Source organism: Vitreoscilla massiliensis (assembly GCF_001457815.1).
In the GTDB taxonomy this organism is placed as follows: domain Bacteria; phylum Pseudomonadota; class Gammaproteobacteria; order Burkholderiales; family Neisseriaceae; genus Vitreoscilla; species Vitreoscilla massiliensis.
The window spans coordinates 970565-1027519 of sequence record NZ_LN898221.1; the positions used below are offsets into that span (position 1 = coordinate 970565).

Below are 56955 nucleotides of genomic sequence, written 5' to 3' on the forward strand. Positions count from 1 at the left end.
CATCACTTGCGGTTAACGCCATGAGGATATCCTTCAATTGCATTTAAATAATACGTTAAACTGGCAGCCAAATGCTTAGCAAGCGGCATAAAGTCAGGTATGATACACGCTTTTGGTTTTAGGCTGCCGTTAGAGGTAAAATTATAACCGATTTTCACCACTGGGTAAGCCTTAGCACTGATGTCGCATCGCAACAAGCGATGCCCACAATCTGAATCAATACGGCCCAATATAAACCTTTTCAGGAAACTTTCGATGTTGCGTTTTTTAACCCGCTTTTTCTCCAATGACCTCGCCATTGACCTTGGTACCGCCAACACTTTGATTTACATTAAAGGCAAAGACATCGTCTTGAATGAGCCTTCAGTGGTGGCAATGCACATCAACCCAAACTCAAACAAAGACGAAACTTTGGCCGTGGGCGCGGATGCTAAAAAAATGCTGGGTCGTACGCCAGGTTCGATTCAAGCCATCCGTCCAATGAAAGACGGCGTGATTGCCGACTTCAATGTGACCGAACGCATGTTGAAAGCCTTTATCCGCAAAGTGAATAACGGCAAATTCTCAGCCCCTCCTCGCATCGTGATTTGTGTGCCTTGTGGCTCTACCCAAGTAGAACGCAAAGCCATCCGCGACTCGGCTTTGGCCGCAGGTGCGTCCAGCGTGAACCTGATTGAAGAACCTATGGCCGCGGCCATTGGCGCGGGTTTGCCGATTGAAGAGCCTACTGGTTCTATGGTGGTGGACATTGGTGGTGGCACCACTGAAGTGGGCGTGGTGTCTTTGAGCGGCTTGGTGTATTCACACTCTATCCGTGTTGGTGGCGATGCGTTTGACGAAGCGATTATCAATTATGTGCGCCGCAACTACGGCATGTTGATTGGTGAAGCCACTGCCGAGCAAATCAAAAAAGAAATCGGTACGGCCTTCCCTGGTACTGAAGTGCGTGAAATCGAAGTCAAAGGCCGCAACTTGGCCGAAGGCATTCCACGTTCATTCACCATCACTTCTAATGAAGTGTTGGAAGCCTTGTCTGAGCCATTGAATCAAATCGTACAGGCCGTTAAAAATGCGTTGGAACAAACCCCACCAGAATTGGGCGGTGACATTGCTGAACGTGGCCCTGTATTGACCGGTGGTGGTGCCTTATTGCGCGACATCGACCGTTTATTGGCCGAAGAAACAGGTTTGCCTGTCAACATCGCCGACGATCCTTTGACTTGCGTGGCACGCGGTTCTGGCATCGCCTTGGACAAAATTGGTAAATTGAATTCCATTTTCGTTGTAAACCCTTAATCTTGTTGCTTCGATGTCTGAATCCTTACAATTTAACCAACGACGCCTCAACCCACTGACCAAAGTGGTGTTGTTGGTGTTGTTGGCCAGCATACTTTTGGTCACCGATAAGCGTGTGGCAGCGGTCAAACAAATGCGCGCTCAATTGGCCGGTTTGTTCTATCCGGTGCAATGGCTTGCCAACCAACCGGTCAGTTGGTATCAAAATGCCAATCAATACTTCACCGCGCAAAACCATTTGCAAGAGCAAAACAAAATGCTCGGCAATGAAAACAGCCGTTTGAAGATAGAACTCAGTCAACTCAAAGGCGTGCACAACAACGTCGACGAACAAGCGGCCAACAGCCGTTTGAAAGACTTATTGTCTTTGCCAACGAGTGACGCGCAGATTGTGTATGTGGGCAATGAACCCTTCCCTACCCACTACCTGCTCAACAAAGGCAGCAGTGACGGCATCAAAACAGGGCAAGCGGTGGTGACTGCCGATGGTTTATTGGGCCAAATCACCTCGGTCGGCAGCAAGCATTCTGAATTGACGCTGCTGAACAACGCCCAAACAGTGATTCCTGTCATGGTGGCGCGCACCGGCGTGCGCAGTTTGTTGTATGGCAATTTGGAAACTTTGGATTTGCGTTACTTCCCAGTCAGTGCGGATTTGCAAAAAGGCGATGTACTGGTAACTTCGGGCATGGACAATGTGTATCCAGCCGGCATCCCTGTGGCCAGCATCACCTCGATTACCCCGACCAGCGGCACACCGTTTTACAAAGCCACTACCCGTGCCACAGCCAATTTGACCAGTACGCGTTCAGTATTAATATTAGCGGCCAAACCTGTTGTGTACCAAGCCGATACCAGCAGCCTTACCCCCGCATCCGCACCTGAAAGTGCCTCCGCTCCATGAATGCTTACAGCTCATCCAACCCTTACCGCGTGTCGGCATGGTTCATCACCTTGTCGTTCGCGATAACATTTTTCATAGACTTGATTGCTTGGCCAAAAGAATACTTCTTTTGGATGCCCGAATTCAGCTTGTTAATGCTGATTTATTGGGTATTGCACCGACCTGACAGCATCAACTTGGGCATCGCCTTTTGCTTGGGTTTAATCATGGATTTCGCCTTGCTGTCACCACTAGGCCAACACGCCATCAGTTACAGCATCATCGCTTACCTCGTTAGCCAACAACAACGCCAATTACTGCTGTACCACTTTGGTTTTCAAGCCATCGCCGTGGGCGCTTTGTACATCTTACACGCAGCCATCATGGTGACCACACGTTTGTTTTATGACCAAACGTTTTACGGCTGGACGTATTTCACCCCAGCCATCACCATTGCCTTAATCTGGCCTCTTTTCAACACCTTGATGGTTAACATCATGCATTGGCGACAAAACAGACGATGAAATCTTTGCGTGAATTCCGAAGTGGCAAAAACAAACAACGGGGTCAACGTGATTTTCAATTGCGTTTGTTGGTGTCATTTGTCTTTATCATCGTCTTGTGTACGGTATTGATTACCCGCTTTGCCTTTTTGCAAGTGAACAAACACCAAGAGTATGTGCAACGTGCCACCAGCAACCGGGTGTCCATCATCCCAACGCCGCCGATTCGCGGTGAAATCACCGATGTCAATGGCGTGGTGTTGGCGCGCAATTATCCTGCGTACTCATTGGAAATCATCCCCAGCAAAATCAATGGCAAATTCGATGATTTGGTCAAACAATTGGGGCGGTACGTGGTCATCAGTCCCGATGACTTGAAGCGTTACAAGCGCTTCCGCGAAAACAGCCGCGATTATGAAAACATCCCGTTGAAGCTGAAACTGACCATAGACGAAGCCAGCGCCTTGGCACCAGAGCTGTACCAATTCCCCGGTGTGGAAATCAATGCACGTACCTTCCGTGAATACCCGTATGGCAAGTTAACCGCGCATGTGTTGGGCTATATCGGCCGCATCTCCACCAAAGACGTGGACAAACTAACCGAAGACGGTCGCCAAGACCTGTATCGCGGCACCACCCACATCGGCAAACTGGGTTTAGAAGCGTATTACGAACCGCAATTGCACGGCATCCCCGGCATGCAAGAGGTGGAAAAAGACGCCACGGGCAACATCATCCGCGTCTTGAACAACACCCCGGCCCAATCCGGTCAAACCCTGCGCTTGGCCATGGACATTCGCATGCAGCAAAAAGCCGATGAATTAATCGGCAACCGTCGCGGCGCAGTGGTGGCGATAGACCCGCAAACCGGAGGCGTGTTGGCCTTGGTGTCCAAACCTTCGTTTGACCCGAATTTGTTCATTGACGGCATCGACAGTGACAACTGGAAAGCCTTGAACGAAAACTGGGAAACGCCGATGATTAACCGCACCATCCAAGGCTTATACCCTCCCGGTTCGACTTTCAAACCCTTCATAGCCATGGCGATGCTGGAAAGCGGTAAACTCACCCAAACTTCTATTGTGCCAGCACCGGGTGCATGGAGCATCCCTGGTACCAAACATTTGTACCGCGATGCGGCGCGTGGTGGTCACGGGGCGGTAAATTTACAACGGGCGATTACCGTATCCTCGGATACATTCTTCTACCGCATCGGTTATGAAATGGGCATCGACAAAGTTGAGCCGTATTTGAAAGATTTCGATTTGGGTCAAGTCACCGGCATAGATTTGCCGAATGAAAACAAAGGCATTTTGCCCAGCAAAGCTTGGAAGCGTGAGCGCTTTAAAAAATCACCCAAAAACCAAGAATGGCACCCATCGGAAATGGTGTCCATCAGCATCGGTCAAGGTTATAACACCTATACGCCGCTACAAATGGCGCATGCTACGGCGATTTTGGCCAACAATGGCATCGTTTACAGGCCGCATGTGGTGAAAGAATTGCACAACCACCAAACCCAACAAATCACCGTGGTCGACCCCAAACCAGAACGCACCTTGCCATACAAGCAAAGCAATATTGACTATGTCAAACGCGGTATGGAAGGCGTGTTGCGCCCCGGTGGTACGGCGTGGCGTGTCGGCGCGGGCTTGCAATACACCATGGCCGGCAAAACCGGTACGGCACAGGTGAAGAGTATTGCCCAAGGCGCGAAATACAATGCCGCAGCTTTGGCGGTACAACACCGTGACCATGCTTGGTTCATCGCCTTTGCACCGGTAGACAAACCGAAAATCGCCATCGCGGTGATTTTGGAAAACGGTGGTTGGGGTGCGACAGCGGCACCGATCGCACGCCAATTGGCCGACTTTTATTTATTGAAAATTTTGGGGCAAGGCACGGCCGAAGAATTGAGCACACCGCAAGGCATGACCGTCTTGGCCGATGAAACCTTGATTTCTGAAGGCAGCAAAACCTCGTTGGCATCGTTACAGGCCGCATTTGCCACCGCTCGTCAAGCCCCACAAGCAGCATCAGGTGTGAAACCATGATTTCAGACAGCCATCCTTTAAAACGCTTACAGCAAATCATCCTCGATCCGATAGACAAGTGGATGATTTTGGCGATGCTCATCATTTATGTGATGAGTCTGTTTTTGCTCTACTCCGCCGACGGCCAAGAATTTGTGCAATTGGAAAAGAAAACCTTGCACACCTTCATCGGTTTCTTGCTGTTGTGGGGTTTGGCGCGCATCAAGCCGCAAATCTTGGCCAGCTTGGCCTTGCCCGCTTATATCGGCGGCGTGGTATTGCTGCTGGCGGTGGAATTGTTTGGCGTTACCGTTAACGGTTCTACCCGTTGGTTGGACATCGGTCCCATCCGCATTCAGCCGTCTGAAATCATGAAAATCGGCTTGCCGATGATGGTGGCGTGGTATTTCCAACGCTACGACACCGACTTGCGCTGGTATCACTATCTGGGCGCAATCGGCATCATCATGGTGCCGGTGTTCTTGATTTTGAAACAGCCCGATTTGGGTACGGCCACCTTGATCATGGCCTCAGGTTTGTTTGTGGTGTTTTTTGCCGGCCTGTCATGGCGGGTGTTGTTTGCCACCATTATCGCCGCCATTGCCGCCATGCCGCTGATGTGGCAATACGGCATGCACGATTATCAGCGCACGCGCGTATTGACCTTGCTCGACCCAACCAAAGACCCATTGGGCGCCGGTTACCACATCTTGCAATCAATGATTGCGATTGGCTCAGGTGGCGTGTGGGGCAAAGGTTGGCTCAATGGCACGCAAACCCATTTGGACTACATCCCCGAATCCACCACCGACTTTATTTTTGCCGTGTTTGGCGAAGAATTTGGCTTGGTTGGCAATGTGATTTTGGTGGTGTTGTATGTGTTCATCGTCAGCCGTGGCCTGATGATCAGCGCACGCGCACGCACTTTGTATGAGCGCACCGTCGCCGCCGCCTTTACCATGACCTTCTTCTGTTATGCGTTTGTGAACATGGGCATGGTCAGCGGCATCTTGCCAGTAGTAGGCGTGCCCTTGCCTTTGGTCAGCTACGGCGGTACGGCCACGCTGTCCATCATGATCATGCTGGGCATGTTGATGAGTATTTACAATAACCAATCGCACCAGCATTAATCCATTCATTCAAAAACTCCCAAGCTCGCTTGGGTGTTTTGTTGTTTACAGGCCGCTTATATAGCTCTAATTAAGCACAACGGCTATGCGTGGGCAACAAGCCCAGCCAGGTGGGATGGTTTAGAAACGGCTGTATGCATTGCGCCAGCAGCGGCAAACGGCTTTGGTATTGCTGAAAATGCAGGTGGTGGGCAGCAAAATAATGCGCCACCACCTCGGCTTGCTGTTCCATATTCAGCAAATGAAACGGCTTAATCTGCGTACAAGCGGCCTGTAAGTATTGGTAGGCACGCGCTTGTTTGTAGCCACCGCGACAGGTCAACACCACGCCTGCTTTCAATACCGAATAGCCGCGTTGGTATTGCCACACATGCGTCATCTCATGCATAAACCACACTTGCAGGTGCGGCGGCGCCAAGGAAAAATCCTCACAGCGGGCATTGCTGGGAAAATAGATATTGCCGTTTGGCGCCAAAGCGGTTTTGCTGCGTTTTTGCCACCAACTGTCAAACACCAGTTGTACAGCGGTGTAATCGATGGCGTGTTGGAACATCACTTGCGCCAAGGCGATTTCACCTGTGGTCAGACTGCGTTTCATCTTGTGTGCGTGCTTTCTGTTGATTGTGCTGCTGGCCGCTTATTTCAAAGGCAGCCGCAGCGGGATTATTTTTCATCGCGGTGTTTGCGGCGGTAGGCGCGCCATTTGGCCCGCCACGCTTCTTTGCCGCGTATCAGATGATACACCCAACCGTGGCCGTGCAGCTCTGGGTCTAGGTAACGCTGTAATTTCAACACATCGTTGGCCTGACACACTTTGATGCTGCCTTTGCACGACAAATCTATGATTTTGATGTCGCCATCAGGAGTCAAAATAAAATTGCCATAGTGCAAATCATTCGATGCCAAGCCGGCCGCATGCAATTGCAACACACAGGTAATGATTTGCGCATGGTAATCGGCGCGATTGGGCAGTTGGTCTAAGGGGGTACCTTCTATGTATTCATATACCGCCATCGCCTCGCTGCTCATGCGCAAGCGGCGCTTTTCCTTCACCGCATACACGTCTTGAAACACCTGACAGCCTTGGCGCTTGGCTTTTTCGGTCAAACGCATCAAGCGCGCGTAAAACGAACCGAACAAGATATTCATCAGGATTTTTTCAGGCCGCGTTTCCGGCTCTTGGTCACATTTTAAAATATAAGGCTGTGTTTGCCACTGCACCAAACGCACATGGCGCTTTGGGTGACCGGTGCCAAACACCTGCAATACGGCGGCGCTTCTGGGCTCTAACAGCAAGGGCAACACATGTTGGGAATGGGGTTTTTGATACAGATGGTATCCGTTCATCTGTGTGATTTTGATGGACATAAGCGGTTTTTACCTGAAGATGTACACATTTATAGCATAACAGCCCCAGCTTAACAGTGTGTTGCGACAGCGCAAGCGCTGCGCTTTCAGCGCGGCAGTCTATTTTTGGCCATCGTCAACATGGCGATGGCGCCATTTATAGGTGGTGCGCCAGCGCCACACCACCCGTACCGTCACATAACCGATGACGGCCAAACTGCCCGACAACATGGGCACGCCCACCAGCAAATAGCGCGCTTGCTCGGCCAGCGCATGCCTGAGCTCGCTGCCATTGCCCATCACTTGTTTCCAATCGGCAAACGACATCATGGCTTCGCCATTTTGGCCGGCGAGCACATACCAACCCAGCTCATACGCCGCGTAATACAGCGGCAAATAGGTCAAAGGATTGGTGTACAGCGTCGTCACCAACGATACCGGCAAATTGGCGCGCAAGACATAGGCCAGCAGCAAGGCCGTGAGCATTTGTGTCGGCCCGGGCATCATGCCGGCAAACAAACCTATGCCCACCGCCAACGCCACTTTGCGGCGCGAGCCCACCCAAAAATACGGCTTATTGAAATACGGTGCCAACGGCTTGAGCCAACGGCTGGCAAAGATTTCATCGTGGGTAGGCACTTTGGCACGCAGTTTTTTCCACTGTCTGTGCCACCATGTCTTGCGCAACATCGCGTTTATGCCTTACCGCAACACGCTTTGTATTTTTTGCCACTGCCACAAGGACAGGCATCGTTGCGACCGATTTTTTCGCCACCACGGAACACGGTTTGCGGTTTGTTTTTCACCGCTTGCCAGTAGTGGTAGAACTGCTCGGCTGTGGCCGCCAATTGGCTGGTGCATTCTTTGCGCTCTTTCGGGCTGATGTCTATGCCTTCTTCATCGTAAATGCCGGCCACCACCATCATTGGGTAAAAACTGTCTTCAAATTCTTCATCATTGGCCGCTTCAAACCAGTCGGTATCGACCACGTCCAAGGCAAACAAATAGGCATTGGCCCAAGTTTGGTAATCTGGTTCGCCGTCTTCGTCGTCTTCCAATAGCAAAGTCAGTTCGCGCGCTTGCAATTGTGCTTGCCACGCCTCGGCCAGCGCGGTAATCAATTTCAAAGCCACCGCTTTTTCAGCGTCAGAAAACAAGGCTTCATCACCCAAAATTTCCGGCAACCATTCTTCGATGTTGACAGCATCGGGGCCAGACAAGACCGCACACATAAAGCCTTGCACCTCGTCCACACGCATGGTGTCGCCTTCGGTGTGTGGGTGCAGCAATGCCGCCAATTGTTGTTGTAAATCCAAAATATCGCTCATTGTGTACCTTTATGCTTTCACTGCGTGTTGTAATCGTTGTCGTTGTTGTTCAAACACACACACCGTCGCCGCCATGGCCACGTTCAAAGATTCGGTGTGTGCGTGCATCGGAATGTGCACCGTCTTAGGCGCCAGTGCCAGCAATGGTTCACTGATGCCATTGCCCTCATTGCCCATTACCCATGCGCCATCTTGGTTCAAATCCAAATCGTATAAGCTGTCGCTGTCTTGCCCCAAGGCCGTCATCCACAAGCGGCCTGTAAACTGTGCCGCCCAAGCCAAGGCATCGACATCGGTATATATGGCTAAGCCAAAATGTCCACCCATGGCCGCGCGCAACACCTTGGGCGAATACACATCGGCCGCGCCTTTGCTCAGCAATAGCCAATCCAAACCCACGGCCGCGGCGCAGCGGATGATGGTGCCGATGTTGCCGGGGTCTTGTACGTCTTCGAGCAACATGCCATTGCCAGAAGTGGGCAAAGCGGCGTTTACAGGCCGCCTAATCACACTGATGACATCGTCGGCCTCGGTCAAAGCGGTGATTTTACTTAAGGCATCGCCAGTGACCACATGCACCACCCCTGCGGGCAAGCGGCGCAAGAGTTTGGCCACTTCGGCGTGTTCGGCGCGTTTTTCCGACACAAACACCTGCTCAGGCAGCGCACCCGTGTGCAAATACGCTTGCAACACATGCACGCCTTCCATCGCCGCCAAACCCAGTTCGCGCCGCGTTTTCGCTTGTTTGAGCAGCTTGCTCAAGCGTTTTAATTGTTCATTGTGAGCTGATTGAATCAAATACATGTCAGGCCGCTTTCAATACGTGTGCAATTTCGTGGTTGAGTTTCAATGGCCGTATCGCCTCAAACAACACCACCGCTTCGGGATAGACCAATTTCATCATGCCCAACCATTGTTTCAATCGTGCCATCGGGTATTTGGAATCGCCGGCCTTGGTTTCGCACAATTGGAAAAACAAGCGCACCCACTCCATCACCTCAGGCCACGCCATCGCAGCTGGGTCTAAACCTTGTTCATAACGCATGATTTGGCGCGCCAAATCAGGACGGCGCACCGCACCGCGACCGAGCATCACGCTGTCGCAACCCGATTCGGCCTTAATCGCCTTGTAGTCGTCCAAGGTAAACACATCGCCATTGGCGATTACCGGAATGTGCAAAGCCTCGCATATGCGCTTGACGTATACCCAATGCGCAGGCGGCTCATAGCCTTCGATTTTGGTGCGCGCATGCACGGTGACCTCGCAAGCACCGCCGTTTTCGATGGCATGGGCGCAGTCCAAGAACAAGGCCTTGTCCTCATAGCCCAAGCGCATTTTTGCGCTCAATGGAATGTGTTCTGGCAAGGCTGCACGCACGGTGCTGACGATGTGTTCGATTCGTTGTGGTTCTCGCAACAACACTGAACCACCTTGATGGCGGTTGACGGTAGGGGCAGGACAACCGAAATTGATGTCAATTTTCTTGGCACCGTACTTCAATGCTTCTAGCGCATTGAGTGCCATATTGTCTGCGTCTGAACCCAAAATTTGCACAGTACAATCGACTCCGGCAAAAGTTTGAGTATTATATTCCAATTCTGGTACCAGCTTCAGCCACACGCCGCGCCCATGCACCGTGTGGGTAACCCGCACAAATTCACTCACGCATGCATCAAACCCGCCAATTCGTGTCAACACATCGCGCATCACATCGTCCACCAAGCCTTGCATCGGTGCTAGAATCAAACGCATTCATTCATCCTTGATTAATAGCCCGCTATTTTACCCGTTATGACAGCCCACGCCCAACGCTATTTAGAATTAAGCCGCAATCGCCGCAAACCCCAGCTCATCATCGATACCGACCCCGGTCAAGACGATGCCGCCGCCATCTTGATGGCGCTCGGTTTGGAAAAACTGGATTTGGTCGAGGTCTTGGCCTTGACCACCGTCGCCGGCAATGTGTCGCTGCACAATACCAGCAAAAATGCCTGTGTGATTGCAGATTGGGCCGGTCGCAGCGATATGGCGGTGTATGCCGGTGCCGAAAAACCGTTCATCAAATCCTTGGTCACCGCCCAACATGTGCACGGTCACAATGGCTTGGGCGGCATGCAATTGCACAAGGCACAAACGCCGCTGAAAGTCTTGCACGCGGTCGCTTACATGGTCGACATGCTCACCCATGTCGAGCCTTACAGCGTTACCATTTGCGCCGTTGGCCCATTGACCAACATCGCGCAAATGCTCAGCCTCGCGCCCGAAGCCGCCCGCGGCATCAAGGAAATCGTCATCATGGGCGGCAGTTTTTTCCACCCTGGCAATGTCACGCCGATGGCCGAATTCAATTTTTATGTCGACCCGCATGCGGCGCAAATAGTGTTACAGGCCGGTGTACCGCTACGCATCTTGCCTTTGGACGTCACCCACCAAGCCTTACTCACCCAAGCGCGCATCCAAGACTTGGCGCAAATGGGCAATGACAATGGCCCACGTTTGGCCACTTTGCTCGACCATTATGAGCGCCATGAGCAAGCGTCTTTGCATGAAGGCGGCGCGCCTTTGCACGACCCTTGCGCCATCGCTTGCGCGATCTTCCCTGAGCTGTTTGAACAAAAACGCGTGCATGTGGCGGTGGAAACCCAAGGCCAGCTCACCATGGGTGCCTGTGTGGTAGACTGGTGGAACAAATCCAAGGCCGTGCCGAATGTGAATTGGGCCACGGCTGTCGACGATGTCGCCTTTTTTGAATTGTTCAATGCCGCCATTGCCGCATTGCCTTAAATCGGCACCTTGTTCGCGCCCACATTGAAAGGAATCCCCATGCAAACTGCAATCGTCGCTGGCGGCTGTTTTTGGTGTTTAGAAGCGGTATTTACTTCGCTGCAAGGCGTGCACGCCGTCAAAAGCGGCTATACCGCTGGCCACACCGAAAATCCTACTTATGCGCAAGTGTGTACTGGCAATACCGGTCACACCGAAGCGGTGAAAATCGATTTTGATGAAAACACCATCAGCTATGCCCAATTGTTGGACATTTTCTTTGCCACCCACAACCCGACCACGCTGAACCGCCAAGGCAATGATGTCGGCACGCAATACCGCTCTGGCATTTATTACTTGAATGCAGCCCAACACGCCGAGGCAGAAGCGGCAATCGCCGCGACTCAAGCCGAGCATGCCGCGCCCATTGTGACCGAGTTACAGGCCGCATCCACGTTTTACCCGGCCGAATCCGAACACGACGATTACTTCCGCTTGCACCCGTACCAAGGCTATTGCCAACTGGTCATCGCCCCCAAAGTCTTGCACGCGCGCGAAGAATTCGCGGCTTTGTGGCGTCAAGATTGATGTCAGAGACGAAAGTTTGCGGTAAAGTTACGCAGGTTTGACACATTGGAACAACATGCTCACCACCCAATTTCAACGCATAGGCATCGTCTGTCGCCAAGACACGCCGCAAGCATTTGAACCATTAGCCAAAATTGTCCACACTTTGCTAAACGAAGGTTTGCAAGTGTATCTCGATGAAAGCAACCGCCCTGAATTGCTGGACTTGCCGCAACTGGAACAATGTGAATTTGCCAGCAAAGCCGATTTGGGCAAGCTGTGTCATTTGGTGATGGTCTTGGGTGGCGATGGCACGTTTTTATCGGTGGCGCGCAAAATTGCGCCGTTCAATGTGCCGATTATCGGCGTCAATGTTGGCCGTTTGGGCTTTTTAACCCAAGTGCCATTGGAAACCCTGCAAGCCGATTTGCTCAATATGCTCACGGGCAAATACCTGCCCGAAGATTTGATTTTGTTGGAAAGCCAAGTGTTGCGCGACGGCCAAATCGTCAAACAATCACTGGCCTTAAACGATGTGGTGTTTTCACGCGGCGGCTTAGGGCAGATGATCGAATTTGAAGTATTCATCAACCGCCAGTTTGTCTATACCCAACGCAGCGACGGCTTGATTGTGTCCACGCCCACCGGTTCTACTGCCTATTCTTTGGCCGCCGGCGGGCCGATATTGCAATCCTCCATGCATGCCTTGGCCTTGGTGCCCATCTGCCCGCAGTCCATGACCAATCGCCCCATCGTCATTTCCGACACCTGTGAAATCGAGGTGGTGATTACCAAAGGCATGGACGCACGCGTGCATTTTGATGGCCAATCGGTGCTGGATTTGCAAAAACTGGACCGCATCTCCATCCGCCGCTACCGCAATACCTTACGCGTGTTGCACCCTGCCGATTACAATTACTACAAAACCCTGCGCACCAAACTGCATTGGGGCGAACAACTCGTCTAAGGACGCTTATGCTGCTTGCGTTATCGCTAAAAGACTTTGTCATCGTTGATGAACTGAACCTGAATTTTCAAACCGGTTTGACCGTCATTACCGGCGAAACCGGCGCCGGCAAATCCATTACCCTCGATGCTCTGGGTTTGCTGCTCGGCGACAAGGCCGATTATTCGCAAGTGCGTACCGGTCAAAAAGAAGCCCAACTCTCGGCCTTATTCGACATCGCCGACTTGCCGCATTTACAGGCCGCCTTGCAAGAGCAAGGTTTGCTCGGCGCAGATGAGGCGGAATTGAGCATACGCCGCATCATCGACGCCAAAGGCAAGAGCCGCAGCTTCATCAATGGCCAAGCGGCAACGCTGGCGCAATTGCGCGACATCGGTGAAACCTTGGTCGACATCCACGGCCAAAACGTGCACCAATCCCTCAACAAAGAACCGACGCAGCGCTATTTGCTTGATGCCTATGCCGGCAGCTTGAGTTTGGCACAAGACGTCAAACAGGCATATTCGGTATGGCAAGCGGCCTGTAAGCAATTGCAAGACGCCTTACAACAAGGCGAGCAGTTGCAATTGGAGCGCGAGCGTTTGCAATGGCAGCTGCAAGACTTGGCGCAACACCAATTGGCGGCGCATGAGTGGGAAGAATTGAACCAATCGCACGACAGCCTCGCCCACGCCGCCGACATCCTCGAAGCGGCGCAATGGGTGGCCGAAGCGATAGATGAAAACGATTCGGTACAACACCGCCTCTACCAATGCCACCAACGCTTAAGCACGCTGGCGGCGCACGAGCCGCGTTTTCAAGAAAGCTTGGCCTTATTGGAAGCGGTGGAAGCGGAATTGGCCGAAGTGGCCTCGAGCATGCGCGATGTCAGCGCCGATGTCGACATCAACCCCGACGAGTTGGCCATCAAGGCCGAACGCTTGCAAACGCTGAACAGCTTGGCGCGCAAATACCGCATCGAGCCAGAAGAATTGCCAGCGAAAGAGCAGCAATTACAGGCCGCTTTAGACCAATTAGAACGCAGCAGCGACACCCAAGCCTTGGAAGCGGCCGCGCAAGCAGCAGAAGGCATTTACACCGAATTGGCCAAACAGCTGACGGCGACGCGCAAACAGGCGGCCAACCAACTCGGCCGCGATACCAGTGAGCGCATGCAAGGCTTGGCCATGGAAGGGGCGAAATTTGCGGTGGAATTGCTGCCCAGCGCCGCTGGCAGCCACGGTTTGGAACACATACAATTTTTGGTGGCCGCCAACAAAGGTGGCGAACTGCGCCCGATGGCGAAAGTGGCCTCAGGCGGTGAATTGTCGCGCATCTCTTTGGCCTTGCAAGTGGTGACCAGCCGCTTGACCAGTGTGCCGACTTTGGTGTTTGACGAGGTCGACAGCGGCATCGGTGGCCGCGTCGCCGAAGTGGTGGGCAAGACGTTGCGCGAATTGGGGCAGCGCTATCAGGTATTGGCGATTACCCATTTGCCGCAAGTGGCGGCGTTTGGCAATCAGCATTGGCAGGTGAGCAAACGCGACATGGGCAGCGAAACCCTCAGCCATTTGCATGAGTTGTCGGCTGAGGCACGCACCGAGGAAATTGCGCGCATGCTCGGCGGCGAAACCATCACCCCAACCACCTTACAACATGCGCAAGAAATGATAGCGCAAGCAACAACTATTTGATATCACACACTTGTTGGCCATAAAAAATTGAGATTAATTATTCGATTATGCTAGTCTTGCAGCTGCACTGATACAAAAGGCAGCTTCAACATGGTCATTGATACCCAAATCTTGGACGAGGTATGGCAGCAAGTCTTGGACGAGGTATGGCAGCAAGTGTGGCTCACACTGGCACCCACGCACAGCGCACCCGATTTACACCGTGTTTTGCATGCTTATGCCGAGCCGCAACGCCATTACCATACCGTCCAACACTTACACGAATGCCTGTCGTGGTGGCAACGTTGCCAAACCATGATGCAACGCCCTGCCGAAGTGGCGCTGGCCTTGTTCTACCACGATGTGGTGTACGACCCCAAACGCAGCGACAATGAATTGAAAAGCGCGCAACTGATGCTCAGCCATGTGCATGACATCTTGCCGCAGGACAGCGCCGAGCGCATTTACCGCTGGATTTTGGCCACCGCCCACCATGGCGCAGACACGCGTTTGGAGCCTGACGATGTGCACTGGGTATTGGACATAGACTTGGGCATACTCAGCGCCGATGCCGAACGCTTTCAAGAATACGAACGCCAAATCCGCATGGAATACCGCCATGTGCCGCAACTGATTTACCGCTGCAAACGCCGCCAAGTCTTGCGCACCTTCGCCCAAACCGAACGCCTGTACCGCACCGATTATTTCCACACCCATTTAGAACGACCGGCCAAGGCGAATTTATTGGCGATTTGAGTTTCTTCAGCTTAAACATACGGCCTGTAAGGTTTTTAAACACCTTACAGGCCGCTTTCTAAAATCACTGATCATGTTTATATACAGAATCAGATGCAGCATTAAAAGCAGCCACACCATCAAACCTGTAATAGAAACACCCAATCCCAACTTACCCTACCCTCTTGTCGCCATCTCCCTACACCACCACAGTCTAACTAAGCAAGGCGTAAATACATCAACCATATTATAAGCAAGCGGCCTGTAAACCCCGCTTAGAAGGTTTACAGGCCGCATTTGATGTAACGATGAAGCCTATCTAAACAGACAGTGCTTAAATCTTATAACTGATGGTGGTCATCACCTTGGACATCGCCGCCATCACGTCTTTCACCGGCTTGGGCAACGGGGCGGCGCCAAATTCTTGCGCCATGTGCGCGTGTTTCATTTCGTCGGTGCGCATTTGTTCGACAATGGCGCGGCTTTTCGCGTCTTGCTCGGGCAAGCCTTGCAAATGCTCTTCCAAATGGCGCGTCACTTGGTGTTCGGTTTCTTCCAAAAAGCCCAAATTCCATTTGTCGCCCAACATGCCCGCGGCCACGCCGACGGCCAAAGACGACGCATACCACACTGGATTGAGCAAACTGGTGCGCCCGCCCAAATCTTGGATGCGTTTTTCTGTCCACGCCAAATGTTCGACTTCTTCTTGCGCCGCGTGTTGCAAGGCAGCGCGGTTGGTCTCATCGCGGGCGGTCAAAGACTGGCCTTGGTACAAAGCCTGTGCGCACACCTCGCCGACATGGTTCACGCGCATCAAACCCAAGGCATGTTGGCGCTCTTCCTCGCTCATTTCGGCCTCGGCCACATCGCTATCGGGATATGGGCGCACGGTTTGCGCTGGGGCAAACAAGGTTCGCAATACCACATCCACATTTTCTATCACACGATCGGGTAACATGTTTTTATCCTTAGGTTTTTCCACATTTGCACAAGGGCGTGGCGCGTTTGTTATCATCTTGGCGTCACCACAAGGATGCCGCCATGTCGCCCTCATTGTACCAACAACAAGGCTATTTGCACTTGCCAGGCTTTTACAAGCCGCATCAATTGGCCCCATTAGCAGCCGTGCTGCTCAAACACCACCGCGCTTGGCTGCGACAACACCAAGCGGCCTACCAACGCGGTCTCATCAACAGCCACAGCTTAAGCGCCGACCCTGCTCTTACGGAACAAGACAAAATGGTGTTGTTTCAAACCATCGCCGCGCCCACGCTGCTGGCACAAATCACGCCCATCTTCCCACGCGCGCCGCGCTTTTTAAACACGCAATTGTTTTTCGATCCTTATCACCGCGACCAACACAATTATTGGCACCGCGATGTGCAATACACGGGCTTAGACGAGGCGGCACAAAGAAGCGTTATGTTACAGCAAAACGTGTTGCATTGCCGCATCGCGCTGCGCCCTGAACGCGGCCTAGAATTGATTGCAGGTTCGCATCAGCGCTGGGACAGCCCACAAGAATACGCCGTGCGCATGGGCAAACCCCCTTACAGGCCGCATGATGATTTGCCCGGCAGTACCCGCATCGCGATGCAAAGCGGCGATGTGTTGTTGTTTTCCGCAAACATGTTGCATCGCGGCTTGTACGGCCACCAGCGCTTGGCTTTTGACATCATTTACTGTGACGACCATCCCGATTTATTGGCGTTTCGCAGCGCGGCGGTCTTGCCCACACCGGCACAATTGGCCATGCTGCCCGCGAGTTTGTTTTGATGTGCATCAATGCGGTTTTTTACGCGTAAGCCACGGCGATACTGCTATAATGACGCGGTTTATCCGTCAACATAACTTGAGGACACTATGAATCTTGATGCAATCAAACCAGCTAAAAGCATCCCTGATGACTTTAATGTGGTTATTGAAATTTCTGCCAACTCTTCTTCTCCAATCAAATACGAATTCGACAAAGAAAGCGGCGCTTTGTGTGTAGACCGCTTCATGGGCACGTCTATGATGTACCCTGCTAACTACGGTTTCGTGCCTAACACCTTGTCTGGTGACGGCGACCCTTGCGACGTGTTGGTGGTGACCCCATTCCCATTGCCATCTGGCGTGTTGGTGCGTTGCCGCGCTTTGGGCGTGTTGAAAATGGAAGATGATGGCGGCGTGGACGCAAAAATCATCGCTGTGCCAGTGGAAAAATTGTGCCAAATGTACAAAGACATCCAAAAATTGGAAGACTTGCCACAATTGCTCCGTGACCAAATCCAACATTTCTTTGAACACTACAAAGATTTGGAAAAAGGCAAATGGGTTAAAATTCAAGGCTGGGAAGGCATTGAAGGCGCAGCAGCTGAATTGGAAGCTGGCGTGAAAAACTACGTGAAATAAGTGATGCGAAATCCGCTACACTAATGCACAAAAAGCCCATCGTTCGATGGGCTTTTTTATCACTGCATGCTTGCTGCTTGCTGTTTATGGTTTTACAGGCCGCTTTGACTGCTCAAACATCGGCCTGTAAGGCTATTGTTGGCAATAGCGTATCCATTGTTGTTTTTGCTGCGGCGTTAACACCTTGAAGAAATAATGCTGCATGCGCAAGTCTTGCATGTCCAATTCGGCATTGTATTGGTATTTCTGGCTCACATATTGGCGCGCTGCGCCCTCATTGAAATCGTCTTGCATCAAAATTTGCACCAAATAACGGCGCGACGAAGTGGCCGATGGCTTTTTGCGCGTTTGTTCATCGCGCATGATGCGGTATTGATTGCGCAACAAGCGCAATTGGTTTTGCTGCGCCTGACTGAGCGATAACTGTCTGACATCACAATTCAATCCCGCCGCTTGCGCAGGTTGAATACATAACAAACCTCCCATTAGTAAACCGCACATCCATAATGATTTGTTATTTGTGAGTGGACTCTTTATTCCCATGAGTATGGCCAAAATACAGAATGACTGCATTGTAGCAGTGACGGTGTGAAACTGAACCTCCAAGCCGTAAATGTGTGTAAATAGGCGGTTTTCAGAACTAAGAATCTGATTTATAGACCCAATTGGCATGGTCGCACTGCGGCAAAATCGCTACAATAGCGTTTTTGATAAAAAACGACACGCTCATGAACTACCGCATTTCCCCCAGTATTTTGTCTGCCGACTTCGCCCGCTTGGGTGAAGAAGTCACCAACGTCATTGCTGCCGGTGCCGATTTAATCCATTTCGATGTGATGGACAATCACTATGTGCCCAACCTCACGTTTGGCCCGATGATTTGTGAAGCCATCAAACCTTACGCCAGCGTACCGATGGACGTGCATTTGATGGTTGAGCCGGTAGACGACTTGATTCAGTCTTTTGCCAAAGCCGGTGCCAACATCATCACCTTCCATCCTGAAGCCAGCCGCCATGTCGACCGCAGCTTGGGCTTGATTAAGGCACAAAACTGCCAAGCCGGCTTGGTGCTCAATCCTGCCACACCGTTGCATGTGCTCGATTATGTGTTGGATAAAATCGACATGGTGTTGTTGATGTCGGTAAACCCCGGTTTTGGTGGCCAAAGCTTTATTCCTACCACTTTGGACAAAACCCGCGCCTTGCGTTTGAAATTGGACGAGTACGCTAAAGTATCAGGCCGCCACATTGCCATCGAAGTCGATGGCGGCATTAAGGTCAATAACATCGCCGAAGTGGCCGCTGCTGGCGCCGATACCTTTGTCGCGGGTTCGGCGATTTTTGGTCAAGACGATTACCATGCCGTCATCGCTGCCATGCGTGCGGAACTGGGAAAATTAAATTCTTAATAAAATCAGTACCCAGCCGCAAAACATTGCCTGTATTGGTTTACAGCGCTTGACAGCAAAATTTGAGGCGCTATAATTCACGCATTCCCTGATAGCTCAGTCGGTAGAGCGACGGACTGTTAATCCGCAGGTCCCTGGTTCGAGCCCAGGTCGGGGAGCCAAATTAGAAAAAGCCAGCTTAATCGCTGGCTTTTTTGCTGTGTGTTCGATACGGCTTTTATCCGCAGACCATAGCTGTATTTCATCTTAATTGTGTTCATTTTCTTGGCCAATCTGCTGCAGTTGCCCATACAAGCATTTATTGGTACCGCAATGGAGTTACAGGCCGCTTATGATTGAACTCAATAATAACTTCCTGTGTAAACCTCTACCCTACAACACTTCTTAAGCCAACGACCTACACACACGTATATCACGATGCAGATGCAGTTGATGCGGCCTGTAAATCCTCTAAGTACCCAGCGAACTGACAGGCCTGCTCAAAAAAACTGTTACCATATTGCCTGTTTGAAAACACGATTGTGAGCAGAATATGAAACACCAAGCGGTATTGTTTGATTGTGATGGCGTGCTGGTCGACAGCGAAGCGATTACCAATCGGGTCTTGCACCGTTATTTGAACGATGAAGGCTGGGACTTAAGCGAGGCGGAGTGCATGCGCATCTTCATCGGCAAAATGGTGCGCAGTGAAAGCGCGCTGATTGAAACCAACATCGGTCGCTCTATAGACGACGACTGGATGGCGGTGTTTTACCAACGCCGCAATCAAGCCTTGCGCGAGGAATTGGAGGCCATACCCGACAGCATCTTGGCCGTGCAAGCTGCCCACCAAGTATTTGAAGGCAATATCGCTTGCGCTTCCGGTGCCGATTTGGAAAAAGTGCAGATGCAATTGCAAAAAGTCGGCTTGCAGCAGTATTTTAAGCAAGTGCTCAGTGGTCACGACTGCAAACGCAATAAACCTTTTCCGGATGTGTATTTACAAGCAGCTTATGCCTTAGATACACCAATATCAAGCTGCATTGTGATAGAAGACAGCATCACAGGGGTCACATCTGGCGCCAGTGCTGGTGCAGAAGTGTGGGCATATTGTCCTGAAAATGCTCATTTTTCTGCTGAGCAATTGCAACTAGCTGGCGCAAAAAGGTGTTTTAGCAGCATGAAAGATTTGTCAAGACTGTTTCTTGAGCATTATTAAGATATAATTTACGCACTTTGTAATCTTTTTTACAATCTAATGCACTGACTCTAGAGTCAGCCCATCGATAAACACCCCTGCCCTTGCAGCAGGCGGTGTGTTTATTTTTTAGCGCTAAGGACTTGATCCATGAATCAACAACCTCGCGCCGATCATTTTGCCAATTATCGTGAGCTCACCATTCGCGGCATTATCTTAGGCGCCATCATTACGGTGATTTTTACCGCATCCAATGTGTATTTGGGTTTAAAAGTCGGTCTGACATTCGCCTCCTCCATCCCTGCAGCCGTGATTTCCATGGCAGTGTTGAAGTTTGCCCATGATTCCAATATTTTGGAAAACAATATGGTGCAAACGCAAGCTTCGGCAGCAGGCACTTTGTCTTCCATTATTTTCGTGTTACCGGGCTTATTGATGCTCGGCTATTGGCAAGACTTTCCGTTTTGGCAAACCACGCTGATTTGCTTGGCCGGCGGTATTTTGGGGGTGATTTTCACCATCCCTCTTCGCTATGTAATGGTGGTCAAAAGCGAATTGCCCTACCCTGAAGGCGTGGCCGCGGCGGAAATTCTCAAAGCCGGTGCCAAAGGCCGTGTGGTCAATGAACGCGGCGAAATCGAACAAGACGACAGTGCCAGCGCCAACCAAGAAAGCGGCGTCAAAGAAATCGTTGCCGGTGGCTTGTTTGCTGGTGTGTTCAGCTTCTTGATTAACGGTTTGCGCGTGGCGGCCGATGGTGCGTCGTACTGGTTTAAATCCGGCAATGCCATTTTCCAATTGCCTATGGGCTTCTCTTTGGCCTTGCTTGGCGCCGGTTATTTGGTCGGCATCGTCGGCGGTATGGCGATTTTGATAGGTATTGCCATGACTTGGGGCATTTTGGTGCCGGTATTGACCAGCAATGCGCCCATGCCTGCTGATATGGAAATGGCGGCTTACGCGATGAAGGTGTGGAAAGAACAAGTGCGCTTTATCGGTGCTGGTACCATCGGTATCGCCGCGGTGTGGACCTTGATTAGCTTGGCCAAACCGATGTGGGAAGGCATGCGTTTGTCTTTTCAAGCGATTAAAAACCCTTCATTGGCTCAAAACACCCACCGCGCCGACCGCGATTTAAGCCCGAAAGCGATGATAGGCTTTAGCCTGTTGATGGTGTTGATTTTGATTGCCACCTTCTACAGCTTTGTGCAAGCGGCACCGATTTCTGCGGGTTTGGCTTGGGGCTTGGTCATCACCGCCACCATCTTGGCTGTGGTCATTGGCTTCTTGGTTGCCGCCGCTTGTGGTTATATGGCCGGCTTAATCGGTTCGTCTTCTAGCCCGATTTCAGGCATAGGCATCGTATCGGTATTGCTGATTTCGCTGACCTTCTTGCTCATCGGTGACAACACAGGCTTGTTGCAAAACGCCGAAGGTACGCAATTCTTAACCGCATTGACCATCTTTACCGCCTCTGCCGTATTGGCCGTGGCCACCATTTCCAATGACAATTTGCAAGACTTGAAAACCGGTTATTTGGTGCACGCCACACCGGCTTTGCAACAAGTGGCGTTGATTATTGGCTGCGTGGTCGGCGCGGCGGTGATTTCACCGGTGTTGGAATTGTTGTTCCAAGCCTATGGCTTCACGGGCGCGATGCCACGCGAAGGCATGGACGCGGCGCAAGCCTTGTCGGCACCACAAGCCACATTGATGACCACCATTGCCAAAGGCATTTTTGCCCACAATTTGCAATGGAATTTCATCTTAATCGGTGTGGCCATCGGTGTGTCCGTCATCATTGTTGATGCGGTATTGAAAAAAGCCACTGCCGGCCGCATGGCCTTGCCTGCATTGGCCATCGGCATGGGCATTTACTTGCCACCATCTGTGAACATGCCTTTGATTGTTGGCACCATCTTGTCATGGTGGATACACCGTCACATGAAGAAAACCCGTGGCGAACAAGGCGTGGCCTTGGCCGAACGCCGTGGCACGCTGTTTGCCGCTGGCTTAATCGTCGGCGAAAGCTTGGTGGGCGTGGTGATGGCGATGATCATTGTTGCGTCTATTACTTCAGGTCACTCTGATGCGCCATTGGCCTTGCCTTTGGAAAATTGGGAAACCACCGCCAAATTCTTGGGCTTGGCCGGCTTCATCATCGGTTTGATTACCTTTGCCAAACGCGTCTTGCGCAAATAAACACATCCAAACTGCAAGAACAAGCGGCCTGTAACTGTTTACAGGCCGCTTTTTTGTCTGTTTAAACTGACTTCAGGCTTCACATCATCCATATCAGCTTGGTCTGTATTCAAACACGACCTTGTATTGACACACGCAGTTTAAAACTAGCATCGCTGCGCCATTACCATAAGCAGTATCAACACATGTATCATCAAACCAACCGCACCATAATAAGCGGCCTGTAAACGTGTTACAGGCCGCTTATTATGGTCTTTTCTGAAGTCATAACGCTTACGCCAACATCACTCTAAAATCGGTATTTGAACCGCCAACACCGTACATTAATGGGCTTTTAAGCCCAACCAATGCACATAATACGCTGGCCATTCGCGCCACAAGGGCACGAATTCAAATACCGAAAACAACTTTGGGCTGGCGGTTTCCACCTCGGCGATGCCGGCTTTTTTAAACTGCATTTTGGCGCGGCTGACATGGAAAAATTGTGACACCACGATGGCGTTATACCAGTCTTGTTTTTGCATCAAGGCCGCTGCGTGTTCGGCGCTTAGGCCGGTATTGTCGCCATGGCTGTCGACCCAAATCACCCGTTCAGGCACACCGTGTTGTAGCAAATAATCGCGCATCACCTGCGCCTCATCATGCCCTTCTATGCCGGTGCCGCCGCTGACCATGATGTTTTGTACTTGGTTTTGACGGTATAACTCCAGCGCCCGCGCCAAGCGCGCTTGCAACCACGGCGATGCTTTGCCATCGGGATGCACTGTCGTGCCCAATACCACTGCCACATCAGCGGTGCGTTGCGGCTGGCTCATGCCATCGACCGTCACAAACACGCTGTGCAACACAAACCACATGCCCAATACCAGCAACAGCCGCTTGAGCAGGCTGCGCAGCAAGGCTTTTTGACTCTGTGCCACTGCAAATCTCGTTCATTGAATGTGCAGTCAATATACCCAGTGCATGTGAGTGCTAAGTGAAATTGGCGTGAACAGTGCACAAAAAAGCGGCCTGTAAACACTTACAGGCCGCTTAAAATGTTGTTTTTGCTGAATTTAAATCAAGTGAAAACTCAATTAGCCGGTTTGTTCTCTGGCAATAACCAGTTCAATACCAAGGCAGCGATGCCACCGGTGGCCACACCTGAGCTGAAGATATTGCGGATAAGTTCGGGCATGTGTTCCAAGTATTGTGGCACTTGCGCGATGCCCAAGCCCAGACCCAAGGCCACGGCAATGATGAGCAAGGCACGGCGGTCTAAGGTGGTGCCCGACAAAATATTGATGCCAGAAGCAGCCACCGAACCGAACATCACAATCACCGCGCCGCCCAATACCGCTTCAGGCACGGCTTGTATCACCGCTGGCACCACTGGGAACAAACCCAATAACACCAATAAAGCGGCAATCCACAAACCCACATAGCGGCTGGCAATAGATGTTAACTGAATCACGCCATTGTTTTGCGCAAACACCGAGCTTGGAAAGGTATTGAACAAACCGGCCAAGAACGAGTTAGCACCATTGACCAACACGCCGCCTTTGACGCGTGCCATCCACTCTGGGCCTTCGACCGCTTGTTTGGAAATTTTGCTGGTGGCGGTGACATCGCCGATGGCTTCCAAAGAAGTCACCAAGTAAATGAAAATCATCGGGATGAACAGCGACCATGAAAAACTCAAGCCAAAATGCATCGGTTTCGGGATTTGAAACACTGGCGCATTGTGCAAGGCCGAGAAGTTTAACAAGCCCATAAAGCCGGCTAAAGCATAACCAACCACCAAGGCGATTAAGATAGACGAGGATTTCACCCAAGTGATTTTGACGCGGTTAAGCAAGATGATTAACACCAACACCGTGCCCGATAAAATCAGGTTTTCTTGATTGGCAAACGTCTTGGTTTGCATCGCATAATAGCCGCCGCCCATGCTCACCAAGCCTTCTTTAATCAAGGTTAAACCAATGAGCAACACCACCACACCGGTTACCAACGGCGTAATCAGTTTTTTCACCCACGGCAACACGCGCGACACGCCCATTTCGATGAACGAGCCCGCGATGACCACGCCAAAGATGGAAGCCATGACCGTGTTCACTGGCGTGCCCGCAGCCACCATGGCGCTGCCGATGGCAATAATGGGGCCGATGAAGTTAAAACTCGTGCCTTGGACGATGAGCAAGCCAGCGCCAAACGGGCCAACTTTTTTGCATTGCAAGAAGGTGGCGATGCCGGAAATCACCAAAGACATGGCCAGAATCAAATTGGTATCGGCCTCGCTCACGCCCAAAGCCTTACAAATCAAGAATCCGGGGGTAACGATGGGCACCAAAATGGCGAGCAAATGCTGTAAGGCAGCAAAAAACGCCACGATAGGTTTGGGTTTGTCATTCAAACCGTAAATCAAATCAGATGGCGTATTGGGTGTGGCTGTGGCAGCCGGTGCTGTGGCGTGTGTGTTGTGTGGGGCGGACATGATTCAAACATGCGTTAATGAAAAGCGCGCATTATAAACCAATTGCCCTAGCATGAATACTTAAAGACTTGTTAACACATTTATTTTTGCCAATACGATTTCACGTTCACAAATTCATACAAGCCAAATTCAGACAGCTCGCGCCCGAAGCCCGATTGCTTGATGCCGCCAAACGGCAAACGCAAATCGCTGCTGGTATGGCGGTTAATGAATACCGAGCCAGCCTGTAAGGCTTGCGCCAAGGCCCACGCGTGTTCGGTATTTTGGCTGTAAACCGCTGCGCCCAAACCAAAACAAGTGTCGTTGGCCAAACGGATGGCATCGGCTTCATCGGCCGCGCGCAACACGCTCAGTATCGGTGCAAACACTTCTTCGCTGTAAACGCGGCAATCAGAATTGACATGGTCGAGCACCGTGGCTGGATAGAAATAGCCTTGTCCTGTGGGCAATACGCCGCCACACAGTGCTAGGGCGCCATGTGCTTGCGCGTCTTGCACTTGCGCATGCGCTTTTTGCTGCAAGGCTTGCGTGTGCAGCGGCGCCAAAGTGGTTTCAGGCCGCATTGGGTCACCCATCACCAATTGTTTGGACAAGGCCACCACGCGTTCAATTAAGGCATCGGCGATTTGAGGCGTGACAATCAGGCGTTTGGCAGCATTGCACGATTGGCCGGCATCGCGAAAACGCGAGTACACCACGTCGTGCGCCGCTTGTTCGACATCGGCATCGTCAAGCACGATGAAAGCATTGCTGCCGCCGAGTTCCAACACGCATTTTTTAATATGTTTGCCAGCCAAACTGGCCAAATAGCGGCCGGTATCGGTAGAGCCGGTAAACGCCATCGCATCGGCGTGTTCGATTGCGGTTTCGATTAAATCGTGGTCTATATAACTGGCGTGCAAAGGCATGGTGTCGTCAACCAAAGCCATCAATTTGGCCGTGACTTGCGCCACGCTGGGTGCGGGTTTGACCAAACACGCATTGCCAGCGCACAAAGCCGGCACGGCAAAACGCATGATTTGCCACACCGGATAATTCCACGGCATCACTGCCAAGACCAAGCCCAAAGGCTCGAAGCGCACTTGTGACAAACTCGCTTGGGTGGTGATGGTTTTGCTGTCGAGCAATTCGGGCGCGAGTTTGGCGTAATAGCGGATTAAATCGACGGTCTTGTCGATTTCGGCCTCGCATTCGCGCAGACAACGCCCCACTTCCATGCACACGGCCGCTGCCAATTCGTCTTTGGCCGCGGCGATGCGCTCAGCCAATTGCAATAATTGTGCGGTGCGGTGGGTGATTTTGCTGGTGGCCCATGCGGCCTGTAAACGTCGCAACTGTGCCAAATCCTGCATGAATTGCGGCAAAGTTTCAGATTCACGTTGCCCCAACACTTGGGCACTGTAGGCATGGGTACTGATAAACATACAACCACCTTTAAAAAATGACACTCCATTATGTGAACAAGTGCCAATTAAAGCAAGCCAGGCAAACAAAAACCCAGCCGTAGCTGGGTTTGGTCAAAAGCTGTCAATGTGCTCTGTCTATCAGTTCAACACGCCAGAACCAGTCACTTGGATTTCGACGCGGCGGTTAGGCTGCAAGCAGGCAATCAATTCTTTGCGACCCAATTTTTCGCTGCACTGAACCACAGGTTGGCTTTCACCGGCACCTTGGGCGCTGATGACGCTGGCTGGCACGCCGCGGCTAGACAAGTAATTGGCCACGGTTTGGGCACGGCGTTGTGACAAGGCTTGGTTGTAGTCATCGCTGCCGATGTAATCGGTATGACCGACCACCACCACTGAGCTTAAGCGGTCAAACTTGCTGATGCGGCCAGCCAAATTGTCCAACTCACCACGCGCACCGCTTAACAAGTCGCCGGCGCCTGAGCGGTTAAACGCAAACAAGGCGTCGCCGTTCATGGTGTAGCGCTGAGTGCCGACTGGCGCGGCTTTAGGCGCTGGCGCAGCAGGTGGGCAAGAGGCAGTGCTTGGGTCTACTGGGTTCCAATAGAAGTTTTGCGCGATTTTGTCTTTGTCAAACAAGACTTTGAATTGGCAAGTGGTCACGCCATTGGTGCCTTGGCCTGGAGTATGGAAATGGAACAAATAATTCCACTCACGCACGCCAACAAAGCCTTCGTTGTAATGCGGACGACCCAATAGGTAATACAATTGGTCTTTGGTCACACCGGCTTTGACTTGCGCCAAGCTTGAAGGATCAGGGAAAATGCCTTTGTGTTTATTGAAAGTCGATGCTTCAGGTTTCGGCCAACGTGGGTCATCGGTGGCGCCATCGGCGCTGACTTTGGTATGACTGGAACAAGCCACCAGTGTGAACACCGCGGCAACAGTCAACGCGCTCTTGAAGAATTTTGACGTTTTCATGACAATTCCTTGTACAATGATTGAGATAGAAAATGGAAAGCATGGTTAATACATGATGACCGATATTAACCGAATATGGCTGGCTTAAATAGTTGTAATGCGTATTTCTGTAAAAATGTGTTGTAAGCACATAGTTTGCGTTAACTCAAACAATGATACACATAGTATGCCAATATTTGTTTACAGGCCGCTTCTTCACTCATTCACATATAATTTTTTCATATTTAGTTAAGCCTATTAGTTCTTTCTCAAAATCAAACAGGTATTCTAAGATGCCCACAAATCAATTACTTTGTGGGAATACCGTTCATGTTACGTCAATTATCTTCGTATGCTCTTATGCTCACAGCTGCAGCCACTTTGAGCGCTTGTGGCGGTCAATCAGGTGATGCGGCCAAACCCGCCGCTACTGGCTCTGCCAGCTCAGCCGCCGCACCTGCCAAAGATGGCAATGTGACCATCATGAACGTGTCTTACGACGTGATGCGCGACTTCTACAAAGAATACAATCCTTTATTTGAAAAAGAATACGCAGCCAAACACGGCGGCGCCAAAATCACCATCGAACAATCGCATGGCGGTTCAAGCAAACAGGCTTTGGCCGTGGCCAATGGCTTGAAAGCCGATGTGGTGACCATGAACCAATCCAGCGATGTGGAATTGTTGGAGCACAAAGGCTTAATCCAACCGGGTTGGGCAGCCAAATTGCCTGACAATGCCGTACCTTTCACCAGCACCACCGTGTTCTTGGTGCGCAAAGGCAATCCAAAAGGCATACAAGATTGGAATGACTTAATCAAAGACGGCAACCAAATCATCATTGCCCATCCCAAAACCACCGGCAACGGTCGCTACAGCTTCTTGGCCGCTTACGGCCAAGCCTTAAAAGCCAACAATGGCGACGAAGCCAAAGCCAAAGCCTATGTGGCCGCGTTCTTGAAAAACGTGCCAGTGATGGACAATGGCGGCCGCGCTGCCACCACCACTTTTGTACAACGTGGCATCGGCGATGTGTTGATCACGTTTGAAAACGAAGCCAATTTGGCCGCACGCGAGTTTGGCAAAGACAAGTTTGAAATCATCTACCCGAAATATTCCATCAAGGCTGAAAACCCTGTGGCCGTGGTCGACAAAGTGGTCGAAGGCAAAGGCACGGGCGCCGTGGCCAAAGAATACTTGGATTACTTGTGGAGCAAACCAGCCCAAGAATTGGCAGCCAGCCTGTACTTGCGCCCTAGCAATGCCGAAGTGTTGGCCGCTAACAAAGACAAATTCCCTGCCATCGAAACCTTCCGCGCCAACGATGTCTTCGGCTCTTGGGACGAGATCATGAAGAAATTCTTCAAAGATGGCGGTGTGTTTGATGAAGTGAACAAGAAATAAACAGGCTTAATCCAATACAGCGTCCTTTACAGGGCGCTGTTTGATTCCATAGCGATGTAACTGGGAACCTACATGTTATTTTTGAAAACACCCACGGTGTTACCGGGTTTTAAATTCAGTTTGGCGGTGTCGGCGTTTTGGCTGTCTATTTTGGTGTTGCTGCCATTTGTGATGCTGGTGTTGAGCGTGGGCAATATGGGCGTGGGCGAATTTTTCCGCACCATTACCGAAGCACAAGTATTGGCCGCTTTGTGGCTGAGCTTGAAAGTGTCGTTTTGGGCCGCCGCCACCAATTTGGTGTTTGGCACCCTCATCGCTTGGGTCATCGTGCGTTACGATTTCCCCGGCAAAAGCCTCATCAATGCCGTGGTGGATTTGCCGTTTGCACTGCCAACTGCCGTGACCGGCATCACCCTCGCGACTTTGTACGCACCCAATGGTTGGATAGGCCAGTTGTTCACCCCTTACAACATCAAAATCGCCTTCACTCCGATTGGTATTTTCATCGCCTTAATCGTGGTGAGTTTGCCGTTTGTGGTGCGCACGGTTCAACCCGTATTAGAAGAGTTGCAACCGGAATTGGAAGAAGCGGCCACCACCATGGGCGCGAGCCGTTTGACCATCGTGCGCCGCGTGGTTTTGCCTGAATTGGTGCCAGCTTTGATTACCAGTTTTGGCATGATGTTTGCCCGTGCCACCGGTGAATACGGTTCGGTGGTGTTTATTGCCGGCAATATTCCGATGGTGTCGCAAATTTTGCCGTTGGTGATTACCGCCAAATTGGACTTGTTTGATGTGCAAGGCGCATCGGCCGTGGCCTTATTCATGCTGCTGATTTCGTTCATCATCTTATCGGCCTTGAATTTCGCCCAATGGGCAGTGAGCCGTCGCATGGGAGCGAAAATATGAGCCCGATTGAACTCAAAACCAAAGCTGGCTTAACCGAGCCGCGCTGGGTGCGCATCGTGTTGATTGCCATTGCGTGGGTGTTTTTGGCGGCATTGTTGCTGATTCCGTTGTTTGCCATTTTCTTTGAGGCATTGCGCCAAGGTTGGCAGCTGTACATAGACTCCTTAACCCATCCCGATGCCTTGTCGGCAATTAAATTAACGCTGATTACCGCCGCCATCGTCGTGCCCATCAATGCAGTCTTGGGCATTTGCATCGCATGGCTGCTCACGCGCTTCGATTTTCGGGGCAAACAATTGCTCACTACCTTGCTCGACTTGCCGTTTTCGGTGTCGCCGGTGGTCGCCGGTTTGATGTTTGTGTTGCTGTTTGGTGGCAACAGCTTGCTTGGTGGCTGGTTAGAATCGCACAACATCCAAATCATTTTTGCCGTCCCTGGCATCATCTTGGCAACGCTGTTTGTGACCTTCCCGTTTGTCGCACGCGAATTGATTCCATTGATGCAATCGCAAGGCGACAGCGAAGAGCAAGCGGCATTGATTTTGGGCGCTTCCGGTTGGCAAATGTTTTGGCGCGTGACCTTGCCCAACATCAAATGGGCGCTGATGTATGGTTTGATTTTGACCAATGCCCGCGCCATGGGTGAATTCGGTGCGGTCAGCATTGTGTCTGGTCACATCCGCGGCCAAACCAATACCATCCCTTTGCATGTGGAAATTTTGTACAACGAATACAATTTCGTCGCTTCGTTTGCCGCCGCCAGCTTGCTTGCAGGTTTGGCCTTATTGACCTTGATTTTGCAAAACGTCCTCAACCATTTGCAAGAACGCAAACTGCGTGCTGCCACGCGTGAAGCCAAACCTGATACCGATTTAATTCAAGTAAAGAAGACGCAAGCATGAGCATAACCATCAAAAACCTCAACAAATCCTTCGGCGATTTTCATGCGCTGCAAAACATCAATTTACAAGTGCCTACTGGCGCATTGGTGTCTTTGTTAGGCCCATCGGGTTGCGGCAAAACGACGTTATTGCGCATCATCGCCGGCCTTGAAACCCACAACAATGGCGAAATCTATTTTGGTGAGCAAGAAGTCAGCAACAAATCGGTGCGCGAGCGCGGCGTTGGCTTTGTGTTTCAAAACTACGCCTTGTTCCGCCACATGACGGTGTTTGACAACGTCGCGTTTGGCTTACAAGTGTTACCGAAAAGCCAACGCCCAAGCAAAGCCGACATTGCCGAGCGCGTGCACGAATTGTTGAAAATGGTGCAATTGGATTGGTTGTCTAAGTCTTATCCGCACCAATTGTCTGGCGGCCAACGCCAACGCGTGGCCTTGGCGCGCGCCTTGGCGGTAAAACCCAAATTGCTGTTATTGGATGAGCCATTCGGTGCGCTCGACGCCAAAGTGCGCAAGGAATTGCGCCAATGGCTGCGCGACATCCACCATGAATTCAACGTTACCAGTTTGCTCGTTACCCACGACCAAGAAGAGGCCTTGGAAATCTCCGACCAAATCGTGGTGATGAACCACGGCAAAGTCGAACAAGTCGGCAGCGGCGCCGCCTTGTATGATGCGCCTGACAATGCGTTTGTGACCGAATTCTTGGGCGAAGTGAACCGCTTTGAAGGCTATATCGAACGCGGTGATTTGGTCATTGGCAACTTCCGCTATCCCGAAGTGCCGCAGCAAGGCAAATGGCACGAAGGCACGGCTACCGCTTACATCCGCCCGCATGAGTTCTCCATCGCTCGCGAAGCGCAAGGCGCAATGTTACAAGCCCAAATCCACCACATTTCGGTGTTAGGCCCAATTGTGCGCGTGTCTTTGTACGACCAAACCGGTCAAGACATCGAGGTGATGATGCCGCACCAACACCACCAAGCCCACCAATTCAAGCTGGGCGAACAAGTCTATTTGACCCCTAGCCACATCAGCGTCTTTACCCAAAAAGACATGGTGGATTATGTGATTTAAGCTTTTGTATACCATAAAAAGCGGCCTGTAATCTGTTTACAGGCCGCTTGTGTATTGTGCAGCCGTCATAGCAGCAATTGCAAACAACCATAATCAGCACTTATCTGGCTTGTTTGGCAATGCTGCGCACTCAGCACCGCCATTCTGATAACTTCTGCGTTTTTAAAATCATCAAGGTATTCTTGGGACACGTTTAATGGTGCATACGGCTTCAATACGTCTCTCTGTTTCAATCCGTTGCCGCAAACGGCTTGCGTTGCCACCAATACAAGCGGCCTGTAAGTGGCTGGATGTGTAATTGTTCATCCAATAGCATGGCCAGACCGCCTTGAGTATCGGTACGGTACAGCCGAATGCCATGAGCGCGCAAACGCGTTTGTACTTCAGTCGTTGGATGGTGGTAGCTGTTGCGAAAGCCCGAGCTGGTAATGGCAATTTCGGGCTCGACTGTATTCAGCCATGCACTGCTGTTAGAGCTGCCAGAGCCGTGATGGCCCAATACCAATACCGTGCTGCGCAACTGCTTGCCATAGCGGTTTAACAAGGCCGTTTCTTCATCAACACCGATGTCGGCAGGTATCAGCAGCGCTTGTCCTTGTGTGACCACCCGCAACACACACGATTGCGCATTGGTGCTGTTTGCCACTTGCGTGCGCGGCAGCGTTAGCCATTCAAACCACACCCCATCCCATTGCCAGCTTTGACCGCGACAGTCTTGCGCCTGCCACTGAGGATAGGCCTCGGTTTGCCCTGCCCACAGCGCATCGAAGCGAAATTGCCGCCGCAAACTCGGTGCCGCGCCATCGTGGTCGGTATCTTGGTGTGACAACACCAGCGCATCGGCATGGTACAAACCCAGACTTTGCAGCGCCGGCAATACCGCGGTATTGGCATTGCCCCGACCGGTATCAAACACCAATTGGTGCGAACGCGTTTGCAATAACAGCGACAAACCTTGCCCCACATCGATGACTTGCACTTGCAATTGCTGCGGCGCCAAGGCAAGCGGCCTGTAAGTACATAAGGCCAATAAAATAATGGTCGCCCACGCGCGCAGACCCACCGCCGCTGGCAACATCATTACCGCCACTGCCACCAGTGCCAACGCACTCAAATACCATGGAGCCTGTGCCAACACCCATTGCGGCGAATATTGCGCCAGCCACACACTGACATTGATGCTGTATTGCGCCAACGCCGCCACCGCTTGCAGCGGTGCATCAAACGGCAACACACTCGCCAGCAACGCCAGCGGCGTTAATACCCAACTGAACCATGGAATGGCGATGCTGTTATAGAGCGAACTGAACAGCGGCACGCTGTGAAACAATTGCCCAATCAACACCAGCGTCAACAAAAACGCCGCCACTTGACCACGCCACAGCAATACCACGCTCGGGCTGCGCCACCACCGCGTTGCACTACCTTGTTGTTGTCGCAACCGCCGCCACGATTGTTCTGCCCACACCATAGACGCCACCAAGGAAAACGACAGCCACAAACCGATCGACAACACCGCCGTCGGTTGCCACAACAATACCAAGGCCAAGGCTTGCCACCACGTTAGCCACAGCGATGTCGGCCGCCGCCATGTTAAGGCAATGGCAAACACCAACAACATCCACACCGTGCGCTGGGTCGGAATTTGAAACCCAGCCAACAGAGCATAGGCAAACGCCACCGCCACCCCACTCCAAATCTGCCACAACAGCGGCGTGCGCACCGACAGCGGCACACAGCGCAAAACCTTGCCCACGCACCATGCCGTCAGCAGCGCCAACATGGTCACATGCACACCGGAGATGCTGATGAGGTGCACGATGCCCAATTGCCTAAACGCCAACCATGTATCATCGTTCAAAGCGGCCTGTAAGCCTATGCTCAGCGCCGCAATCAAGGCCACGCCTTGTTGGTGTGTATTGGGTAAGTGTTGCAAACGCTGCCATGCGCGCTCACGAATTTGATTGATGGCGATTTGCGGCGAAGTGGTGTTGCCACGGCGCAGGCAGTGTTTGCCTATGCTGACACTGCCATCCAGACCATAGGCCAGCGCCCATGATTCAGGATTGAAACCACTGCGATTGAACACGCCGACATTGGCGCGCAGACGCACCGGACAACGCCACACGCTGCCGACAGGCCATGGCCGTTGTTGGTAATCGTAAGCGTTGACGCGGTAAGTCTGTTGCGTGGTAGTAAGAATGTCGGCACGAAATTGTTGTGACTGCTCGCTGGCGCTGGCCACATCGAGCACGGTTAACACCACGCTTTGAACACTATCAGGATAATCAACCGGGATTTGTGCTTGCACAGCGGCCTGAAAACGCCACACGCCATAAGCCAAACCGAGCAGTAGCCACAATAGAGGTTTGAGCACACGCAGCTTGCGCCATTTGCACATCATGGTCAGCAGTAACAGCGCCAGTCCAAGCACCAGCACAGGTGTAAGCCACTCCGACCAGCCCGACCTCGGCGGCAAGATGGCACAACCGACCACACCCAAACACCAAGCCGCCCAACGCATGTGCTCGCTCCTCGAATTTGAGGTTTGAGCTTATGCTGTCTGGGCGGCCTATAAACGCGCTGAAATTAAACGCGCGCTATTCCAACCAAATGGCGCTGACCATGCGGCCGGTTTGACCATCACGGCGATACGAGAAGAAGTCCTCACGCTGCAAGACGGTGCAATACTCGCCGCCATATACCGCGGTCACACCAGCGGCCTGTAAGCGCTGTTTGGCTAAGGCATAAATGTCGGCCAAATACTTGCCATCGCCAATATCGGTAAACGCACTGGCGGCAGCAGCATCGTGCGCCATAAACGCAGCACGCACTTCGGCACCGACTTCAAACGCATCTGGCCCGATTGCTGGGCCCAAATACGCCATGAGCGGGCTGCTCGCTTGCATCGCCGCGATGGTGTTTTCGATGACGCCACCGACTAAGCCGCGCCAACCGGCGTGAGCCGCGCCAACCACGGTGGCGTTTTCATCGCACAGCAATACTGGCAAACAATCGGCCGTCATCACCGCACAGGCAACTTTGCCGCTGCGATCGACACTGGCATCGGCGTCGAGCAAATCCAATAAGGCCGCTTCGGCTGTCACCACGGTGGTGGAATGGGTTTGGTTCAAATACGCCAAAGGCACGCTGGCCGCTTGTTGCACGATGGCGCGATTGTGCGCCACATGTTCGGCAGCATCGCCCACATGGGCACCAACATTGAGCGAGGCGTACACACCGGTGCTGACGCCGCCATGGCGGGTTGAAATCGCGGTTTTCACGCCTTTGGGCGCGGGCCAAGCGGCGGCAAACACCGGCTCAGTCACTGAAGCTATGGGTAAAGACTGCATGATCATCCTTAGTCTGGTTTGCTATTCACGCACGTAAATCACTTCAACATCATCGTCGTCATCCCAATCGTCATCGTCACCATCATGGAAATGCTCATCAGAATAACCGGCTTCGTGTTGCAACGATGAGTCCAAGCCGGCTTCCAAACGCAATACCGACAACAAATGGTACATGTCTGGCGCCATAGGCGCTTCAAACGACACCGTTTCACCGGTTTTCGGATGAATGAAGCTCAAACGGTAAGCATGCAAAGCCTGACGGTGTAGGTTTTTCACCACTTCTTTCACCGTGTCTGAGCAGGCATGGCGCACATTGCCGTACACCGGATCGGCCGCCAATGGATGGCCGGCTTCGCGCATGTGCACGCGAATTTGGTGGGTACGACCGGTTTCCAAGGCGCACTCAATATAGCTGTGTGCCAAATAGCGTTCCAACACTTTAATATGGGTAATCGCTTGTTTGCCACCAAATTTCACCACCGCCATTTTCAAGCGGTTGTGTGGGTCGCGGCCAATTAAGGTGTCGATTTTGCCATCGAAAGGCACGATGCCATTGCACACTGCGCGGTAAATGCGTTTGACCGTGCGCGCTTGCAATTGCTGCACCAAATTGTTTTGCGCCGGCAAGGTTTTGGCCACCACCATCAAGCCAGAAGTGTCTTTGTCCAAGCGGTGCACGATGCCGGCACGCGGCACTTGGCTCAATTCTGGATTGCGATGGAGTAAGCCGTTTAACAAAGTACCGTTCCAATTGCCGGCGGCAGGATGCACCACCAAACCGGCGGGTTTGTTAATGACAATGACGGTGTCGTCTTCGTACACCACATCCAAATCCATGGCTTCGGGCGTAAATGCCGCAGTTTCGACACTGGGGGTAATGGTGACACTGACTTTTTCAGAGCCGATTAATTTGTGTTTCGGTTGTGCGGCCACACCATTGACGCTGACCAAGCCGTCTTTAATCCAAGCGGCAATGCGGCTTCTAGAGTAATCAGGCAGCAATTGTGCCAAGGCGGCATCCAATCGTTTGCCGGCCAAATCATTGGGCACTTGTAGTTCGATGGTTTCACCATCTACCGCTAAATCTAAATCGTCGTTATAATCGTCGGCGTTATTCAAGGAAATCTGCTTTCATGAAAAAAATTTTAATTGCCAGCTGTGTGGTTCTTGCTTTAACAGGCTGTGCCAATAAAGGCACATCGGTTGATAAAGATGCTCAAATCACGCAATCTTGGTCGGTACAACAGTTGTATACCTCGGCTCAAGATGAGTTAAATGGCAAAAACTACGAACGTGCAGTCAAATTATACGATATTTTGCAGTCGCGTTACCCAAATGGTCGTTATGCACAGCAGGCTCAATTGGATAAAGCATACGCCTATTACCGCGATGCCGAGCCAGATAAGGCCATGGCGGTATTGGATAATTTTGAAAAAAAATACCCAAAACATGAGAATTTGGACTATGTGTTTTATTTGCGCGGCTTGATTGCATTTAATGAAGACACATCGTTTGTGAACAAATTGGCCTCACAAGACTGGGCCGACCGCGATCAAAAAGCCAACCGCGAAGCCTATGGTTACTTCAATACCTTGGTGACCCGTTGGCCAGACAGCAAATACGCTGCCGACGCCTCTGAACGCATGAGCAAATTGGTGGTAGCCTTTGCCGGTAATGAAATGGCGATTGCGCGTTATTACCTCAAGCGCGGCGCGTATGTGGCAGCGGTAAACCGCGCGCAAAACGTGGTTCAACACTACCAAAACACGCCGTTCACCGAAGAAGCGTTGGCGATTATGTCTACGTCTTATGCTAAATTAGGTCAAACCCAGTTAAGCCAAGACACACAACGCGTGTTGCAAACCAACTTCCCAGAAAGCAAATACGCCGAAGGTTGGAAAGCCGACGACATCCCATGGTGGCGTTATTGGAAATAAGTTCTGACGCTTGATGTGGTTCAACAAACCGCATCAATACTCAATAAAGCGGCCTGTAAACATGATTGATGGTTTACAGGCCGCTTGTGTATTGAAGTGGGCTTTATCTGGGCTTAACACATTTCATCTTTCCATCTTTAGAATGTTCTTAAATTACTGCGGGTGATATATGTGCCATTGCACCCATTATCTACAGCAAACACCCTCCTGTACCCTTTCTTATATATTCCTCTTGAAACGTGCGCCATCTTCCATCTGCACCAAGCTCCACTAACATATATTCCGCTTCACCGCCTAAAAGTGTGCACACTCTAGACTTTGCATTACCATATCAACCTTAGCCTTCTGCTGAAAGTCTGCCCATGCTCACGTTGACCTCACTACGCATTGAATACCATGATGACGAATTGGATTGCAATGCCTTGAATTTCGTCTTGCCAGAAGGTTATTTCTCGCTGCAACGCAGTCTGTTTATTGATGCCGAAGACGACCCAATTTTTGCCCTGCCTTACTTTATGTTGGTCTCGCCTGAGCTGGGCGAAGACGGCAATTACAACAGCATTAACGAGATCAAGGTGCACATGGACAGGCTACAACTTGCGTTTGCCCAGCCGATTTTGTCTGAACATCACAATGTGTGCGTGATATTACCCGCAGCTTTGGATGAGCCATTGCTGGATTTTTTGGTCAATCACTTGTTTTTGGGTGAGGCTGTGGTGTATGGCAACGATGTACCGAGCGCATGGCACAGACAACAGACTGAGTTTCAAGAGTGGTTGGATTAACTGAATACAGATAAAGCCACATGCTGATATTAATGTGTATAAGGATGTGTACCAGCGGCCTGTAAACACCAAATCTGACCTTACAGGCCGCATTGATGCATGAATGATTATCCATGCCCAATGCACAACTTGCTCTTAACACGAGTCTTACAGACGCAACACACATACACAATTTTCATCTTCTGCCCAATATCAAACAGATAAGCATTTCACAATCTTTTGACATCCAAGCGTTGGACACATCCTATCTGTTTCTCCATGCTGTCGTTATAATGCTTATGGAATCAAACCATTTAGCTGCCCGTTTAAGCCATTTCCAGACATAATCCATATGAGCAAGCCTAAATACAAATGGGTGTATCAGACAGTCCCAAAGACCAGACCTAAGCCCAAGCAGCAAGCCTTAAAACCTGTCACTCCGGCCAAAAAATCCAAACTCCTCAACTTTTTAGTGGGCTTGGCCATGGTCTTATTGGCTTTCACTGCCTTGACTTCATGGCTGGACATCAAAAGTCGCAGCAAAGAAACCTTATCAACCATCATGCTCTCCACACAACAGCCACAATTTGTCGGCACCTATGCTTACGGTGGTGGCGGCAAATCCTCATCTACGATCGGCATGCGCGTGGTCGATGAACAAGGCAGACAATACCATGTGATGCGCGGTGACATTCCCATGCACTGGCCCGCACAACAGCTCAAACACTACGACGCAGTCTTATTAAAAACCCTCCCCACCAATTTTCAAACCGCAGACCATGCCCACATCAAAGTGGTGGCTATGCGCTCCTTGGTTTGGGGCAAGTTTCAGCATAAAGACGATTTAACACAGCTTACAATGCGCTTGCAGCGGCAAGGCTTTAACTACTTCAATCCGCAATCTGGGCCGGTGTATGTATTGCCCATAGAGATGGATTACTGGCAAGAAGGCAAGCTGTTTCATTACCAAAGACCTGCCAGTGAGTACCAAGACAAAATCAACGCACAATGTCCCAGCTGCTTGCGCGGCAATCATGATGCGTCAGCAAAGAGGCCATAAGACCATCATGACGCTCGCTCAAACAGAGTTTGCAGCCATCAAATGACTTGTTACACTTCAATAATAGAGCAATCGCCGCGGTGTTGAGGGCGTCGCAACCTCAGCCCAATCTATGGTGCCCACACCGAACAATGCCCATGTGCAGTCACAATCAAATGGTCTAATAAGCGAATATCAAGCAATTGCAAGGCGGCCTGTAAATATTCGGTGCTTACCATGTCCTCTGTGGATGGCTGTAAACTGCCAGATGGATGGTTGTGCGCCAAAATGATGGCGGCGGCGTGGTGTTGTAAGGCCAGTTTGGCCAATTCGCGTGCGTAGACGGTGTGGTGACTGAGGCTGCCGCGGCTGATGGGCAACAGTTTTAAGAGTTGGTTGTTGCTGTCGAGCAAGGCGGCGTAAAGCACTTCGACGCTTTCACCGGCAAATTGCAAGCGCAGCAAAGGCAGTAAATCTTCAGCCGTGTCTATGCGCAGACGCTGCTGTTGTTGCAACAATACCCGCCGCCCGATTTCCAACACCACCGCAAACTGACTGTAAGCGGTGTCGCCCATACCTTTGCAGGCGGTCAAATCGGCATGGCTGGCTTGCATCACCGCCGCCAAAGAACCAAAGTGTTGGATTAAGCTGCGGGCATTGTCGACCGCACTGCAACCGGCACTGCCCACACGCAACAACACCGCCAACAATTCGGCATCGCTTAATACCCCTACCCCAGCTTGTAACAGTTTTTCGCGTGGCCGCTCACCTTCGGGCCAATCTTTGATGCTCATCATCGGCTCCTAGGGCGTGTTCTCATTTGGCCTTACACCAAATAAAGATACAAGCCAGTCGTAGCATGGCCTTGTAATTGCGGGCTAATTTGTCAAAACGCGTTGCAATACCTCTGAAATGCTTCAAGCGGGCAAATGCATTTTCAACCACATAGCGTAAGCCGTATAAATAACGGCTAAATTCCGGATTACTTTTGGTGCTGTTGGATTTTCTAGGGATGACGGGAATCATTCCATGTTTTCTTGAAGATTCTCTTATCTTTTCAGAGTCATAGCCCTTATCAGCGACCAAATAATGGCCGGTTTGAACCAAGGCGATCAGCTGCGGTGCAACTTGACTGTCGTGGGTTTCGCCCCCAGTGATTTCAAAATCAAGCGGATGTCCGTTCGCGTCGACGGCCAAGTGTATTTTTGTAGTTGCGCCACCTCGTGAACGGCCAATTGCTCGAGCCTCACCACGCCTAGCTCCACTCGCATGCTGATGAGCGCGGACGTAGCTTCCGTCGATGAATACCCGTTCTGTATCCAATACGCCTCGTAGTTTAAAAAAAACTTGTCCCATAAACCCTTGATGGCCCAGCGATTAAAGCGATTGTAAGCCGTTTGCCAAGGACACAAATCTTCAGGAATATCTCGCCATGTCGCTCCAGTGCGAAGTTTCCACAAAATGGCCTCCATGATATTTTTGCTATTTTTGGAACGGTAGCAGCCATAAAACTTCATGGTATCTTGAATTTGCAGCCAAATATCATCGGTTAAAACTCGGCGGGCCATGTTAAAACTTTTATCAAATAAACATATATTTCATTCTATAACATAAGTTTTAGGAGTGGCTTATTTCAGATTTGAAATGAGAACACGCCCTAGTCCGATGCTGCGCTTGACGGGTCAGTCGCCGTTTATCTGCGCCACGCCCATATTGGCCAATTCATCGGCTCGTTCATTGCCTTCATCTCCAGCATGGCCTTTCACCCACTGCCATGTCACGTCGTGCTGCCCAACCAAATCGTCCAATTGTTGCCACAAATCGACGTTTTTCACTGGCGATTTGCTGGCGGTTTTCCAGCCGCGTGCCTTCCAGCCGGCCAACCACTCTTCCATGCCTTGCATCACGTATTTGGAGTCGGTATAGATGGTGACCTTACACGCTTGTTTCAATTGTTTTAAGCCTTCAATCGCCGCCGTCAATTCCATGCGATTATTGGTGGTTTCGGCTTCGCCACCATACAGCTCTTTGCGATGCGCACCGTATTGCAAACTCACGCCCCAACCGCCCACACCAGGATTGCCCTTGCATGCGCCGTCGGTATACATCACCACTTGTTTCTTTGTTGTCATCAATCGGGTTTCCGTACGGAAATGGGATTTAACACCACGTCCTTGTCTCGTTCAGGCCGCTTATTATCCTTGAGTAGCGGCCGTAAATACACTGTTTGTTTCACCGCCAACATCGCATACATCGCCGCCGCTTGTGGCCACCAGCGATTGCCTGCTGCTTCCAACCATTGCCATTTTTGCGCTTGCAGCGGTGTGTCACACAAAGGCAGATAATTGATGTAACGGCTCATCTGCGGCTGCATGTCCAACAATTGCAACCAATCGGCCAAGCGCCGTGGCGTAACAGTGTGTATGTGCGTGCACGCCGTAGCGGCCTGTAAACGCTTGCCACGCAAGCGCCACAAGGAATGTGGGTTCAAATCCAATACCAAAATCTGCCCATAACCACACACCACCCGCTGCGCCTCGCGCAACACCGCATGTGCATTCGGGTGTTGTGACAATACAAATGGCAAAATCACCAAATCCATGCTTTCGGTGGCAAAAGGCAAACGTTCCCATTCGGCGATAATCGGCGCACGCGTTTCTGCCGCCACATGCAAGTGTTCATATTGGCTCTCGGGCAGCAAGGTGATTTCGGGCAAACCCAGTTGCAACACGTGCGCATAATGCTGTTTGCCAGTTAAATGCTGCAATTGCTGGCCGATTTGCGCAGCGACCTCTTGGCCGTAGGCATGTTTTAATAACCAGTTTTGTAATGGAATTTGATTCAGCTTCATGCGTTTATTTTTAATCCTTTTGTCATCAAAATACCCACATTAAATGTTTAATTTTTGTAAAAATCTTAGGAAAATCAGTTAATTTACATAGTTTTTTGACTCTAATCAAATTGACAATTGCGGTAAATGTTTTTATTATCCATTGCACTCAATATTCTACCCAATTCCATATGACCCATTTCAAAAACCTTTTATTGGCATTGACCAGCGTTACAGTATCGCATGCTGTGATTGCACAAACCGTCACCACGCCATTTGAAGCACAAAAAGTCGCCCACGACTTAATGCGTTTGAATTCTGGATTGCTGTTTGGTCAAAACCAAAAATTTGGTGACATCTTCAGCCGCATCGGCAGTCGATTTGAAATGACAGAAGTCAATCCAGAGTTGGTACGCCAACACGAAAGAAAGTTCACCCGTGATGCGGCCTACATGAACCGCACCATCAGCCGCAGCCAACCCTACTTGCATTATGTGGCCACCGAAGTAGAGCGCCGCAACATGCCTGGTGAAATTGCCTTATTGCCTTACATCGAAAGCGCGTTTGTCATCAAAGCCAAATCGCCTGTCGGTGCGTCTGGCTTGTGGCAATTCATGCCGGCAACTGGCAAACAATACGGCTTGGAACAAAACAATGTGTACGATGGCCGTCACGATGTTTATGCCTCTACCGATGCGGCTTTGAACTATCTAGAATACCTGTACGGCTTGTTCGGCGATTGGTCTTTGGCTTTGGCCGCTTACAACTGGGGTGAAGGCAATGTGGCACGCGCGGTCAAACGAACCGAAAGCCAAGGCCTGTTGCCTACGTATGAAAACCTGAAAATGCCGCAAGAAACGCGCAATTACGCGCCCAAACTCTTGGCTTGGCGCAACATCGTTGCCAACCCTGCGGCATTTGGCCTCAACATCCCGAAAATCGAAGACGACGCGTATTTTGAAGCCTTGGATGTGAGCACGCCCATCGACACATCGCAAGCAGCGCGTCTGGCCGGCATCAGCCAAGAAGAATTCAACCGTTTGAACCCTGGCTTCAATTTGCCGGTGTTCATCCCTACTGCCAAACGCAAAATGCTGTTGCCGAAAAATGCCGTTAACCATTTTGTGCGCAATTACCAAGCGTCTGATGTGAACCAATTGCTGTCTTACAATTTGTACACGCCGATGAGTGGCGAAAAAGTGCAAGATGTGGCCGCCAGCTTTGGCATGTCTGACAGCGAATTAAAACAAATCAATGGCATCCGCAGCAATGTCTTGAATGCAGGCACGCCAGTATTGGTAGCGAAAAACCGGCCTGTAAACACCAATCCGGCCGCCGGTTTTACCCAAACCAGCTTCACTGGTGAAGACAGCAACCTTGCCTTTGCCGTGCCTGCGGTAACGCCACGCCAAGCCGATGTCTTGTCCAAACCGAAAGCACAATTGGCTCAAGCAGCACCTTTGAAAATCCGTGCCAGCCGTGCCCAGCCGATGATACAGCAAAACTTTGTGGCCAAATCTGAAATCCGCAGCTTTACTGCACCTGCAGACGATTTGGTCGGTCAAACGGCTTTGGCCGCGGTGGAAAAACATGCGAACACGCCTGTGGTCACTGCCGCATCTTTTGAACGCCCTGTCAGCACGCCGGTACAAATGGCCAGCAATGCCATCAAAACGACGGTAGTGAGTACGCCTACCGTCGTCAGCACGGTGACCCGCGTACAGGCCGCTCCAATACAAGTTGCTGCCAATACCATTCAATCTGAAACCATCCAAGCCAACGCTGCCGCACAGACTTTGTTAAACAACAGCGTGGCGAAAGTGGAAAGGGCTGCGGTAAGCAACAGTTTTGCAGCCCAAGCGGCTGAAAACGATGCGGTTAACTTGATGGCAGCCACCAAAACTGCCGCCGCGCCAGTGCGTGCGCAAGCAGTGGTTGAAACCGATCCTTTGCTGGCTTTGATGAACAAAGGCAATAGCGTGGCGGCGCCTGTGGCCGTCGCCGTGGCTGCGCCTACACCTGCGGTCAGCAGCCAAATTGCCCAAACCAATACCGTTGATGCCAATTTTGCCGCCAATGCGGTGCGTGAAGCGATTGCGCGTGAAGACGCCAAAGAAGCCCGTGAAATGGAACGTTTGGCCAAATTGCGCAACGACAATGAAAAGCGCGAACGCCAATTGGCCAACGCTACCCAACACAAAGTGGGCTCTGGCGACACCTTGTACAGCATCGCCAAAACTTACGACATGAGCGTGTCTGAATTGCTTGCGGCCAATGGCTTGAACGACAATAACATCAAAGTGGGTCAAACTTTGGTGGTTGGCAAGGCCGCAGACCGTGCAATTCAAACTGCCAAAGCCAAAGAGCAAAAGCAGCAAGCGAACATGAATTATGTGGTGCGCAAAGGCGATACGCTTAACAGCATTGCCGGTAAATTCAATCTGAAAGTGAATGATTTACGCAAATGGAATAACGGCAACAACATCAAGCCGGGTCAAAAAATCCAATTGCGTCAACTGTAAGTTGCATTGCAGCATAAAAAGAACAGCCAAAAGGCTGTTTTTTTTTGTGATATTGACTACACTGCCGTGACGCCGCTGACACAATCAGCGTCGCAATTTGAATGTATATTACCCAGATACATGCCTACAATAGGCGATGTTCTTGCTAAGGTGCACAGTATGATCAGCGTATTCGATATTTTCAAAGTGGGCTTAGGCCCATCCAGTTCCCATACCGTTGGCCCGATGAAAGCCGCAGCGGCATTTGTGCGGCAATTAGATGGGCTGCAACAATTGCAGCTTACAGGCCGCATTGCGGTCGAAGTGTATGGCTCTTTGGCCTTAACCGGCGAAGGCCACGGTACGTTTGAAGCCATTTTATTGGGGCTGGAAGGCGAATTGCCTGACAGCATAGACTTAAACACCATTCCAGAACGCTTGGCCCACATTAACAGCCAAGCCTCATTGCCTTTGGATGGCAAACAAGAAATTGAATTCATTGTGGCCCGCGACATAGTGATTCGCTATGCCGAAAGTCTGCCCAAACATCCTAACGGCCTGCGCTTTACCGCCTATGACGCCAATGAGCGCGAAATCTTACAGCAAGTGTATTACTCGGTCGGCGGTGGTTTCATCGTTACCGACGAAGAATTTGATTTGAATTTGGACAGCGGCGTGCAAGTGCCGTATCCGTTTCACAATGCCCAAAGCATGGCCGAACAATGTGAAACCCACAACATCAGCTTGGCAGAAATGATTTTGGCCAATGAAATGGCCTTACAGGCCGCTGATGCTGCTACGGTGAAGCAACGGGTTCGGGCGGTGGCACAAGTGATGTTTGATTGTGTGGAACGTGGCTTGCACCAAACCGGCGAATTGCCAGGCGGCCTGAAAGTCAAACGCCGTGCGCCATTCTTGGCCGAAAAACTGAACGATTTGCGCGAAGCCAACCAAATCAACACCCAATTGTGGCCTATGGTATTTGCGATGGCGGTGAACGAAGAAAACGCCGCCGGTGGTCGTGTGGTGACCGCGCCGACCAATGGCGCTGCCGGCATCATCCCAGCGGTGTTGACGTATTACCAACGCTTTCACCCATTAAGCTCAGAAGACGGCATTGTACAATTCATGCTCACCGCCGCTGCCATCGGCATGTTGTACAAAATGAATGCATCGATTTCCGGTGCCGACGTCGGTTGCCAAGGTGAAGTTGGCGTGGCTTGCTCTATGGCGGCAGCGGCGTATTGTGATGTCAGCGGCGGTACCATTTGGCAAATCCAAAACGCGGCCGAGATGGCGATGGAACACCATTTGGGCTTGACCTGCGACCCTGTCGGTGGTTTGGTACAGATTCCGTGCATAGAACGCAATGGCATCGGCGCCGAAAAAGCGATTAAATTGGGCGCATTGGCCTTGCTCGAAGACGGTTTGTCGAAAAAAGTCTCACTCGATACCGTCATCGCCACCATGTTACAAACCGGTCGCGACATGAAAAACATCTACAAAGAAACCTCTTTGGGCGGTTTGGCCGCCAGCATGAAGCACAAAATGATACCGGTGTCGGTATCTGTGATTGAGTGCTGAGTCAGTTCCCTGTTTTGCGGTATACTGGCGTTTTCGTGATGTTTGAATAGTCATACATGGACACTCATTACTACAGCGTCAGTTTGGCCAGTGGTGAACACTTGGGTTTTTTGGTCACCGTCTTGGACGGTGAAGACGGCGCCCATGCCTCTGGCCAAGCGGTAATCAAATTGCAACCCAGCGACAATACTTGGCTTAAGCGGCCTGAAAGCCTGTCTTTACAGGCTTTGAGCGCGTATCAGCCTTTGCATTGGCAACATGAACACGATGGCATCGTCTTGCAAGACGGCGATGCCAATCTGCTCACCCGCATGAACGATGGCTATTTCAAATGGCAAGGTTTCGTGTATGTGGTGAACGACATTTCAAGCGTGATGTGATATGGAAAGCGTGTTCATCCTCATCCCCATCAGCATCATTTTGGTGTTTGTCATCGGCGGCTTTTTTTGGTGGTCATCCAAAAACGGTCAGTTTGACGATTTAGAAGGCCCAGCCCACCGCATTTTGTTGGATGACGACAGCCCACAAGCCGCCGACATCCAAGAGGATGCTTCCGACAACGACAACACCGATAAGCAACACCGCTAATCACCCATTTACAGGCCGCTTACATCATTAGGATGACTATGTTCGCATTTGCCCGCACCCGCCGCTTCGCTCCCCTGTTCGGCACCCAATTTTTGGGCGCGTTTAACGACAATTTGTTCAAAACCTCACTGGTGACCTTAATCAGCTTTTATGGGCTGGGCAAAGAAAGCAGTTTGCGCCCGGAAATGCTGGTGGCGATTTCAACGCTGTTATTGGTCTTGCCCTATTTCTTGTTTTCATCGATATCGGGGCAAATGTCGACGCGTTGGAACAAGGCCAGCATAGCCCGCGGCGTGAAAATCGGCGAAGTGTTGATCATGTTATTGGCAGCGTATGGTTTTATTACCGATTCCATTTGGGTGTTGATGGGTTGTTTGTTTTTAATGGGCATCCACTCCACCGTGTTTGGCCCAGTCAAATACGCGATTTTGCCCGAGTATTTGCGCCCGAACGAATTGCTCAGCGGCAACAGCTTAATCGAAAGCGGCACGTTTTTGGCGATATTGTTCGGCCAAATCATCGGTGCCATCATGGTCGGTGGCGGCATTTATACCGTCATTGCCATCATCGTATTGGTGGCAGCCTTGGGCACGTATACCAGCATGTACATGCCGGCTACACCGCCGCAAGACCCAACGCAGAAAATCCAATTGAACATTTGGGCATCTACGCGCGACTTGCTGAAAAAAGCCGCCGCCATTGCCCCAATTAAAGCCTCCATCATTGGCATTTCTTGGTTTTGGTTGGTCGGCTCGATTTACACCGCGCAATTGTCAACGTTTGCCAAACACTATTTGGGCGACTCCGAAGCCTTGTTCTCAGTATTGTTGGCGATGTTCTCCATCGGCATCGGCATCGGCTCCATCTTGTGCGCCAAAATCTCTCACAACCGCTTAAACCTGCGTTTGGTCTTGGTCGGCGCCGCCGGCATGTCCATTGTCGGCGTGTTATTGGCCGTGCACACTTTTGGTATGCCGCCTGCCAATCCAACCACCACCGTGTGGCAATTCCTGTCTGATGGCAGCCATTATTATTTGCTGTTGTTATTGGTGTTGATAGGCTTTTTTGGCGGTTTCTTCTCCGTGCCTTTGTACACTTGGCTGCAAACCTCCAGCAGCGACACCTTCCGTGCCCAAGCCGTGGCCGCCAACAACATCATCAATGGTTTGTTCATGGTCATCGGCGCGCTCATCAGCATGGCGGTGTTATTTGTGTCTGACAGCTTGGGCTTGCTGTTCTTGCTGCTGGCCTTGGGCAATATCGGCGTGATTTACTATTTAACACGCATCAGCCCTGATTTACTCGGCCGTGTTCACGACGAAGAGGTTTGATGGATTACCCAGTATGAAAAGATGCATTGCTTATACCGTCAGCCTCTTGGCCACATTCAGCCCACTGGCCAACGCGTTTGATTTACAGGACGCATGGGATGCAGCCCTGGCTTATGATGCGAGTCATTCGGCTGCAGCCTACCAACGCTTGGCCGCACAAGAACAAATTCCGCAAGCGCGCGCGCCCTTATTGCCACAAGTGGCGCTCAATGGCTCTTACCAACGCAATTACCCGATTAAACCCGACAGCGATGCCAACAACAGCTATGGCTACAATGTGCAAGCGACGCAAACCCTGTTTGATGCCGGTAAATACGCCGATTACCAACAAGGCAAGTTGGCAGCGCAATTGGCCGATGCCCAATTTGATTTGAGTGAGCAGCAATTGCTGCTCAATGTCAGCCAAGCCTATTTCGATGTCTTGACCGCTTACGATTTAATCAGCGCCAGCAGCGCGGCGAAAAAACTGTATGAACGCCAGCTTGAGCAAGCCAAAACCATGTTTGATGTCGGCGCTGCCACCATCGTCGACACCCACGAAGCGCAAGCAGGCTTGGACAACGCCCAAGTGCAAGTGTTGAATGCCGAACAAAAACTGCATTTGGCGCAGCAGAAACTCGAGTATTACACTGGCCTCAATCCTGCCGAAATCGAGCGCATAGACGGCGCCCGTGTCAGCCGCATCGTCGCCAACAAGCCTTTATCCGAATGGCAACAACTGGCTTACCGCAGCAATACCAACATCGGCGCCAAGCAATTGGCGGTGGCACAAGCGCAGGCAGCGGTACAAAAAGCCCGTGCCAATCGCTATCCCAAACTGGAGTTACAGGCCGCTTATCAAGACCAGCACCAACAAGTCAGCAGCATGGGGTTCAATGAAAACGTGCACAATAAAGGTGCATCGGTGGGCGTGAATCTGAGCATGCCGCTGTATGCTGGTGGCGCCTTGAATAGCCAAGTGCGCCAAGCACAATTGGAATTGCTGCAGCGTGAAGACGAATTGACCGCGAGCAAACGCGATACCGATTTGCAAGTGCGCGAGCAATACCTGAACGTGCAAAGCGGCTTGGCACAAGTACAAGCCTTGGAGCAATTGGTGTACACCAACCGCAAAAAACTCGAATCCAGCCAATTGGGACAACAAGTGGGCGTGCGCAGCAATTTGGACGTGATTCAAGCGCAGCAAACCTTGGCCGACTCCGAGCAACAACTGGCCAAAGCCCGTTACGACTATTTGCAAGCACAACTGGCCTTGTCACAAGCGGCAGGTCAATTGCAAAGCGGTGATGCCCTGCAACAAATTAACGCGGCAATTCGCACCCAGCCACTTCGCAAGACCCCCTAAAAAGTGGCATAATCAACACGCCCTCTGTTGTAGGGCGTTATTTTTTAGGGTGTGTGTCCACAGCGCCGCAATATGCGCTGTCCATCCATGCCCTGCCCTTGGTTTGAACGCAATAAAGACAGGTTAAAAACATTATGCTGCTCCTGATTGATAACTATGACAGCTTTACCTATAACATCGTGCAATACTTGGCCGAGCTTGGCCAAGAGGTGGTGGTCAAGCGCAATGATGAAACCAGCATAGACGAAATCACCGCTTTGGCACCGCAATACCTGCTGGTTGGCCCTGGTCCATGTGCACCGCAACAAGCAGGCGTGTCTTTGGCTGCCATTCAACATTTTGCCGGCAAAATTCCCTTGTTGGGCGTGTGTTTGGGTCATCAAGCCATCGGTGAGGCTTTTGGCGGCCGCATTATTGGTGCGCAAACCTTGATGCACGGCAAAGTATCGGCAGTGGCCCACCACAACAGCGGCGTGTTCCAAGATTTGCCCAATCCGGTTAATTGCACCCGCTACCACAGCTTGGTGATCGAACGCGCCAGCTTGCCAGACTGTTTGGAAATCACCGCGTGGACAGACGACGGTGAAATCATGGGCGTGCGCCACAAAGAATGGGCGGTGGAAGGCGTGCAATTCCACCCTGAAGCCTTGCTCACCGAGCACGGCCACCAAATGTTTGCCAATTTCTTACAGCAACACGCCTAAGCAACCACAACACGGCCTGTAAGCCGTGTTTTTTGTAGCAAAAGGATAAAAAATGATTACGGCCACCGAGGCTCTGAACCGCTTAATTGATCAAAACGAATTGTTTTACGATGAAATGACCGACTTGATGCGTCAAATCATGACCGGGCAATTGCAACCTGAAATCATCGCCGCCTTACTCATCGGTTTGCGCATTAAGGTGGAAACCGTGTCGGAAATTGCCGCAGCTGCCACCGTAATGCGCGATTTCGCCACCAAAGTACCGGTGCTGAACAAACACCACTTAGTCGACATTGTCGGCACTGGCGGCGACCAAGCGCACACGTTCAACATTTCCACCACTGCCATGTTTGTGGCCGCAGGTGCCGGAGCCCGCATCGCCAAACACGGCGGCCGTGCGGTTTCTTCTTCCAGTGGTGCCGCCGATATTTTGGAACACATGGGCGTGGCGATGTCGCTCAGCCCTGAGCAAGTGGCGCAATGTCTGGACGAAATCGGCATGGGCTTTATGTTTGCCCCCAACCACCACAGCGCCATGAAATACGTCGCGCCAGTGCGCAAAGCCTTGGGCGTGCGCACCATCTTCAACATACTTGGCCCATTGACCAATCCTGCCGACGCACCCAACCAAGTCTTGGGTGTGTTCCACCGTGATTTGGTCGGCATTTTGTCGCGTGTATCCATGCAAATGGGGCGCGAACATGTGTTGGTGGTCAACGGCCACGATGGTTTGGACGAAATCACCATTACCGGCAAGAGCTATGTGGCGGAATTGAAAAATGGCCGCATTGAGCAATACGAAGTGCATCCCGAAGATTTTGGTTTGACCCTCATCGACGATTTGCGTCCATTGAAAGTGAACACTCCAGCCGAATCTTACGCCAAGATGAACAGCGTCTTGGATGGTGAAGCTGGCCCTTGCCGCGACATCGTGGTGATGAATGCCGCAGCCACCTTGATTGCCGCCAACATCGCCGCCGATTTCGGCGAAGGCGTGGCCATGGCACAAGCGGCCATAGACAATGGCAAAGCCAAAGCCAGCCGCCAGCGCTTAATCGATTTAACCCAACAATTGTCGCAACAATAAGGAAGCCTGATGTCAGTTCGCATAGCCGCCGAAATTTTCAAAGCCTACGACATCCGTGGCATCGTCGATGAGACCTTGACCGAAGATGCGGTGTACCACATCGGCTTGGCCATCGCCGCACGCGCTCGTGCCTTGGGCGTGAGCGACATTGCCATTGGTCGCGATGGCCGTTTGTCGGGTCCACGTTTATTGGCCCGTTTGGCCGCTGCCTTGCAAGATGGCGGCCTGAATGTTGTTGATGTCGGCATGGTGGCCACACCGATGCTGTATTACGCCGCCCATACCTTGACCCAAGGTTCAGGCGTGATGCTGACCGGCAGCCACAATCCGCCGCAATACAACGGCCTGAAAATGATGTTGGCCGGCACCACCTTGTCTGGTGATGGCATCCAAGAGCTGCATCAAGCCATTGTTGCTGGTGTCACGCCTGTGACCACATGTGGTAGCTTGCGCAGCGCCGATGTCAGCACCGCTTACCGCGAACGCATCACCAGCGACATCAAGTTAGCGCGCCCGATGAATATCGTTATTGATGCTGGTAACGGCGTTGCTGGTGCTTATGCCGGCGATGTGTACCGCGCCTTGGGTTGTAGCGTGACGGAGTTGTTTTGCGACGTCGATGGCACCTTCCCCAACCACCATCCCGACCCAGCCAAACCGGCCAATTTGCAAGACTTGATACAAGCCTTGCAAGACACCGATGCCGAAATCGGCTTGGCGTTTGATGGCGATGGCGACCGTTTGGGTGTGGTCACCAAAGACGGCAACATCATCTGGCCCGACCGCCAATTGATGCTATACGCCGCCGATGTGTTGGCGCGCCAGCCGCAAGTGAAAATCATTTACGACGTCAAATGCACACGCTTATTGGCGCCGTGGATACGCGAACATGGTGGCGAGCCCATCATCAGCCGCACCGGCCACAGCTTGATTAAAGCGGCGATGAAAGAACACGAGGCGGCTTTGGCCGGCGAAATGAGCGGCCATACCTTCTTTAAAGAGCGCTGGTTTGGCTTTGACGATGGCATGTATACCGGCGCACGCTTATTGGAAATCCTGTCACAATCAGCCGATGCCAGCAGCGTGTTAAACGCCTTGCCCGAAGCCTTGTCTACGCCGGAACTCAACATCAGCATGGACAATGAAGGCGACAACCACCGCATCATTGCACAATTGCAAGCCAACGCCCAATTCCCTAACGCCGAAAACATCATCGACATTGATGGTTTGCGCGTGGAATACGCCAGCGGCTTTGGCTTAATCCGCGCCTCCAACACCACCCCAGTATTGGTCTTGCGTTTTGAAGCCGAAACCGAAACTGCGTTGGCAGCAATACAGGCCGAGTTCAAGCACGTATTGCAACAAGTGGGTTTAAACGATTTGCCATTCTAAGTTTTGCAATAAACCCCAATAAGCGGCCTGTAAACCTTGAATAGATTTACAGGCCGCCTTGTATTTGCTCAATACTCAACATCTGCATTATGCTCTAATACACCATCCATGGCGGTGCTGCCGCAACTCACATGACATACTTAGCTGTTTTGATACTTCTGATTTAATTGAACATTTTTTGGCCATCACTTAGGGAGTTTCTTTACCATGAAATACGTCTTATCAGCGCTGTTGTGTTCACAATTAATGGCTTGTTCCGCTTTAAATTCCAATTCAGATTGTTATTTTGGCCAAGTGCCTGCGCAGTATTTGCAAGACAACAGTGGTCATTACATCGATTTGGATGGCAAACGAGTGGCTGAAAAAGTGGCCAATCCGTATTACCAACAATATCTTCGCTGCCAACAACGGGCCAATGCCACCACCACATCCCATCGCATAGTCACAATACCAGTCGAACAACACCGTATTTGGGGTCAGGTTTTCAGCTTGAGCGAACCCAAAGAAATATTGACCCAAGAGCATGGCCAATATGTGAGCAGCGTGTTTACCAACCCAGACAACAGCTTCCTCCTCCAACATGAAGTGTTTGTGTACCCACGGCAAGACGATTTTAAGCAACGCTTTTTTGCAGACATCAATCAAACCGAGGGGAAGTTCACTCAGGCCAGCGTCAAGAATCTGCCTTATTTCATCGGCACAAACAATCACGGTGACGAGGTGATTTACGTGGTGAAACAACTGCCGCAGCAACGAATTTCCATCGTACAACTGCGCTCCAAACAGCCATTCAAACCCCAAGACCTTGCTGCTTGGGTACAAGATTTGTACAAACTGTAAATCCATTAACAAGCGGCCTGTAAGCCCAAGCTGGGTTTTACAGGCCGCTTATCAATGTTTGAACGGGTTTCAGTACATGATATTCAACTGGAGGATTGAATGTTTGTTTACATCAACAAATAACATGAAAGCGGCCTGTAAACATCAACACCATGTTTACAGGCCGCTTTTATCATACACAACTGCGGTTTAGCGTTTTGGCGCTGCCAATTCGCGGATGTCGCGCCAGCCTTCGTTGGTTTGCACCAAAGTCGCGGTTAAGTCTTGTTCGTTTTCCAATTCTTGTTTCAACTCAGGCAAGTCTTCTTTCATCAATTTTTTGGCAAAGCCTTCCAATTTGTATTCTGGTTTGAAGCGCACTTGCGTCACCGTCATGCCATTGGCTGGCGTAGGCTCGGTGAACCACGTCACCTCGTCGACTTTGATGTGGCCGATGCACATCAAATTGCCATAAGCGCTGCTGCGGAATTGTTCTTTGCCCTCTTTGGTCAAGCGGAAGCTGTCGGTAGGCACTTTGATGTCTTCACCCAAGACCGCTTTTTGCTCTTTGCTGCTGGCTTTTTCATACAAGCCTTCGCGGGTCATGATCTTCATTTGCTTTTGTGCGCCTTGGTTGATGTCGTCGCCAGCCAAGTTTTCGGTGGTCACGTGTATCCATTCGTCACCAAAACGGCCTTTGATTAAATGAGCGGTATTGCCCGCTTGGCCTGCCAAAGCGTCGTTCACAGGCACGCACAAAGGATGGTCGCTGTTGAATTCATCTATGGCTTTCGCCAATTCGCGTTTACTCGCATGGCTGCCATTGCCAGAACATGCGGTCAAGGTTGCAACCAAACCCAAGGCTATTAAATATTTCATGACTTTCCTTTATCCATGAAGCAAAAGTAGTTTGCATTATCATGACAAATTATACAGAGGACTAGCAAGCTCTTTTTTGCCCTAAGCACAAGGCATCGGGTAAAATTAGGTTTTTTATCACAAGGGCGCTCGATATGTTGCAAGTTTACGGTATTCCCAATTGCCAAACCGTCAAAAAAGCCCGTGTTTGGTTGGAAGAACAGCAAGTCGATTACACCTTTCACAATTTCAAAACCGAGGCGCCGACGGCCGCATTATTGCAATCGTGGCTACAACACGTGGCTTTGGATGCTTTGGTCAACAAACGCGGCACCACTTGGCGCAAACTGTCTGAAACCGAACAACAGGCCTTGTCCCAAGCCGACACCGCTATTGAGGTGTTGATTGCCAACCCATCGGTCATCAAGCGGCCTGTAGTGGTAGACACGGCCAAAGAGCCAACGGTAACTTTGGGCTTTGATGCTGAGCGCTATGCGCAATTGTACCGCGCATGAGTGGCATCCACGTCCTTGCTGATACCCATTTGGGCGCCGACACACCGGCGCTGAACATCTTATTGATGCAACACCTGTCTGAATGGATGGGCAAGCTGGACGCGCTGTATGTGTTGGGCAATTTCTTCGATGTGTGGTTGGGCGATGACATCCGCCACCACGTCAGCGAAGAACTCACGGCCACGCTGCAAGCGTTCAGCCAACACACGCCAATCTACATGCAACACGGCAGCCACGACTTCTTGCTGGGCGAAGCATTTGCCGCGCGCGCGGGTGTGACCTTATTGCCCGAAATCGCCACGGTGACTGCTTATAATCAACAACTCATATTGCTGCACGGCGATGTGCTCTACCCGCACAGCGAGGCCGAACAAGCGTTTCGCCATCGCAGTCGCAGCGCTGCATGGCAAACGCAGCAATACCAAACGCCGGTGCCTGAACGCAAGCAATATTTGGCGCAGCAAATTTGGCAGCAAGCGCATCAGCCGCAGGCGCAGCAAGCCATAGACGAATCGCGTTTGCTGGCGCTGCTAGACCAGCACGGCAGCAGCCATCTGCTCATCCATGAGCTGCCCATTACCGTGGTGCATGGCCACAATCCGCCAGCTCTTACAGGCCGCTTTGAACATATGTGGCAAGGCAGACAGATACAGCGCATTGCCCTGCCCCGTTGGCAAGGTTTGAATGGCGGCTATTGGCATTTTACTGACCAAGGACAAGGGCAATGGCAGGGCTTGGGCGTTAAAATACATGCATCTTAGCCTGGTAGTGGGAGGACAATATGGCATCATCAGTTTTAGAAATCTTACAAAAACGCGTACAAACCTTGGCCGACAATGTGTTGCGCACCGAGGCCGACATACAACACACGCAAGTATTGCTGCAACAACAGCAAGCGCTGCTCAGCCAAGCCGAACAAAGCGGCAATTTGGAAGCGGTACGCGCAGCCTTGACCGAAATGCAAGACTTGCAAGCACGCTTGCCCAAATTGGAGCAGAGTCTGGCCAAGTTGCAACACAGCCAGCGTTTGTTTGCCCGCCAATTGGCACAGCAACAGCCGGAATTGGAAACCGCTTAGGTTGCAAATCCGTGCAGGACAGCCAAGAAAAAAGCCACGTTTACGTGGCTTTAATGCTGTAGATAACGCAGCAAATCGTGTATCACATAGGCGCTGACGGCCAACAATCCAAACAAGAAGGCAAATTGCAATTGCCCCATGGAAACGATGGTCAGCGGCGTTTTACGCCAACGCCCGACCACAAAAAACATCGCCATCAAACTCCACTGCGCCAAAATCCAGTAGATGGGTTGCAAGAAATACAATTGCAACAAACCCAATAAAGAATACGTGCTTAAACCATCAGGATATTGGTAAGTCGACCACAACAAGGGGATGAGCCACGCCAAGTGCATCATCATGCCACTGACGGCCAAATACACCAAATACGGTGGACAACCGGGCTCGGCATAAAATACGCCAGTGGCACTGTGGTAATGCCATTGGTTCACAAAAAAGAACAGACTGCTTAAGGTAATGTACAAAGCGGCCAAGTTCAAAAACGCCGAACCATGGTAATACACAAACCCCGGCAACACACTGCTGAGCAACCATGAACCACCAGCGGCCAACACCAACGCACCGGTTAACCACTGTTTCAACTCACTGCGCAATACAAAATAGGCAAACAAGCCCACGTACACGCACATCACCACCAAACTTAACATCAATCTGCCACACCCATGATGCGCGCCAATGTGGCCGACAACACCTGCACAAACGCCTGTAAATAAGTGGTGTCTTGCTCCGCATGGAAATAATCCACTTGTTTAGAAGCCAATACCCACACCCCCAATAATTCACCATGGCGCAACAGCGGCAACACCAAATGGCTTTCATAAGCCTCATCCAGCCATGCTTCCATGCTTTTGGGCAGGTGCGCACACGGCCAAGCTTGGGTTTCTATCCATTGGAAACCGGCCTGTACGCGGTTGGCTTCGGGTACAGGCCGCTTATTGTGAGCCGGCAGCAGTTTCAAGGCATGGCTTGGAAAATCCAAGTCGTGAAACAACATCTGCTCCAATACCGCCACCACTTGCTTGTAACTGTTACAACGCGCCAAATCGGCGGCGCTGCGCCACAATACCGCCGCCAAATGCTGATTGTCTTGCAACACGCTCACCCATTGCTGTTGGCGCTGTTTGAGCATTTGGTTGTCGGCCTGTATTTTGGCCAATTGCGCATCGCGAAAATCGCGGACTTTGCCCTTATTGCCACTGAGCACATCGGCATTGCGGCTGATGAATTCTGGGTGTTGCAACAGATATTCACGCACGGTTTGTTCATTCATGCTCATCAATACGTCAACGTCCCTGAGTAAACTTCGGCGGCTGGGCCTGTCATCAATACCGACTCGCCCTCTTTCCAATGGATGGTCAAATCGCCACCGGGCAAATGTACCAACACCGTGTCGGTCAACAAGCCATGGCGTATGCCAGCCACCACGGCCGCACAAGCACCGGCGCCACAGGCTTGGGTTTCACCCACACCGCGTTCAAACACGCGCAAATTGATTTCCGACGGCGACAATACCTGCCCAAAACCCACATTCACGCGCTGTGGAAACTGTGGGTGTTTTTCTATCGCTTCACCCAGAATTTTGACCGGCGCGGTTTTCACGTCTTCAACCAACATCACCGCATGCGGATTGCCCATATTGACCAAACTCACCGGAATGGTTTCCATGCCCACCACCAACATGTGCACTTTGGCCTCTTGGTCAGCTTTGTTTTT

Annotated in this window: 59 protein-coding genes, 1 tRNA gene and 1 pseudogene (2 of these 61 only partly in view); 36 read left to right on the plus strand and 25 right to left on the minus strand. The window is 51.3% G+C overall.

The genetic code is table 11. From position 1 onward, the window contains the following. A protein-coding gene (gene gatC, locus BN3003_RS16125; RefSeq protein WP_058357639.1) for an Asp-tRNA(Asn)/Glu-tRNA(Gln) amidotransferase subunit GatC crosses the window boundary here: on the minus strand, window positions 1-22 show its 5' end (the start). It extends 266 nt beyond the left edge of the window; 22 of the gene's 288 nt are visible here — the first part of the coding sequence; its start codon is at window positions 20-22; the stop codon falls past the left edge of the window. Between the two features lie 233 nt (window positions 23-255). Here gatC and BN3003_RS16130 point away from each other — a divergent pair, with 233 nt between their 5' ends. The 5 genes from BN3003_RS16130 to rodA are packed head-to-tail and all read left to right on the plus strand — an operon-like array spanning window position 256 to window position 5845. Continuing rightward, window positions 256-1296 carry a rod shape-determining protein gene (locus BN3003_RS16130; protein ID WP_058357640.1) on the plus strand — a complete coding sequence of 347 codons (1041 nt, stop codon included), beginning with the start codon at window positions 256-258 and terminating at the stop codon, window positions 1294-1296. Between the two features lie 13 nt (window positions 1297-1309). Further along, on the plus strand, window positions 1310-2200 hold the full coding sequence (gene mreC, locus BN3003_RS16135; RefSeq protein WP_058357641.1) for a rod shape-determining protein MreC: 891 nt from the start codon (window positions 1310-1312) through the stop codon (window positions 2198-2200). Then, window positions 2197-2703 (plus strand): rod shape-determining protein MreD, encoded by a 507-nt coding sequence (mreD, locus tag BN3003_RS16140; protein WP_058357642.1) that lies wholly within the window; start codon window positions 2197-2199, stop codon window positions 2701-2703. Before mreC ends, mreD begins: the two co-directional genes overlap by 4 nt. Beyond that, window positions 2700-4736 carry a penicillin-binding protein 2 gene (gene mrdA / locus BN3003_RS16145; RefSeq protein WP_058357643.1) on the plus strand — a complete coding sequence of 679 codons (2037 nt, stop codon included), beginning with the start codon at window positions 2700-2702 and terminating at the stop codon, window positions 4734-4736. Before mreD ends, mrdA begins: the two co-directional genes overlap by 4 nt. After that, window positions 4733-5845 carry a rod shape-determining protein RodA gene (rodA, locus tag BN3003_RS16150; protein ID WP_058357644.1) on the plus strand — a complete coding sequence of 371 codons (1113 nt, stop codon included), beginning with the start codon at window positions 4733-4735 and terminating at the stop codon, window positions 5843-5845. Before mrdA ends, rodA begins: the two co-directional genes overlap by 4 nt. A 70-nt stretch (window positions 5846-5915) precedes the next feature. On the opposite strand, the gene BN3003_RS16155 is transcribed toward rodA, so the two are convergent. From BN3003_RS16155 to BN3003_RS16180, 6 genes are all read right to left on the minus strand, one after another. After that, complete coding sequence (locus BN3003_RS16155; protein ID WP_058357645.1) at window positions 5916-6443, minus strand: hypothetical protein; 528 nt, start codon at window positions 6441-6443, stop codon at window positions 5916-5918. A gap of 65 nt (window positions 6444-6508) precedes the next feature. Then, window positions 6509-7192 (minus strand): lipopolysaccharide core heptose(II) kinase RfaY, encoded by a 684-nt coding sequence (locus tag BN3003_RS16160; RefSeq protein ID WP_058357646.1) that lies wholly within the window; start codon window positions 7190-7192, stop codon window positions 6509-6511. Window positions 7193-7312: 120 nt separating this feature from the next. Beyond that, on the minus strand, window positions 7313-7882 hold the full coding sequence (locus tag BN3003_RS16165; protein ID WP_058357647.1) for a DUF2062 domain-containing protein: 570 nt from the start codon (window positions 7880-7882) through the stop codon (window positions 7313-7315). A 5-nt stretch (window positions 7883-7887) separates the two neighbouring features. Continuing rightward, the gene (locus tag BN3003_RS16170; RefSeq protein ID WP_058357648.1) at window positions 7888-8520 is read right to left on the minus strand and encodes a UPF0149 family protein; all 633 of its coding nucleotides are present in this window, start codon (window positions 8518-8520) and stop codon (window positions 7888-7890) included. Window positions 8521-8529: 9 nt separating this feature from the next. Next, window positions 8530-9324 (minus strand): TrmH family RNA methyltransferase, encoded by a 795-nt coding sequence (locus BN3003_RS16175; protein WP_058357649.1) that lies wholly within the window; start codon window positions 9322-9324, stop codon window positions 8530-8532. Between the two features lies 1 nt (window position 9325). Further along, window positions 9326-10273 carry a tRNA dihydrouridine synthase gene (locus BN3003_RS16180; RefSeq protein WP_058357650.1) on the minus strand — a complete coding sequence of 316 codons (948 nt, stop codon included), beginning with the start codon at window positions 10271-10273 and terminating at the stop codon, window positions 9326-9328. A gap of 39 nt (window positions 10274-10312) precedes the next feature. On the opposite strand from BN3003_RS16180, the gene BN3003_RS16185 reads away from it, so the two are divergent. The 5 genes from BN3003_RS16185 (at window position 10313) to BN3003_RS16205 (ending at window position 15226) form a co-directional block, all read left to right on the plus strand. After that, the gene (locus tag BN3003_RS16185; RefSeq protein ID WP_058357651.1) at window positions 10313-11305 is read left to right on the plus strand and encodes a nucleoside hydrolase; all 993 of its coding nucleotides are present in this window, start codon (window positions 10313-10315) and stop codon (window positions 11303-11305) included. A 39-nt stretch (window positions 11306-11344) separates the two neighbouring features. Continuing rightward, window positions 11345-11872 (plus strand): peptide-methionine (S)-S-oxide reductase MsrA, encoded by a 528-nt coding sequence (gene msrA, locus BN3003_RS16190; protein WP_058357652.1) that lies wholly within the window; start codon window positions 11345-11347, stop codon window positions 11870-11872. Between the two features lie 55 nt (window positions 11873-11927). Beyond that, window positions 11928-12818 (plus strand): NAD(+) kinase, encoded by an 891-nt coding sequence (locus BN3003_RS16195; RefSeq protein WP_058357653.1) that lies wholly within the window; start codon window positions 11928-11930, stop codon window positions 12816-12818. Window positions 12819-12826: 8 nt separating this feature from the next. Then, on the plus strand, window positions 12827-14491 hold the full coding sequence (gene recN / locus BN3003_RS16200) for a DNA repair protein RecN (RefSeq protein WP_058357654.1): 1665 nt from the start codon (window positions 12827-12829) through the stop codon (window positions 14489-14491). A gap of 90 nt (window positions 14492-14581) precedes the next feature. Beyond that, the gene (locus BN3003_RS16205) at window positions 14582-15226 is read left to right on the plus strand and encodes an HD domain-containing protein (RefSeq protein WP_058357655.1); all 645 of its coding nucleotides are present in this window, start codon (window positions 14582-14584) and stop codon (window positions 15224-15226) included. Window positions 15227-15539: 313 nt separating this feature from the next. Here BN3003_RS16205 and coq7 read toward each other — a convergent pair whose 3' ends face one another. Continuing rightward, window positions 15540-16163 (minus strand): 2-polyprenyl-3-methyl-6-methoxy-1,4-benzoquinone monooxygenase, encoded by a 624-nt coding sequence (coq7, locus tag BN3003_RS16210; RefSeq protein ID WP_058357656.1) that lies wholly within the window; start codon window positions 16161-16163, stop codon window positions 15540-15542. A gap of 83 nt (window positions 16164-16246) precedes the next feature. Between coq7 and BN3003_RS16215 the strand changes: the two genes are divergently transcribed. Then, the gene (locus tag BN3003_RS16215) at window positions 16247-16981 is read left to right on the plus strand and encodes a phytanoyl-CoA dioxygenase family protein (RefSeq protein ID WP_058357657.1); all 735 of its coding nucleotides are present in this window, start codon (window positions 16247-16249) and stop codon (window positions 16979-16981) included. 87 nt (window positions 16982-17068) lie between these two features. Continuing rightward, window positions 17069-17599: an inorganic diphosphatase gene (ppa, locus tag BN3003_RS16220; protein ID WP_058357658.1), complete on the plus strand. Its 531-nt coding sequence runs from the start codon at window positions 17069-17071 to the stop codon at window positions 17597-17599. A gap of 132 nt (window positions 17600-17731) precedes the next feature. Here ppa and BN3003_RS16225 read toward each other — a convergent pair whose 3' ends face one another. Beyond that, window positions 17732-18085 (minus strand): Spy/CpxP family protein refolding chaperone, encoded by a 354-nt coding sequence (locus BN3003_RS16225; RefSeq protein ID WP_058357659.1) that lies wholly within the window; start codon window positions 18083-18085, stop codon window positions 17732-17734. Between the two features lie 242 nt (window positions 18086-18327). On the opposite strand from BN3003_RS16225, the gene rpe reads away from it, so the two are divergent. The 4 genes from rpe (at window position 18328) to BN3003_RS16245 (ending at window position 22387) form a co-directional block, all read left to right on the plus strand. After that, window positions 18328-19008, plus strand: a complete 681-nt coding sequence (gene rpe, locus BN3003_RS16230) for a ribulose-phosphate 3-epimerase (RefSeq protein WP_058357660.1) — start codon at window positions 18328-18330, stop codon at window positions 19006-19008. 85 nt (window positions 19009-19093) lie between these two features. Next, window positions 19094-19169: transfer RNA gene (locus BN3003_RS16235), tRNA-Asn, on the plus strand. Window positions 19170-19540: 371 nt separating this feature from the next. Beyond that, window positions 19541-20206 carry an HAD family hydrolase gene (locus BN3003_RS16240; RefSeq protein ID WP_058357661.1) on the plus strand — a complete coding sequence of 222 codons (666 nt, stop codon included), beginning with the start codon at window positions 19541-19543 and terminating at the stop codon, window positions 20204-20206. Window positions 20207-20335: 129 nt separating this feature from the next. Further along, window positions 20336-22387 carry an OPT family oligopeptide transporter gene (locus tag BN3003_RS16245; protein ID WP_058357662.1) on the plus strand — a complete coding sequence of 684 codons (2052 nt, stop codon included), beginning with the start codon at window positions 20336-20338 and terminating at the stop codon, window positions 22385-22387. A 323-nt stretch (window positions 22388-22710) separates the two neighbouring features. On the opposite strand, the gene BN3003_RS16250 is transcribed toward BN3003_RS16245, so the two are convergent. The 5 genes and pseudogenes from BN3003_RS16250 to BN3003_RS19165 form a co-directional block, all read right to left on the minus strand. Beyond that, window positions 22711-23307 (minus strand): YdcF family protein, encoded by a 597-nt coding sequence (locus BN3003_RS16250; RefSeq protein WP_058357663.1) that lies wholly within the window; start codon window positions 23305-23307, stop codon window positions 22711-22713. A 152-nt stretch (window positions 23308-23459) separates the two neighbouring features. Beyond that, complete coding sequence (locus tag BN3003_RS16255; RefSeq protein WP_082625707.1) at window positions 23460-24860, minus strand: uracil-xanthine permease family protein; 1401 nt, start codon at window positions 24858-24860, stop codon at window positions 23460-23462. 80 nt (window positions 24861-24940) lie between these two features. Continuing rightward, the gene (locus BN3003_RS16260) at window positions 24941-26284 is read right to left on the minus strand and encodes an aldehyde dehydrogenase family protein (RefSeq protein ID WP_058357664.1); all 1344 of its coding nucleotides are present in this window, start codon (window positions 26282-26284) and stop codon (window positions 24941-24943) included. Window positions 26285-26404: 120 nt separating this feature from the next. Beyond that, window positions 26405-26782, minus strand: coding sequence for an OmpA family protein (locus BN3003_RS19160; protein WP_234333154.1), 378 nt, complete (start codon window positions 26780-26782; stop codon window positions 26405-26407). Between the two features lie 21 nt (window positions 26783-26803). Next, window positions 26804-27247, minus strand: a pseudogene (locus tag BN3003_RS19165) (outer membrane protein assembly factor BamE); the annotation flags it as partial. Window positions 27248-27556: 309 nt separating this feature from the next. Here BN3003_RS19165 and BN3003_RS16270 point away from each other — a divergent pair. The 4 genes from BN3003_RS16270 (at window position 27557) to BN3003_RS16285 (ending at window position 31517) form a co-directional block, all read left to right on the plus strand. Further along, entirely contained in the window at window positions 27557-28630 is a 1074-nt protein-coding gene (locus tag BN3003_RS16270; RefSeq protein ID WP_082625708.1) for a sulfate ABC transporter substrate-binding protein, read from the plus strand. Window positions 28631-28702: 72 nt separating this feature from the next. Next, window positions 28703-29539, plus strand: a complete 837-nt coding sequence (gene cysT, locus BN3003_RS16275; RefSeq protein ID WP_058357667.1) for a sulfate ABC transporter permease subunit CysT — start codon at window positions 28703-28705, stop codon at window positions 29537-29539. Then, window positions 29536-30441 carry a sulfate ABC transporter permease subunit CysW gene (gene cysW / locus BN3003_RS16280; protein WP_058357668.1) on the plus strand — a complete coding sequence of 302 codons (906 nt, stop codon included), beginning with the start codon at window positions 29536-29538 and terminating at the stop codon, window positions 30439-30441. The genes cysT and cysW overlap by 4 nt, the downstream gene beginning before the upstream one ends. Then, the gene (locus BN3003_RS16285) at window positions 30438-31517 is read left to right on the plus strand and encodes a sulfate/molybdate ABC transporter ATP-binding protein (RefSeq protein WP_058357669.1); all 1080 of its coding nucleotides are present in this window, start codon (window positions 30438-30440) and stop codon (window positions 31515-31517) included. Before cysW ends, BN3003_RS16285 begins: the two co-directional genes overlap by 4 nt. 229 nt (window positions 31518-31746) lie before the next feature. Here BN3003_RS16285 and BN3003_RS16290 read toward each other — a convergent pair whose 3' ends face one another. The 3 genes from BN3003_RS16290 to rluD form a co-directional block, all read right to left on the minus strand. Then, window positions 31747-34041 (minus strand): DNA internalization-related competence protein ComEC/Rec2, encoded by a 2295-nt coding sequence (locus tag BN3003_RS16290; protein WP_058357670.1) that lies wholly within the window; start codon window positions 34039-34041, stop codon window positions 31747-31749. A 76-nt stretch (window positions 34042-34117) separates the two neighbouring features. Continuing rightward, complete coding sequence (gene pgeF, locus BN3003_RS16295; protein ID WP_058357671.1) at window positions 34118-34870, minus strand: peptidoglycan editing factor PgeF; 753 nt, start codon at window positions 34868-34870, stop codon at window positions 34118-34120. Between the two features lie 21 nt (window positions 34871-34891). Then, the gene (rluD, locus tag BN3003_RS16300; protein WP_058357672.1) at window positions 34892-35995 is read right to left on the minus strand and encodes a 23S rRNA pseudouridine(1911/1915/1917) synthase RluD; all 1104 of its coding nucleotides are present in this window, start codon (window positions 35993-35995) and stop codon (window positions 34892-34894) included. Window positions 35996-36003: 8 nt separating this feature from the next. Between rluD and BN3003_RS16305 the strand changes: the two genes are divergently transcribed. From BN3003_RS16305 to BN3003_RS16320, 3 genes are all read left to right on the plus strand, one after another. Further along, window positions 36004-36807 carry an outer membrane protein assembly factor BamD gene (locus BN3003_RS16305; RefSeq protein ID WP_058357673.1) on the plus strand — a complete coding sequence of 268 codons (804 nt, stop codon included), beginning with the start codon at window positions 36004-36006 and terminating at the stop codon, window positions 36805-36807. Between the two features lie 362 nt (window positions 36808-37169). Beyond that, the gene (locus BN3003_RS16310) at window positions 37170-37592 is read left to right on the plus strand and encodes a hypothetical protein (RefSeq protein ID WP_058357674.1); all 423 of its coding nucleotides are present in this window, start codon (window positions 37170-37172) and stop codon (window positions 37590-37592) included. 331 nt (window positions 37593-37923) lie between these two features. Continuing rightward, window positions 37924-38631, plus strand: a complete 708-nt coding sequence (locus BN3003_RS16320; protein ID WP_058357676.1) for a hypothetical protein — start codon at window positions 37924-37926, stop codon at window positions 38629-38631. A 110-nt stretch (window positions 38632-38741) separates the two neighbouring features. Here BN3003_RS16320 and radC read toward each other — a convergent pair whose 3' ends face one another. The 4 genes from radC to BN3003_RS16340 form a co-directional block, all read right to left on the minus strand. Beyond that, a complete protein-coding gene (gene radC / locus BN3003_RS16325) occupies window positions 38742-39404 on the minus strand; it encodes a RadC family protein (RefSeq protein WP_058357677.1) in 663 nt (220 codons plus the stop codon). 22 nt (window positions 39405-39426) lie between these two features. Continuing rightward, window positions 39427-40178, minus strand: a protein-coding gene (locus BN3003_RS18510; protein ID WP_407701092.1) for an IS5 family transposase whose coding sequence is annotated in 2 segments (ribosomal slippage) — window positions 39427-39947 and window positions 39947-40178 — 753 coding nt in all. Because the reading frame shifts where the segments join, the coding sequence is not laid out codon by codon here. A gap of 114 nt (window positions 40179-40292) precedes the next feature. Beyond that, window positions 40293-40742 (minus strand): ribonuclease HI, encoded by a 450-nt coding sequence (rnhA, locus tag BN3003_RS16335; protein ID WP_058357678.1) that lies wholly within the window; start codon window positions 40740-40742, stop codon window positions 40293-40295. Then, complete coding sequence (locus BN3003_RS16340) at window positions 40742-41461, minus strand: class I SAM-dependent methyltransferase (protein ID WP_058357679.1); 720 nt, start codon at window positions 41459-41461, stop codon at window positions 40742-40744. The genes rnhA and BN3003_RS16340 overlap by 1 nt, the downstream gene beginning before the upstream one ends. Window positions 41462-41631: 170 nt before the next feature. Here BN3003_RS16340 and BN3003_RS16345 point away from each other — a divergent pair, with 170 nt between their 5' ends. The 10 genes from BN3003_RS16345 to BN3003_RS16390 all read left to right on the plus strand — a co-directional run bounded on the left by BN3003_RS16345 (window position 41632) and on the right by BN3003_RS16390 (window position 52812). Continuing rightward, window positions 41632-43962 carry a LysM peptidoglycan-binding domain-containing protein gene (locus BN3003_RS16345; RefSeq protein WP_058357680.1) on the plus strand — a complete coding sequence of 777 codons (2331 nt, stop codon included), beginning with the start codon at window positions 41632-41634 and terminating at the stop codon, window positions 43960-43962. 159 nt (window positions 43963-44121) lie between these two features. Then, window positions 44122-45525 carry an L-serine ammonia-lyase gene (locus BN3003_RS16350; RefSeq protein WP_058357681.1) on the plus strand — a complete coding sequence of 468 codons (1404 nt, stop codon included), beginning with the start codon at window positions 44122-44124 and terminating at the stop codon, window positions 45523-45525. 56 nt (window positions 45526-45581) lie between these two features. Further along, the gene (locus BN3003_RS16355) at window positions 45582-45905 is read left to right on the plus strand and encodes an HLGFF motif protein (protein ID WP_058357682.1); all 324 of its coding nucleotides are present in this window, start codon (window positions 45582-45584) and stop codon (window positions 45903-45905) included. Between the two features lies 1 nt (window position 45906). Next, window positions 45907-46113, plus strand: coding sequence for a cbb3-type cytochrome oxidase assembly protein CcoS (gene ccoS / locus BN3003_RS16360; protein WP_058357683.1), 207 nt, complete (start codon window positions 45907-45909; stop codon window positions 46111-46113). 38 nt (window positions 46114-46151) lie between these two features. Then, window positions 46152-47444 (plus strand): MFS transporter, encoded by a 1293-nt coding sequence (locus BN3003_RS16365; protein ID WP_082625709.1) that lies wholly within the window; start codon window positions 46152-46154, stop codon window positions 47442-47444. Between the two features lie 13 nt (window positions 47445-47457). Continuing rightward, window positions 47458-48789: a TolC family outer membrane protein gene (locus BN3003_RS16370; protein ID WP_058357685.1), complete on the plus strand. Its 1332-nt coding sequence runs from the start codon at window positions 47458-47460 to the stop codon at window positions 48787-48789. Between the two features lie 134 nt (window positions 48790-48923). Further along, window positions 48924-49493 carry an aminodeoxychorismate/anthranilate synthase component II gene (locus BN3003_RS16375; protein ID WP_058357686.1) on the plus strand — a complete coding sequence of 190 codons (570 nt, stop codon included), beginning with the start codon at window positions 48924-48926 and terminating at the stop codon, window positions 49491-49493. Window positions 49494-49545: 52 nt separating this feature from the next. Then, entirely contained in the window at window positions 49546-50580 is a 1035-nt protein-coding gene (gene trpD, locus BN3003_RS16380) for an anthranilate phosphoribosyltransferase (RefSeq protein ID WP_058357687.1), read from the plus strand. A gap of 9 nt (window positions 50581-50589) precedes the next feature. After that, complete coding sequence (locus BN3003_RS16385; protein WP_058357688.1) at window positions 50590-51972, plus strand: phosphomannomutase/phosphoglucomutase; 1383 nt, start codon at window positions 50590-50592, stop codon at window positions 51970-51972. Between the two features lie 207 nt (window positions 51973-52179). Then, a complete protein-coding gene (locus tag BN3003_RS16390) occupies window positions 52180-52812 on the plus strand; it encodes a hypothetical protein (RefSeq protein ID WP_058357689.1) in 633 nt (210 codons plus the stop codon). A gap of 189 nt (window positions 52813-53001) precedes the next feature. Here the strand turns inward: BN3003_RS16390 and BN3003_RS16395 are convergent, their stop codons facing one another. After that, the gene (locus tag BN3003_RS16395) at window positions 53002-53670 is read right to left on the minus strand and encodes a hypothetical protein (RefSeq protein ID WP_058357690.1); all 669 of its coding nucleotides are present in this window, start codon (window positions 53668-53670) and stop codon (window positions 53002-53004) included. Window positions 53671-53804: 134 nt separating this feature from the next. On the opposite strand from BN3003_RS16395, the gene BN3003_RS16400 reads away from it, so the two are divergent. From BN3003_RS16400 to BN3003_RS16410, 3 genes are read left to right on the plus strand one after another with little or no spacing between them, the layout of a single operon-like run. Beyond that, window positions 53805-54164 (plus strand): ArsC family reductase, encoded by a 360-nt coding sequence (locus BN3003_RS16400; RefSeq protein ID WP_058357691.1) that lies wholly within the window; start codon window positions 53805-53807, stop codon window positions 54162-54164. Continuing rightward, window positions 54161-54925, plus strand: coding sequence for a UDP-2,3-diacylglucosamine diphosphatase (locus BN3003_RS16405; protein WP_058357692.1), 765 nt, complete (start codon window positions 54161-54163; stop codon window positions 54923-54925). The genes BN3003_RS16400 and BN3003_RS16405 overlap by 4 nt, the downstream gene beginning before the upstream one ends. Window positions 54926-54945: 20 nt before the next feature. Then, a complete protein-coding gene (locus tag BN3003_RS16410) occupies window positions 54946-55242 on the plus strand; it encodes a hypothetical protein (protein ID WP_058357693.1) in 297 nt (98 codons plus the stop codon). A 50-nt stretch (window positions 55243-55292) separates the two neighbouring features. On the opposite strand, the gene BN3003_RS16415 is transcribed toward BN3003_RS16410, so the two are convergent. The 3 genes in view from BN3003_RS16415 to dapF are tightly spaced (each overlapping or abutting the next) and all read right to left on the minus strand, a layout consistent with a single transcriptional unit that may run on beyond the window. Continuing rightward, complete coding sequence (locus BN3003_RS16415; protein ID WP_058357694.1) at window positions 55293-55889, minus strand: hypothetical protein; 597 nt, start codon at window positions 55887-55889, stop codon at window positions 55293-55295. Further along, window positions 55889-56518: a DUF484 family protein gene (locus tag BN3003_RS16420; protein ID WP_058357695.1), complete on the minus strand. Its 630-nt coding sequence runs from the start codon at window positions 56516-56518 to the stop codon at window positions 55889-55891. The genes BN3003_RS16415 and BN3003_RS16420 overlap by 1 nt, the downstream gene beginning before the upstream one ends. After that, window positions 56518-56955, minus strand: partial view of a diaminopimelate epimerase gene (gene dapF / locus BN3003_RS16425; protein ID WP_058358095.1) — the 3' portion only. Its footprint extends 405 nt past the window's final position; only the last 438 of its 843 coding nucleotides appear in the window; the start codon falls outside the window, past its right edge; it ends in the stop codon at window positions 56518-56520. Before dapF ends, BN3003_RS16420 begins: the two co-directional genes overlap by 1 nt.

Coding starts and splice junctions, on each gene's coding strand:
- BN3003_RS16415 (WP_058357694.1), bottom strand. CDS start 55,889: ATGTTAAGTTTGGTGGTGATGTGCGTGTACGTGGGCTTGTTTGCCTAT.
- BN3003_RS16270 (WP_082625708.1), top strand. CDS start 27,557: ATGTTACGTCAATTATCTTCGTATGCTCTTATGCTCACAGCTGCAGCC.
- cysW (WP_058357668.1), top strand. CDS start 29,536: ATGAGCCCGATTGAACTCAAAACCAAAGCTGGCTTAACCGAGCCGCGC.
- rnhA (WP_058357678.1), bottom strand. CDS start 40,742: ATGACAACAAAGAAACAAGTGGTGATGTATACCGACGGCGCATGCAAG.
- rodA (WP_058357644.1), top strand. CDS start 4,733: ATGATTTCAGACAGCCATCCTTTAAAACGCTTACAGCAAATCATCCTC.
- BN3003_RS16290 (WP_058357670.1), bottom strand. CDS start 34,041: ATGCGTTGGGCGGCTTGGTGTTTGGGTGTGGTCGGTTGTGCCATCTTG.
- radC (WP_058357677.1), bottom strand. CDS start 39,404: ATGAGCATCAAAGATTGGCCCGAAGGTGAGCGGCCACGCGAAAAACTG.
- BN3003_RS16345 (WP_058357680.1), top strand. CDS start 41,632: ATGACCCATTTCAAAAACCTTTTATTGGCATTGACCAGCGTTACAGTA.
- BN3003_RS16375 (WP_058357686.1), top strand. CDS start 48,924: ATGCTGCTCCTGATTGATAACTATGACAGCTTTACCTATAACATCGTG.
- BN3003_RS16320 (WP_058357676.1), top strand. CDS start 37,924: ATGAGCAAGCCTAAATACAAATGGGTGTATCAGACAGTCCCAAAGACC.
- recN (WP_058357654.1), top strand. CDS start 12,827: ATGCTGCTTGCGTTATCGCTAAAAGACTTTGTCATCGTTGATGAACTG.
- mrdA (WP_058357643.1), top strand. CDS start 2,700: ATGAAATCTTTGCGTGAATTCCGAAGTGGCAAAAACAAACAACGGGGT.
- cysT (WP_058357667.1), top strand. CDS start 28,703: ATGTTATTTTTGAAAACACCCACGGTGTTACCGGGTTTTAAATTCAGT.
- BN3003_RS16175 (WP_058357649.1), bottom strand. CDS start 9,324: ATGTATTTGATTCAATCAGCTCACAATGAACAATTAAAACGCTTGAGC.
- BN3003_RS16255 (WP_082625707.1), bottom strand. CDS start 24,860: ATGTCCGCCCCACACAACACACACGCCACAGCACCGGCTGCCACAGCC.
- BN3003_RS16370 (WP_058357685.1), top strand. CDS start 47,458: ATGAAAAGATGCATTGCTTATACCGTCAGCCTCTTGGCCACATTCAGC.
- BN3003_RS16130 (WP_058357640.1), top strand. CDS start 256: ATGTTGCGTTTTTTAACCCGCTTTTTCTCCAATGACCTCGCCATTGAC.
- ccoS (WP_058357683.1), top strand. CDS start 45,907: ATGGAAAGCGTGTTCATCCTCATCCCCATCAGCATCATTTTGGTGTTT.
- BN3003_RS16260 (WP_058357664.1), bottom strand. CDS start 26,284: ATGTTTATCAGTACCCATGCCTACAGTGCCCAAGTGTTGGGGCAACGT.
- BN3003_RS16385 (WP_058357688.1), top strand. CDS start 50,590: ATGTCAGTTCGCATAGCCGCCGAAATTTTCAAAGCCTACGACATCCGT.
- BN3003_RS16215 (WP_058357657.1), top strand. CDS start 16,247: ATGTCGCCCTCATTGTACCAACAACAAGGCTATTTGCACTTGCCAGGC.
- BN3003_RS16340 (WP_058357679.1), bottom strand. CDS start 41,461: ATGAAGCTGAATCAAATTCCATTACAAAACTGGTTATTAAAACATGCC.
- BN3003_RS16180 (WP_058357650.1), bottom strand. CDS start 10,273: ATGCGTTTGATTCTAGCACCGATGCAAGGCTTGGTGGACGATGTGATG.
- BN3003_RS16185 (WP_058357651.1), top strand. CDS start 10,313: ATGACAGCCCACGCCCAACGCTATTTAGAATTAAGCCGCAATCGCCGC.
- mreC (WP_058357641.1), top strand. CDS start 1,310: ATGTCTGAATCCTTACAATTTAACCAACGACGCCTCAACCCACTGACC.
- BN3003_RS16155 (WP_058357645.1), bottom strand. CDS start 6,443: ATGAAACGCAGTCTGACCACAGGTGAAATCGCCTTGGCGCAAGTGATG.
- BN3003_RS16305 (WP_058357673.1), top strand. CDS start 36,004: ATGAAAAAAATTTTAATTGCCAGCTGTGTGGTTCTTGCTTTAACAGGC.
- BN3003_RS19160 (WP_234333154.1), bottom strand. CDS start 26,782: ATGAACGGCGACGCCTTGTTTGCGTTTAACCGCTCAGGCGCCGGCGAC.
- BN3003_RS16245 (WP_058357662.1), top strand. CDS start 20,336: ATGAATCAACAACCTCGCGCCGATCATTTTGCCAATTATCGTGAGCTC.
- ppa (WP_058357658.1), top strand. CDS start 17,069: ATGAATCTTGATGCAATCAAACCAGCTAAAAGCATCCCTGATGACTTT.
- mreD (WP_058357642.1), top strand. CDS start 2,197: ATGAATGCTTACAGCTCATCCAACCCTTACCGCGTGTCGGCATGGTTC.
- BN3003_RS16170 (WP_058357648.1), bottom strand. CDS start 8,520: ATGAGCGATATTTTGGATTTACAACAACAATTGGCGGCATTGCTGCAC.
- msrA (WP_058357652.1), top strand. CDS start 11,345: ATGCAAACTGCAATCGTCGCTGGCGGCTGTTTTTGGTGTTTAGAAGCG.
- BN3003_RS16195 (WP_058357653.1), top strand. CDS start 11,928: ATGCTCACCACCCAATTTCAACGCATAGGCATCGTCTGTCGCCAAGAC.
- BN3003_RS16240 (WP_058357661.1), top strand. CDS start 19,541: ATGAAACACCAAGCGGTATTGTTTGATTGTGATGGCGTGCTGGTCGAC.
- BN3003_RS16410 (WP_058357693.1), top strand. CDS start 54,946: ATGGCATCATCAGTTTTAGAAATCTTACAAAAACGCGTACAAACCTTG.
- BN3003_RS16365 (WP_082625709.1), top strand. CDS start 46,152: ATGTTCGCATTTGCCCGCACCCGCCGCTTCGCTCCCCTGTTCGGCACC.
- BN3003_RS16405 (WP_058357692.1), top strand. CDS start 54,161: ATGAGTGGCATCCACGTCCTTGCTGATACCCATTTGGGCGCCGACACA.
- coq7 (WP_058357656.1), bottom strand. CDS start 16,163: ATGTTACCCGATCGTGTGATAGAAAATGTGGATGTGGTATTGCGAACC.
- trpD (WP_058357687.1), top strand. CDS start 49,546: ATGATTACGGCCACCGAGGCTCTGAACCGCTTAATTGATCAAAACGAA.
- BN3003_RS16205 (WP_058357655.1), top strand. CDS start 14,582: ATGGTCATTGATACCCAAATCTTGGACGAGGTATGGCAGCAAGTCTTG.
- BN3003_RS16285 (WP_058357669.1), top strand. CDS start 30,438: ATGAGCATAACCATCAAAAACCTCAACAAATCCTTCGGCGATTTTCAT.
- BN3003_RS16350 (WP_058357681.1), top strand. CDS start 44,122: ATGATCAGCGTATTCGATATTTTCAAAGTGGGCTTAGGCCCATCCAGT.
- BN3003_RS16395 (WP_058357690.1), bottom strand. CDS start 53,670: ATGAAATATTTAATAGCCTTGGGTTTGGTTGCAACCTTGACCGCATGT.
- BN3003_RS16310 (WP_058357674.1), top strand. CDS start 37,170: ATGCTCACGTTGACCTCACTACGCATTGAATACCATGATGACGAATTG.
- BN3003_RS16400 (WP_058357691.1), top strand. CDS start 53,805: ATGTTGCAAGTTTACGGTATTCCCAATTGCCAAACCGTCAAAAAAGCC.
- BN3003_RS16355 (WP_058357682.1), top strand. CDS start 45,582: ATGGACACTCATTACTACAGCGTCAGTTTGGCCAGTGGTGAACACTTG.
- rpe (WP_058357660.1), top strand. CDS start 18,328: ATGAACTACCGCATTTCCCCCAGTATTTTGTCTGCCGACTTCGCCCGC.
- BN3003_RS16165 (WP_058357647.1), bottom strand. CDS start 7,882: ATGTTGCGCAAGACATGGTGGCACAGACAGTGGAAAAAACTGCGTGCC.
- BN3003_RS16390 (WP_058357689.1), top strand. CDS start 52,180: ATGAAATACGTCTTATCAGCGCTGTTGTGTTCACAATTAATGGCTTGT.
- BN3003_RS16160 (WP_058357646.1), bottom strand. CDS start 7,192: ATGAACGGATACCATCTGTATCAAAAACCCCATTCCCAACATGTGTTG.
- pgeF (WP_058357671.1), bottom strand. CDS start 34,870: ATGCAGTCTTTACCCATAGCTTCAGTGACTGAGCCGGTGTTTGCCGCC.
- BN3003_RS16225 (WP_058357659.1), bottom strand. CDS start 18,085: ATGGGAGGTTTGTTATGTATTCAACCTGCGCAAGCGGCGGGATTGAAT.
- BN3003_RS16420 (WP_058357695.1), bottom strand. CDS start 56,518: ATGAGCATGAATGAACAAACCGTGCGTGAATATCTGTTGCAACACCCA.